General features: G+C 49.1%; 52 protein-coding genes and 2 tRNA genes (2 of these 54 running past the window's edge). 41 read left to right on the top strand and 13 right to left on the bottom strand.

The features are described from left to right. A protein-coding gene (gene mutY / locus ACXX82_RS08075; protein ID WP_323506555.1) for an A/G-specific adenine glycosylase crosses the window boundary here: on the top strand, positions 1–1,076 show its 3' portion. Its footprint begins 34 nt before the window's first position; the window shows 1,076 of its 1,110 coding nt (coding positions 35–1,110); its start codon lies beyond the left edge, outside the window; it ends in the stop codon at positions 1,074–1,076. Positions 1,077–1,154: 78 nt separating this feature from the next. Here the strand turns inward: mutY and rapZ are convergent, their stop codons facing one another. The 6 genes from rapZ to ilvA all read right to left on the bottom strand — a co-directional run bounded on the left by rapZ (position 1,155) and on the right by ilvA (position 7,685). Further along, positions 1,155–2,030, bottom strand: a complete 876-nt coding sequence (gene rapZ / locus ACXX82_RS08070) for an RNase adapter RapZ (protein WP_458562733.1) — start codon at positions 2,028–2,030, stop codon at positions 1,155–1,157. Positions 2,031–2,269: 239 nt separating this feature from the next. Further along, positions 2,270–3,220 (bottom strand): HPr(Ser) kinase/phosphatase, encoded by a 951-nt coding sequence (hprK, locus tag ACXX82_RS08065; protein WP_205323068.1) that lies wholly within the window; start codon positions 3,218–3,220, stop codon positions 2,270–2,272. 323 nt (positions 3,221–3,543) lie between these two features. After that, positions 3,544–4,020 carry a PTS sugar transporter subunit IIA gene (locus ACXX82_RS08060; RefSeq protein ID WP_322233483.1) on the bottom strand — a complete coding sequence of 159 codons (477 nt, stop codon included), beginning with the start codon at positions 4,018–4,020 and terminating at the stop codon, positions 3,544–3,546. Between the two features lie 116 nt (positions 4,021–4,136). Then, positions 4,137–4,682 carry a hypothetical protein gene (locus tag ACXX82_RS08055; RefSeq protein WP_322233481.1) on the bottom strand — a complete coding sequence of 182 codons (546 nt, stop codon included), beginning with the start codon at positions 4,680–4,682 and terminating at the stop codon, positions 4,137–4,139. A 288-nt stretch (positions 4,683–4,970) separates the two neighbouring features. Beyond that, on the bottom strand, positions 4,971–5,807 hold the full coding sequence (gene queF / locus ACXX82_RS08050) for an NADPH-dependent 7-cyano-7-deazaguanine reductase QueF (RefSeq protein ID WP_322233479.1): 837 nt from the start codon (positions 5,805–5,807) through the stop codon (positions 4,971–4,973). Between the two features lie 351 nt (positions 5,808–6,158). Further along, the gene (ilvA, locus tag ACXX82_RS08045) at positions 6,159–7,685 is read right to left on the bottom strand and encodes a threonine ammonia-lyase, biosynthetic (RefSeq protein WP_322233477.1); all 1,527 of its coding nucleotides are present in this window, start codon (positions 7,683–7,685) and stop codon (positions 6,159–6,161) included. A 229-nt stretch (positions 7,686–7,914) separates the two neighbouring features. Between ilvA and ACXX82_RS08040 the strand changes: the two genes are divergently transcribed. Next, complete coding sequence (locus tag ACXX82_RS08040) at positions 7,915–8,406, top strand: YqaA family protein (RefSeq protein ID WP_323506539.1); 492 nt, start codon at positions 7,915–7,917, stop codon at positions 8,404–8,406. Between the two features lie 84 nt (positions 8,407–8,490). Here ACXX82_RS08040 and ACXX82_RS08035 read toward each other — a convergent pair whose 3' ends face one another. After that, complete coding sequence (locus ACXX82_RS08035; protein ID WP_322233473.1) at positions 8,491–8,646, bottom strand: hypothetical protein; 156 nt, start codon at positions 8,644–8,646, stop codon at positions 8,491–8,493. Positions 8,647–9,080: 434 nt separating this feature from the next. Here ACXX82_RS08035 and ACXX82_RS08030 point away from each other — a divergent pair, with 434 nt between their 5' ends. From ACXX82_RS08030 to clsB, 19 genes are all read left to right on the top strand, one after another. Continuing rightward, positions 9,081–13,097 (top strand): DUF3683 domain-containing protein, encoded by a 4,017-nt coding sequence (locus ACXX82_RS08030; protein WP_458562732.1) that lies wholly within the window; start codon positions 9,081–9,083, stop codon positions 13,095–13,097. A 2-nt stretch (positions 13,098–13,099) separates the two neighbouring features. After that, positions 13,100–13,525 carry an HIT family protein gene (locus ACXX82_RS08025; protein WP_322233469.1) on the top strand — a complete coding sequence of 142 codons (426 nt, stop codon included), beginning with the start codon at positions 13,100–13,102 and terminating at the stop codon, positions 13,523–13,525. Between the two features lie 69 nt (positions 13,526–13,594). Then, entirely contained in the window at positions 13,595–14,026 is a 432-nt protein-coding gene (locus ACXX82_RS08020) for a gamma-butyrobetaine hydroxylase family protein (protein ID WP_322233467.1), read from the top strand. A gap of 187 nt (positions 14,027–14,213) precedes the next feature. Beyond that, positions 14,214–14,771 carry a phosphonate degradation HD-domain oxygenase gene (locus ACXX82_RS08015; RefSeq protein WP_322233465.1) on the top strand — a complete coding sequence of 186 codons (558 nt, stop codon included), beginning with the start codon at positions 14,214–14,216 and terminating at the stop codon, positions 14,769–14,771. 192 nt (positions 14,772–14,963) lie between these two features. After that, a complete protein-coding gene (ubiE, locus tag ACXX82_RS08010) occupies positions 14,964–15,698 on the top strand; it encodes a bifunctional demethylmenaquinone methyltransferase/2-methoxy-6-polyprenyl-1,4-benzoquinol methylase UbiE (protein WP_322233463.1) in 735 nt (244 codons plus the stop codon). Between the two features lie 20 nt (positions 15,699–15,718). Continuing rightward, complete coding sequence (locus ACXX82_RS08005; RefSeq protein ID WP_322233461.1) at positions 15,719–16,642, top strand: Tim44 domain-containing protein; 924 nt, start codon at positions 15,719–15,721, stop codon at positions 16,640–16,642. Positions 16,643–16,907: 265 nt separating this feature from the next. Then, positions 16,908–17,555, top strand: a complete 648-nt coding sequence (locus ACXX82_RS08000) for a ubiquinone biosynthesis accessory factor UbiJ (protein ID WP_458562731.1) — start codon at positions 16,908–16,910, stop codon at positions 17,553–17,555. Between the two features lie 193 nt (positions 17,556–17,748). Next, a complete protein-coding gene (gene ubiB / locus ACXX82_RS07995; protein WP_322233457.1) occupies positions 17,749–19,329 on the top strand; it encodes a ubiquinone biosynthesis regulatory protein kinase UbiB in 1,581 nt (526 codons plus the stop codon). A 218-nt stretch (positions 19,330–19,547) separates the two neighbouring features. Continuing rightward, on the top strand, positions 19,548–20,180 hold the full coding sequence (locus ACXX82_RS07990; protein ID WP_458562730.1) for a methyltransferase domain-containing protein: 633 nt from the start codon (positions 19,548–19,550) through the stop codon (positions 20,178–20,180). A gap of 265 nt (positions 20,181–20,445) precedes the next feature. Further along, positions 20,446–21,537: an ABC transporter ATP-binding protein gene (locus tag ACXX82_RS07985; RefSeq protein ID WP_458562729.1), complete on the top strand. Its 1,092-nt coding sequence runs from the start codon at positions 20,446–20,448 to the stop codon at positions 21,535–21,537. Beyond that, complete coding sequence (locus tag ACXX82_RS07980) at positions 21,534–22,463, top strand: ABC transporter permease (protein ID WP_458562728.1); 930 nt, start codon at positions 21,534–21,536, stop codon at positions 22,461–22,463. Before ACXX82_RS07985 ends, ACXX82_RS07980 begins: the two co-directional genes overlap by 4 nt. A gap of 6 nt (positions 22,464–22,469) precedes the next feature. After that, positions 22,470–23,273 carry an ABC transporter permease gene (locus ACXX82_RS07975; RefSeq protein WP_322233448.1) on the top strand — a complete coding sequence of 268 codons (804 nt, stop codon included), beginning with the start codon at positions 22,470–22,472 and terminating at the stop codon, positions 23,271–23,273. 81 nt (positions 23,274–23,354) lie between these two features. Then, positions 23,355–24,437 (top strand): ABC transporter substrate-binding protein, encoded by a 1,083-nt coding sequence (locus ACXX82_RS07970; protein WP_323506541.1) that lies wholly within the window; start codon positions 23,355–23,357, stop codon positions 24,435–24,437. A gap of 136 nt (positions 24,438–24,573) precedes the next feature. After that, on the top strand, positions 24,574–24,984 hold the full coding sequence (locus ACXX82_RS07965; protein ID WP_322233444.1) for an FmdB family zinc ribbon protein: 411 nt from the start codon (positions 24,574–24,576) through the stop codon (positions 24,982–24,984). Positions 24,985–25,061: 77 nt separating this feature from the next. Beyond that, positions 25,062–25,685, top strand: coding sequence for a DUF502 domain-containing protein (locus ACXX82_RS07960; RefSeq protein WP_322233443.1), 624 nt, complete (start codon positions 25,062–25,064; stop codon positions 25,683–25,685). Between the two features lie 141 nt (positions 25,686–25,826). Next, the gene (aspS, locus tag ACXX82_RS07955) at positions 25,827–27,632 is read left to right on the top strand and encodes an aspartate--tRNA ligase (protein ID WP_322233440.1); all 1,806 of its coding nucleotides are present in this window, start codon (positions 25,827–25,829) and stop codon (positions 27,630–27,632) included. Between the two features lie 309 nt (positions 27,633–27,941). Continuing rightward, positions 27,942–28,409, top strand: coding sequence for a dihydroneopterin triphosphate diphosphatase (nudB, locus tag ACXX82_RS07950; protein ID WP_322233438.1), 468 nt, complete (start codon positions 27,942–27,944; stop codon positions 28,407–28,409). A 45-nt stretch (positions 28,410–28,454) separates the two neighbouring features. Next, positions 28,455–29,273, top strand: coding sequence for an endonuclease/exonuclease/phosphatase family protein (locus ACXX82_RS07945; protein ID WP_322233436.1), 819 nt, complete (start codon positions 28,455–28,457; stop codon positions 29,271–29,273). Positions 29,274–29,439: 166 nt separating this feature from the next. Continuing rightward, positions 29,440–30,603, top strand: a complete 1,164-nt coding sequence (gene clsB / locus ACXX82_RS07940; RefSeq protein ID WP_322233434.1) for a cardiolipin synthase ClsB — start codon at positions 29,440–29,442, stop codon at positions 30,601–30,603. A gap of 127 nt (positions 30,604–30,730) precedes the next feature. On the opposite strand, the gene ACXX82_RS07935 is transcribed toward clsB, so the two are convergent. The 3 genes from ACXX82_RS07935 to mscL all read right to left on the bottom strand — a co-directional run bounded on the left by ACXX82_RS07935 (position 30,731) and on the right by mscL (position 32,745). Further along, a complete protein-coding gene (locus tag ACXX82_RS07935) occupies positions 30,731–31,456 on the bottom strand; it encodes an anti-sigma factor (protein ID WP_322233432.1) in 726 nt (241 codons plus the stop codon). Beyond that, complete coding sequence (locus ACXX82_RS07930) at positions 31,456–32,070, bottom strand: RNA polymerase sigma factor (RefSeq protein WP_322233430.1); 615 nt, start codon at positions 32,068–32,070, stop codon at positions 31,456–31,458. Before ACXX82_RS07930 ends, ACXX82_RS07935 begins: the two co-directional genes overlap by 1 nt. 270 nt (positions 32,071–32,340) lie before the next feature. After that, positions 32,341–32,745 (bottom strand): large conductance mechanosensitive channel protein MscL, encoded by a 405-nt coding sequence (gene mscL, locus ACXX82_RS07925; protein ID WP_322233428.1) that lies wholly within the window; start codon positions 32,743–32,745, stop codon positions 32,341–32,343. Positions 32,746–33,041: 296 nt separating this feature from the next. On the opposite strand from mscL, the gene petA reads away from it, so the two are divergent. The 6 genes from petA (at position 33,042) to ACXX82_RS07895 (ending at position 37,353) form a co-directional block, all read left to right on the top strand. Further along, positions 33,042–33,662: a ubiquinol-cytochrome c reductase iron-sulfur subunit gene (gene petA / locus ACXX82_RS07920; RefSeq protein ID WP_322233426.1), complete on the top strand. Its 621-nt coding sequence runs from the start codon at positions 33,042–33,044 to the stop codon at positions 33,660–33,662. Then, complete coding sequence (locus ACXX82_RS07915) at positions 33,662–35,068, top strand: cytochrome b N-terminal domain-containing protein (RefSeq protein WP_322240238.1); 1,407 nt, start codon at positions 33,662–33,664, stop codon at positions 35,066–35,068. The genes petA and ACXX82_RS07915 overlap by 1 nt, the downstream gene beginning before the upstream one ends. An 18-nt stretch (positions 35,069–35,086) precedes the next feature. Beyond that, positions 35,087–35,851: a cytochrome c1 gene (locus ACXX82_RS07910; protein WP_322233424.1), complete on the top strand. Its 765-nt coding sequence runs from the start codon at positions 35,087–35,089 to the stop codon at positions 35,849–35,851. Positions 35,852–35,936: 85 nt separating this feature from the next. Next, positions 35,937–36,548 carry a glutathione S-transferase N-terminal domain-containing protein gene (locus ACXX82_RS07905; RefSeq protein ID WP_108442713.1) on the top strand — a complete coding sequence of 204 codons (612 nt, stop codon included), beginning with the start codon at positions 35,937–35,939 and terminating at the stop codon, positions 36,546–36,548. A gap of 194 nt (positions 36,549–36,742) precedes the next feature. Next, complete coding sequence (locus tag ACXX82_RS07900; protein WP_458562727.1) at positions 36,743–37,252, top strand: ClpXP protease specificity-enhancing factor; 510 nt, start codon at positions 36,743–36,745, stop codon at positions 37,250–37,252. A 25-nt stretch (positions 37,253–37,277) separates the two neighbouring features. Beyond that, a tRNA-Thr gene (locus tag ACXX82_RS07895) sits at positions 37,278–37,353 on the top strand. A gap of 316 nt (positions 37,354–37,669) precedes the next feature. On the opposite strand, the gene ACXX82_RS07890 is transcribed toward ACXX82_RS07895, so the two are convergent. Further along, complete coding sequence (locus ACXX82_RS07890; protein WP_458562726.1) at positions 37,670–39,445, bottom strand: putative bifunctional diguanylate cyclase/phosphodiesterase; 1,776 nt, start codon at positions 39,443–39,445, stop codon at positions 37,670–37,672. 1,094 nt (positions 39,446–40,539) lie between these two features. Between ACXX82_RS07890 and ACXX82_RS07885 the strand changes: the two genes are divergently transcribed. The 11 genes from ACXX82_RS07885 to ACXX82_RS07835 all read left to right on the top strand — a co-directional run bounded on the left by ACXX82_RS07885 (position 40,540) and on the right by ACXX82_RS07835 (position 53,565). Beyond that, positions 40,540–40,845: a hypothetical protein gene (locus ACXX82_RS07885; protein ID WP_322233367.1), complete on the top strand. Its 306-nt coding sequence runs from the start codon at positions 40,540–40,542 to the stop codon at positions 40,843–40,845. Between the two features lie 224 nt (positions 40,846–41,069). Then, positions 41,070–41,498, top strand: a complete 429-nt coding sequence (locus tag ACXX82_RS07880) for a hypothetical protein (protein ID WP_322233365.1) — start codon at positions 41,070–41,072, stop codon at positions 41,496–41,498. Positions 41,499–41,927: 429 nt separating this feature from the next. Next, a complete protein-coding gene (locus tag ACXX82_RS07875; RefSeq protein WP_322233363.1) occupies positions 41,928–42,491 on the top strand; it encodes a heme NO-binding domain-containing protein in 564 nt (187 codons plus the stop codon). Beyond that, complete coding sequence (locus tag ACXX82_RS07870; RefSeq protein WP_323506545.1) at positions 42,492–44,087, top strand: ATP-binding protein; 1,596 nt, start codon at positions 42,492–42,494, stop codon at positions 44,085–44,087. Beyond that, a complete protein-coding gene (locus ACXX82_RS07865; RefSeq protein ID WP_458562725.1) occupies positions 44,084–46,252 on the top strand; it encodes a two-component system response regulator in 2,169 nt (722 codons plus the stop codon). Before ACXX82_RS07870 ends, ACXX82_RS07865 begins: the two co-directional genes overlap by 4 nt. A gap of 245 nt (positions 46,253–46,497) precedes the next feature. Further along, positions 46,498–47,169 (top strand): carboxymuconolactone decarboxylase family protein, encoded by a 672-nt coding sequence (locus ACXX82_RS07860; protein WP_458562724.1) that lies wholly within the window; start codon positions 46,498–46,500, stop codon positions 47,167–47,169. Positions 47,170–47,307: 138 nt separating this feature from the next. Then, positions 47,308–48,363 carry an alpha/beta hydrolase gene (locus ACXX82_RS07855; protein WP_322233355.1) on the top strand — a complete coding sequence of 352 codons (1,056 nt, stop codon included), beginning with the start codon at positions 47,308–47,310 and terminating at the stop codon, positions 48,361–48,363. 213 nt (positions 48,364–48,576) lie between these two features. Continuing rightward, positions 48,577–49,500 (top strand): LysR family transcriptional regulator, encoded by a 924-nt coding sequence (locus tag ACXX82_RS07850; protein WP_323506548.1) that lies wholly within the window; start codon positions 48,577–48,579, stop codon positions 49,498–49,500. 82 nt (positions 49,501–49,582) lie between these two features. Then, the gene (gene tcuA, locus ACXX82_RS07845; protein WP_458563970.1) at positions 49,583–51,013 is read left to right on the top strand and encodes an FAD-dependent tricarballylate dehydrogenase TcuA; all 1,431 of its coding nucleotides are present in this window, start codon (positions 49,583–49,585) and stop codon (positions 51,011–51,013) included. Further along, positions 51,000–52,139 (top strand): tricarballylate utilization 4Fe-4S protein TcuB, encoded by a 1,140-nt coding sequence (tcuB, locus tag ACXX82_RS07840; RefSeq protein ID WP_458562723.1) that lies wholly within the window; start codon positions 51,000–51,002, stop codon positions 52,137–52,139. Before tcuA ends, tcuB begins: the two co-directional genes overlap by 14 nt. Positions 52,140–52,248: 109 nt before the next feature. Continuing rightward, positions 52,249–53,565, top strand: a complete 1,317-nt coding sequence (locus tag ACXX82_RS07835) for an MFS transporter (RefSeq protein ID WP_458562722.1) — start codon at positions 52,249–52,251, stop codon at positions 53,563–53,565. Here ACXX82_RS07835 and ACXX82_RS07830 read toward each other — a convergent pair. Then, positions 53,563–53,638, bottom strand: a tRNA-Cys gene (locus tag ACXX82_RS07830). The two genes, ACXX82_RS07835 and ACXX82_RS07830, sit on opposite strands and share 3 nt — an antisense overlap. Before the next feature lie 200 nt (positions 53,639–53,838). Between ACXX82_RS07830 and ACXX82_RS07825 the strand changes: the two genes are divergently transcribed. The 3 genes from ACXX82_RS07825 (at position 53,839) to ACXX82_RS07815 (ending at position 56,334) form a co-directional block, all read left to right on the top strand. Further along, a complete protein-coding gene (locus tag ACXX82_RS07825; RefSeq protein WP_458562721.1) occupies positions 53,839–54,570 on the top strand; it encodes an SDR family oxidoreductase in 732 nt (243 codons plus the stop codon). Between the two features lie 317 nt (positions 54,571–54,887). Continuing rightward, complete coding sequence (locus ACXX82_RS07820) at positions 54,888–55,319, top strand: MerR family transcriptional regulator (protein ID WP_322233346.1); 432 nt, start codon at positions 54,888–54,890, stop codon at positions 55,317–55,319. Next, positions 55,306–56,334 (top strand): aldo/keto reductase, encoded by a 1,029-nt coding sequence (locus ACXX82_RS07815; protein ID WP_458562720.1) that lies wholly within the window; start codon positions 55,306–55,308, stop codon positions 56,332–56,334. The genes ACXX82_RS07820 and ACXX82_RS07815 overlap by 14 nt, the downstream gene beginning before the upstream one ends. Positions 56,335–56,545: 211 nt before the next feature. Here the strand turns inward: ACXX82_RS07815 and ACXX82_RS07810 are convergent, their stop codons facing one another. Then, positions 56,546–57,671, bottom strand: the end of a protein-coding gene (locus ACXX82_RS07810) for a GspE/PulE family protein (protein ID WP_458562719.1). It continues 1,265 nt past the right edge of the window; 1,126 of the gene's 2,391 nt are visible here — the last part of the coding sequence; its start codon lies beyond the right edge, outside the window; its stop codon occupies positions 56,546–56,548.

The raw sequence follows: 57,671 nt of genomic DNA, 5'->3' as shown, positions 1-57,671 counted from the left end.
TCGTCCATTACGTTGATCCCACGTTTTCTGATGCTGTGATTAGATGGCAGAAACAGCACGGACGGCACGCGTTACCTTGGCAAAATACGCGTGATCCCTATCGTGTCTGGCTCTCGGAAATCATGCTTCAGCAGACACAAGTGACAGCGGTAATTCCTTATTATCAAAAGTTTATGGTGCGCTTTCCAAGCCTGCACAGTCTGGCAGAAGCGCCGAGTGAGGATGTGATGGCGCATTGGGCTGGATTGGGTTACTACACGCGCGCCCGCAATTTGCATCGCTGCGCGCAGCGCGTTGTGGCGGAGTACGGTGGTGTATTTCCCAGCGATCCCTTATTGCTAGAAGATTTGCCTGGCATCGGACGGTCGACCGCTGCGGCCATCGTTGCGTTTTCCTACGGTGTGCGCGCAGCTATTTTGGATGGTAATGTCAAACGCGTATTCGCTCGCGTATTCGGTATTGACGGTTACCCCGGCGCTAAGCAAATTGAGTTACCCATGTGGCGTCGGGCTGTGGATTTGTTGCCGGAGCAAGGTGTCGAATCTTATACTCAAGGCCTGATGGATTTAGGAGCAACACTTTGCACGCGCAGCAAACCGTCTTGTATGGCTTGTCCCTTGGCGCAACGTTGCGTTGCGCTGGCGACTAATAGAGTGGCGGAGTTGCCTGTGCGTAAGCCGAAAAAGACAATTCCAGAGAAGCAAACGGGTATGTTGGTGATTGTTGATGGAAACCAGGTACTTCTGGAGCAACGACCAGATAGCGGTATTTGGGGCGGATTATTATCGCTGCCAGAGTTCGATATGGAGCATGATATTGAATCATCAGTGACGCGGCTGACAGCCCCCTTTGGTACGGTGGCTTCGTGTGAGCCATTACAGTCTTTCCTGCATGTTTTCACCCATTTCAAGCTTCAGATTTCCCCTTATGAAATCCGGCTTGAACGCCGACTTAATATGGCGGCGCAATCAGCGTATGTTTGGTATTCGGCAGAAAAATTAGCAGATGCACCGTTGCCAGCGCCAGTCAAAAAATTATTGCTGGCAGTGTTTCGCCAGGCTGATCTTTTTGTGTAAGCGCACTACGAAATGTTTAATGCGCCACTGCGTCATCAAACCTGATCAGATATTAATTGAACGACATAGGTCGCTCAATTAACTGACAACGTGGCTAAGTTGTCGATGACGCCGGACTACATGCTCGGTCGTTTCAAAATGTTGGGCAAGATGTTCGACCATATAAACGGACCGATGTTGTCCGCCGGTACAACCGATCGCGACCGTTAGATAGCTACGATTGTCTTGTTTAAAGGACGGAAGCCATTTGCTGATGAAGCCTGCTATGTCGTGCAGTAACTCCGCGACCTGCGGCAACTCGTCAAGAAAATCGATGACCGGTTGATCGCGACCGTTCAACGGGCGCAGGACCGGATCGTAGTGTGGATTGGGCAGCATGCGGACGTCAAACACCAGATCCGCATCGAGTGGCACGCCATGCTTGAAAGCGAACGATTCGAACAGCAACGTCAGCGGGGCGTGTTCGGTATCGACCAGATCTTTGATCCAGCCGCGTAGTTTGTTGGTACTCAAATCAGACGTGTCGATGATATGACCAAGACCTTCAATGTCTACCAGCAACTCACGTTCCCCAACGATGCATTCGGTCAGCGTCATACGGTCTGAGGGATTCTGGCCGGGACGTAAGCGATGCGATAACGGATGACTACGGCGAGTCTCAGAAAAGCGTGCGATCAATGCTTCGGTTTGGGCGGTCAGAAAAATAACTTTGACGTCATGACCTTGGGCTTTTAGCTGTTTAATATCGGAAGGAAGCCGTGCCAACGAATCGGCGCTACGTGCGTCGGTGGCAACTGCGAGCATTTGGATGTCCTCGTCGACGCGGGTTGCGACCAATTCCCGTAATAAAGTCGGTGGCAAATTGTCGACGCAGAAGTAGCCAGCATCCTCTAAAACGCGAAGGGCGACAGATTTTCCGGAGCCGGAAATGCCAGTGATGAGAATTATTCGCATAGTCTAATAGGTCGCATGAGTCGTGTTTTTACCGAAATTGCTAAAGATGCTTGTGCAAAATAAGGGTCAAGCAGGCGTCAATACAGCGCCAATCAGAGTCGTCGAAACCGGTTGCGTCAACTCTGTTGGACGTGGTCTGGTAGGGAAACATAACATATCTGGCGAAATAATTTCACATTTGGAATGCGTGCAGAGGCACGCCAACGTTTCACGTGTGCTTATTTTGCCCGAATACTACTTTAATAAATATCGCTTTCGCTGTCCATGACTGCGCGTTGGCGCGCGATGAAGTCTTTAAGCGTGTCGATGCCGCGCAATTGCAAAATGGTATTGCGCACCGCCGCTTCGAGTAGTACCGCTATATTGCGACCGGCGGCGACCGGTATGATCACTTTGCGCACTGGGAGTCCCAGGACATCATCGTAATGCGCATCAAGCGGCAGGCGTTCATAGTTTTCTTCCAAAGTGGCGCGACGCACCAGATGGACGATCAGTTTCAGGCGCATTTTGCGGCGGACCGCAGTTTCACCAAAGATCGTTTTGATATCTAGCAGACCCAAGCCGCGCACTTCTAAAAGGTTTTGTAGCAATGGCGGGCAGCGACCTTCGATCATATTTGGCGCAATGCGGGCAAATTCGACCGCATCGTCAGCCACCAGGCCGTGACTACGCGAGATTAGTTCAAGCCCAAGTTCGCTTTTGCCGAGGCCGGATTCGCCGGTAATGAGCACACCAACGCCGAGTACGTCCATAAATACGCCATGCATGGTGATGCGTTGTGCTAATTTTTTTGATAAATAGACGCGTAAATAATCGATTACCTGCGCGGCCGGCAGCGGTGTCGAGAATAAAGGTATATTTTTTTCGTCGCAAATATCCAGAATGTCGGGCGGCGTGGCCAGTCCTTGCGCGATGATAAATGCCGGTGGCGCACCAGCGACCAACTCTGACGTTTGATACGCGCGTGACGTCTCAGACAGGCGTTTGTAGTATTGCGTTTCCTGATGACCAAAAACCTGAATTCGTCCGGGATGGATCAGATTCAAATGGCCGACTTGATCGGCTGCCGATGCCGCATCTCCTGAAATCAGGCGTTCGCCGCCCGGAAAACCGGCAAACCAGCCGAGTTGTAGCGACTCGCGATTGTCTTCGTATAGTTGTTGAATGGATAAAGGCGTACTTGAGGGCATAGGAGGGCAGTTTGAACAGTTAAAGGGCTGCGCATTGAGTGACCGCCTGCGATTAATCTGGATGTCGCCGCGAATTAACTACAATCGGGAGTTGCATGCGCTCACCCCAATACGCCGGTTTTTACAAATAAATCATGATATTTTGTACTGTCTTTCGTGCTGCCAGTGCCTTCACATTCTTTTATTAGACTTATCTTAGGATTGTTTTCGTCTGCATGCCCGGCGTGTACAATTTGTGTAAGTCCTTATAACTGCGTATCGAGGCTTGTTTATTTATTGTTATTTTTTTAATCTCATTTAATCATGGCCTATTTTGCATCCTTTTAGGTCGCATTTTCGGCGCTCATTGGCTGCCATCCAATGAGCTTTGCATGAATTGAAAGCGGATCAGGATCGGTATTCAGTATCTCCCTAAAAGTATCGCTGGAAAACATTTCTGCTACTTCCGATAGGATTTCAAGATGGTGTTGCGTCGCATGATCCGGGACGAGCAAAAATACCAGCAAACCGACTGGCTCACCGTCGGGTGATTCAAACGGAATCGGCTGGGCTAACCGCACAAAAGCAGCGAGCGGCGCCTTCAAACCTTTGACACGTCCGTGCGGTACTGCAACACCGTGACCAAGCCCGGTTGAGCCGAGTCTTTCGCGCGCAAACAGGTTGTCTGAGACGGTCGAGCGCGCAATGCCGCAATTGTTTTCGAACATGAGTCCAGCTTGTTCGAAAGCACGTTTTTTACTGGAAACTTCCAGATCCAGTACAACGTTTTGTAATGGCAGGATTTTTGCGAGATTAGTCATTTTACGAATCAGTTTCTGCACTGTAGTGATGTTGTGCAGAATTATAGGCCTGAATCTGACTCGTAGCACCTAGTTGCCGCATTGGTTGACGTAAACGTTATATTTTAAGCAGCTATTTAGTCGACCTCAAAGCGAGCAAACAACAACAGTACATCGCCATTACCCTTGTTGCTGGATAAGCGTGGAATATACGAGGCCATCAATTTCGCTTTTTTTGTCCCGATTCCGGCAATTGGCAAAGGCAGTGGAAACGGGAAACCACCGAAATAATCTTGGCGACTGACTAACATAGCAGTGTAACCAGCGCTAAATTCGATTGGCGTTTTTGGCACATTAAAGACCCATTCGTAGGCGTATCCAGCCATTAATTGTGGTTTAAAGTGCGAATCACGAATCCCGAAAAAATACAGTGATTCGTCATTTCCATCAGCATTGCGGAATGTGCGCCCACCGCCTATGCCCCATGCTTTTTCGTTCAACTCCCTGATCCGTTCGGCAGTGTAGGTATTCCGACCATGATAGGCGTAGCCGGATAAATACACTTCCTCTGCGCCATTGTCGGTAATGTTGCCAAGACGGTTTTTAGTTTGTTGCCACCAACCGGCGCTGTCGCTGGTTTCTTGTGCTTCTTGGGCGTAAGAGGTGGTAAAGCAAAGCATCATGATCAGAGTAATCGTAGCTTTTATATAATATAAGTAGTTTTTTTGTACCATAAGGGACTCATTAAAAATAGCAAAAAAGTGGAAGCAACATTTCCCACTCGGCAACGTCATTTTTTGGATGCAAAAATAACGATGATGATCGGTTTTTATTTTTGTTCAGGTGTTGGTGCAAAAAACAGTGCTTCGGCGAAGCGACTGTTCTATGCCTTAAACGATGCATTTAGGTGATGCATCAGTTGCGGATTCGACAATGAGCAATCAAAGGTGTACATAGAAGAAAAATAGATGCTACTGACGTGCGAGACGACGATTGGATGGTGGTGGACCTGAAAAGTTGCAACGCCAAGGATTAATATCCAATCCGCCTCGACGGGTGTAACGCGCATAAACGGATAATTTTTGAGGCGAGCACTGTTGCATGATGTCCATAAAAATGCGTTCGACGCATTGTTCATGAAATTCATTGTGATCGCGAAAACTGATTAAGTACTGTAGTAAGCCTTCCTGATCGATGGGCGTACCGACATATTGAATTTGTACGCTGCCCCAATCCGGTTGCCCGGTGACCAAGCAATTCGACTTGAGCAAATGCGATATAAGTGTTTCATTGACGGGGATGGCATGTCGGTCGGTTTTTAATAAAGATGGTTTTGGCTGATAGTCGGTGACGTCAATATCTAGTCGATCTAGCAATATTCCTTGCGGCTCCTTGATCATTTGAGCGGCAAATGCATCCGCTGTGGTCAGCATTACCTGTACGGTAGTACCAAATCCAAGCGATAAATCGGCACGCAATAACGCCAGCAATGCATCGGTATCGGCTAATTTTGTCTGATTGAAGGAGTTCAGATATAGCTTGAAAGACTTCGATTCGATGATGTTCGGGGAGTCCGCCGGTGCCGTGATGGTTGCGATGGCTACTTGCGGTTTACCACGCAAATTGAGCCACGATACTTCATACGCATTCCAGATATCGACACCGAAAAACGGCAATGCGCCGCGAATCCCGATTTCTTCGCGCTTGCCAGCGCGTGCGATAGAAAACAATAACGTTGGGTCGTATTCAGCTGTGTAAGTGGCAACTTTTCCTAACGGCGAGAATTCTGGCGTAATGGGAGCGTTCATGATTTTGATGGTGCGTAAATGCGTATTCGTCGATTGCCGGCAAAGCCAGAACTCCAGTGTGGCATGGAGAATTTTGAGAAAATATAGATTGAAAAAAACTTTATCGAAGCGCTATCAACGGGGTAGTCGTTGTCGGTCTGATAGTAACGATCAAACGCAATGATCGAGCATAATGATTCAACGACTCACCGTTTGACCGCCAGGACATAAGCTTGGCGGTCAATAAACATACAGACATGAACCTTGGTTAAGGTCAAAAATAGTTAACAAAATACGTTGTATTTCTTTGATGAAGGGATTGCGTAGTGATCCGAATTATTTTCCATCACGACACTTTATTCCAGATATAGTTTATCCCAAAAACAGTTTATAGACAGGGTTCTCACTTTCATCCCAATAGCGATAACCTAGATTATCCAGGAAGCCACGGAATGCTTTCATTTCCTTTTTCGGCACTTGCAGGCCAATTAAGATACGGCCAACGTCGCCACCTTGGCTCCGATAATGGAATAGGCTTATATTCCAGTTTGGTGCCATACAGTCAAGAAAGCGCGTCAGCGCGCCCGGACGCTCAGGAAATTCAAAGCGATATAACAACTCATCATGCGCCAGCGCACTTTTGCCACCAACCAGATGGCGGATATGTACTTTGGCTAGTTCATCATGGGTCAGATCAAGCGTGCTGAAACCATGCTTCTCGAAATTTTTGGCGATCTGTCCAGACTCATCGTACGTTGAGGTTTGCACGCCGACAAAAACGTGCGCAGCTTTTTCGTCACTGATGCGATAGTTGAATTCAGTGACGTTGCGATCACCAACCAATTTGCAAAAACGACCGAAACTTCCGCGTTCCTCTGGTATCGTGACGGCAAATACCGCTTCGCGCGATTGGCCGATATCTGCCATTTCAGAGACGAATCGCAACCGATCAAAGTTCATATTGGCACCGGAAGCGATGGTAATCAGCACTTGATTTTTAATCGGCTTGCGGGTGCCTTTAGCGCGCTCGATATAGGCTTTGGCACCGGCTACTGACAACGCTCCGGATGGTTCTAGAATACTTCGCGTGTCCTGAAATACATCTTTAATGGCGGTACAAACTGCGAATGTGTCGACCAGAATGACTTCATCGACATACAGTTTGGCGAGACGAAACGTTTCTTCCCCGACAAGTTTGACGGCAGTGCCGTCGGCAAATAGCCCTACATCGGCTAAAGTAATCCGGCGACCCGCTTTAAGACTGCGCGCCATCGCATCCGAATCGACCGTCTGGACGCCGATCACCTTGATTTCGGGCCGCACCGCTTTGACGTAGGCGGCGATTCCTGCAATCAAGCCACCGCCACCAATAGGGACGAAAATTGCGTGAATTGGTGCTGCATGCTGGCGCAGAATTTCCATGCCGACTGTACCCTGACCTGCAATGACGTGTGGGTCATCAAATGGATGCACAAAGGTCAGCTTATGTTTTTTCTGCAGCGTTAATGCGTGGTTATAGGCTTCGGTGTACGAATCTCCAAACAGCACTACTTCGCCGCCACGGGCGCGTACAGCATCGACCTTGACCAGAGGTGTTGTGGTCGGCATAACGATCATGGCGCGACAACCAAGTTTAGATGCCGACAAAGCCAGACCTTGGGCATGATTACCCGCGGACGCACAAATGACGCCGCGTTTGAGTTGCTGCGGAGTCAAGCTCGCCATTTTGTTATATGCGCCGCGCAATTTAAAACTAAACACGCTATGCATATCTTCGCGCTTGAAATAAATCTGGTTCTCCATCTTCAGAGACAGCGTCCGCGCCAGTTCAAGTGGCGTTTCCTGCGCGACGTCATAGACGCGGGCGGTCAAGATTTGCTGCAAATAATCTGTAGTCATGGTCAGGTCAAATTAGCGCGCTGCGGCAGATTAGGAAGCTCCTGAATCGCTAGCGCCAGGTCAAGTTTAAGGTCTATCCGAAATGTAGACAGCCGATCATTATAATGGACCGCTTTGCGTGTTGGCGTGAATGGCTTTATAAGCTGCTATTTAGTCGTTATTTCGGTAGGTATTCGGCACTTGTTTTAAAAGCATGCGCCCTTTTTTAACCCCTTCTTTTTAAATTTTTATGATTGAATCAGCTGTTGTATGGGCGTTAGGCGTGCTTGCGATACCGACCGTTGGGTTATGGTCGGTGTTCATCGTCAGTTTTGTATCCGCCACTTTGTTACCAATGGGCTCAGAGCCCGCCGTGTTTGCGGTCATCAAAGCTAACGGTGCGCTTTATTGGTCCGTCATCGTGGTCGCCACCGCTGGGAATACACTCGGTGGCGCATTGGACTATTGGATGGGGTACAGCGCCAAGCAGGCATTTGCACGCGAACGCAAAAGTCGTTGGTTCCATTGGTTGGAGCATTACGGCCCAAAAACGATGCTATTGAGCTGGTTACCGATTATCGGCGACCCCATTTGCACTTTGGCAGGTTGGTTGCATTTGCCGTTCTGGCCAAGCGTCATGTATATGGCAATCGGCAAATTTTTACGTTATATCGCTATGACATGGATACTTATGTCATTACCGGATGGATTCTGGCGGCAGCTCGCGCACTGGCTGTTTTAACAGCGCCATATTCTGAATTAATGGCGTAATTCTGGTGTATAAATAATACGTATCACGCATTGCTAACCAGATGAAACGGATTGTTTATACAATAAGTCCATGCAGAAAGATGCCAGCCAATGCGGGAGTGATCAACAACATGACCAGTGGCGGCACGATACGGACTTGCCAAGGTTGTGCGCTTAGCAAGTGAGAAAGGCCAGAGTAGCGATTGGTAAGTACTTGATGACGAGTGCGCATGTTTAGACTCCAGTTCAATGAGAAAGGTTATAGCGCTAAGCTGAATAAGCCGACTGCTAGCCTTTGCACTCGGCGTATTCGGCGAGTGTGACAGCAACGTTGTCGAAGATGACGATCATAAATTGATGCCACATAATTGCTTTCGTATGATTGTGCGATATATTAATTATAGAATAAAACTATTAATTATTAATAGTTGATTGTTTTTATCGATTCAATTGCTTATTGCTATGACGCAATCTATTATTTTTGTAGAGATATAATTTTTCACAAATGCGATTTTAGTTATCATTTTAACCATTCTAATCTACGGATTTTGATGCTGAAATTGCGGCCATGCACAAATTGATGTCGCACAAACACTAGCTTGTCGTCGCGACTCTTCGCTATAGGCTAAAATGCTTACTCAGCGGCAGCCTACACTCTCTATATAAATGAACGCCCCAGTACAAATCCAAGCTCTAGTATCAGATGCACCACACGGTGCAACCCCTACGCGCGTGCGCGAGATTCCCTACAATTACACCTCTTTTTCAGATCGTGAAATTGTCATTCGGCTCCTCGGTGAAGCTTCGTGGGCGTTGCTCGATGAATTACGTTCCAAACGTCAGACCGGTCGCTCAGCACGTATGCTGTACGAAGTCTTGGGCGATATTTGGGTCGTACGTCGCAATCCCTATTTGCAAGACGATATGCTCGACAATCCAAAACGTCGGCAGGCGCTGATTGACGCGCTGAACCATCGTTTGGCAGAAGTCGATAAGCGTCGTCTGGATATCGCACACGCGCAAGATCATGACCACGACGCGATCCGCCGTAGCGCCAAGGTGGAAGCATTGGTCGAGGCTGCACGTTTGGCTATTAGCAAATTTTCGGACGAGTTCCGTCAGACTTATGATTTGCGTAAACGCACCAATAAAATTTTGGGGCGCTATACCGCCAAAGACAACATCAAGTTCGACGGACTGTCACGTGTATCGCACGTAACAGATGCTACCGACTGGCGCGTTGAGTATCCGTTTGTGGTCCTGACACCCGACAGCGAAGATGAGATGGCGGGACTGGTCAAAGGTTGTATCGAACTCGGTCTGACCATTATTCCGCGTGGCGGCGGCACCGGTTACACGGGCGGTGCGATTCCGCTCACACCGTTTTCAGCAGTAATCAATACCGAAAAGCTGGAACAACTCGGCGAAGTGGAAATGGCTGTATTGCCAGGTCTGCAAACGGAATACGCGACTATTTTCTCCGGCGCTGGTGTAGTAACCAAGCGCGTAGCGGATGCGGCTGAAAAGGCCGGTTTCGTTTTTGCGGTTGACCCAACCTCGGCATCCGCATCCTGCATCGGCGGCAATATTGCCATGAATGCGGGTGGTAAAAAGGCCTTGTTATGGGGCACTGCCATTGATAATTTGGCAAGCTGGCGCATGGTCGATCCAAACGGCGATTGGCTGGATGTCACGCGACTGGATCACAATCTTGGCAAAATTCATGACACGCCTTTAGCGCGTTTTAAACTGGAATGGCGGCATCCGGCGGCAAAAGGACATCCGGCAGAAGCGACGTTCAAGACTGAAATTCTTGAAATACCCGGCGGCACTTTCCGCAAGGAGGGTTTAGGCAAGGATGTTACGGATAAATTTTTAGCCGGTTTGCCTGGTATTCAAAAGGAAGGTTGCGACGGGCTGATCACGTCCGGCGTGTGGATTTTGCATAAAATGCCAAAGTTCACCCGTACCGTCTGTCTGGAGTTTTTCGGTCAGGCACGCGATGCGATTCCATCGATCGTTGAGATCAAAAACTATCTCGACGGTCTTCCCGCAAAAGGCGAAGGATTTACGTCGATTCGCCTCGCCGGTCTTGAACATCTCGATGAGCGGTATTTGCGCGCAGTCGGTTATTCGACCAAGTCCAAGCGCGGCGTGTTGCCGAAAATGGCCTTGTTTGGCGACATTGTGGGTGACGATGAAAACGCTGTCGCACACGCAGCGTCGGAAGTCGTGCGTCTGGCGAATAACCGTGTTGGTGAAGGGTTTGTTGCCGTTAGTCCAGAAGCGCGGAAGAAATTCTGGCTCGATCGCTCACGTACCGCGGCTATTTCCAAGCATACCAACGCCTTTAAAATTAATGAAGACGTGGTCATTCCGCTCAATCGGATGGGCGAATACACCGACGGTATCGAACGCATCAATATTGAGTTATCGATCAAAAACAAGTTGCAGTTGTTAGATCAATTGCAAGTCTTTTTTGCCAAAGGTAATTTGCCTTTGGGTAAAAGCGAAGAGTCCGATGGCGATGATATCGCTGGCGCAGAGTTGATGGAACAACGGGTTCCTCAAGCGCAGGATTTGCTGGCAAAGGCGAAGCTGCGCTGGACGTATCTTTTGCAGCAACTGGATGCACCGCTGGCCGACGTAAAGGCGGAATTAGCAGCATTGGGTCTGGATAAATTAAGTGCGGTGTTTGAGCAGCGCTTGATTCAGCAACCCGATGCACGTTTATTTGACGTGGTTCAGGACCGCACCGTCAGCATCTCCTGGAAGCAGGAAGTCCGTGCGCAATTGCGCCAGATTTTTAATGGTGGCGCGTTCAAGTTGATATTGGACGAATGCACGGCTATTCATAAAACAGTATTGCGTGGCCGTGTATTTGTCGCGCTTCACATGCACGCCGGTGATGGCAATGTCCATACCAACTTGCCGGTGAACTCCGATCACTACGACATGTTGCAGGACGCACACGCTGCAGTTGCGCGCATTATGAAGTTGGCGCGTTCGCTGGATGGCGTGATTTCGGGTGAGCATGGCATCGGCATTACCAAGCTGGAGTTTTTGACCGAAGATGAAATCAAGGATTTCCGCGATTACAAATTACGCGTCGATCCAGAAGGACGTTTTAACAAAGGTAAATTACTGAATTTGCCGGGCCTTGAAGCTGATTTAAGCAATGCTTACACGCCGTCGTTCGGCTTGATGGGACACGAATCGCTGATCATGCAGCAAAGCGACATCGGCGCGATTGCTACGAGTATCAAGGATTGCTTGCGCTGCGGTAAGTGCAAGCCGGTTTGTGCAACGCACGTGCCTCGCGCCAACTTGCTGTACTCGCCTCGCAATAAGATTCTGGCGACTTCGTTGCTGGTCGAAGCCTTCTTATATGAAGAGCAGACACGGCGCGGCATTTCGATCAAGCATTGGGAAGAGTTTGAAGACGTCGCGGATCATTGCACCGTCTGTCACAAGTGTTTGACGCCTTGTCCGGTCGATATCGACTTTGGTGAAGTGTCGATGAACATGCGTAATCTGCTGCGTAAGATGGACAAAAAATCGTTTAATCCGGGCACGACAGCGGCGATGTTTTTCCTGAATGCCAAAGATCCTGCGACGATCAACATGACCCGCAAAGTGATGACCGATTGGGGCTTTAAGGCACAACGACTAGGTAACGAAGTGCTGAAAAAGTTTGCCAAAAAGCAGACTAAAGCGCCACCGTCAACGATTGGCAAAGCACCGATTAAAGAACAGGTCATTCACTTTATTAACAAGAAAATGCCAGGTAATTTGCCGAAGAAGACCGCGCGCGCGTTACTGGACATTGAAGACGATAAAGTGATTCCGATCATTCGGGACCCGCAGACAACGACGGCCGAAACCGAAGCAGTGTTTTACTTCCCCGGTTGCGGTTCGGAACGCCTGTTCTCGCAAGTTGGTCTGGCAACGCAAGCAATGTTGTGGCACGTTGGCGTACAAACGGTGTTGCCACCTGGCTATTTGTGCTGTGGTTACCCGCAACGTGGTTCTGGCGATTTCGACAAAGCCGAGAAGATCATCACCGATAATCGGGTGTTGTTTCATCGGATGGCGAACACCTTAAATTACCTCGACATCAAAACTGTCATCGTGTCTTGCGGTACTTGCTATGATCAACTTCAGGGTTATGAGTTTGAGAAAATATTCCCCGGCTGTCGCATCATCGATATCCATGAATATTTGCTGAAAAAAAATCTTAAACTGGAAGGTGTTAACGGCACGCGTTATATGTATCACGACCCTTGCCATTCGCCGATGAAGTTGCAAGACCCACTGAAAACCGTGAATGCGTTAATCACGACTATAGACAATCAGAAGATCGAGAAAAATGATCGCTGCTGTGGTGAATCCGGTACTTTTGGCGTGAGCCGTCCGGACGTATCAACGCAAGTGCGCTTCCGCAAGGAAGAAGAGATGATCAGCGGTGCGGATAAAGTGCGCGCGGATGGTTTCACCGGCGAAGTCAAAATTCTGACATCGTGCCCATCTTGTTTGCAAGGGCTAACGCGTTACAACGATGACTCCGGCACGACTGCAGATTACATCGTGGTCGAAATGGCGAAGCATTTATTGGGCGAAAACTGGTTGCCGGATTACGTCAACCGCGCCAATAGCGGCGGCATAGAACGCGTGTTGGTATAACCATGACGGCCAGTTCTGCGGGTTGTGAATTGTGCGCAAGCGAGGGCGGAGAAGTGCTCTCTCGTAACGACAAATATCGCGTGGTATTGGTCGATGATGCCCAATATCCAGGATTTTGTCGGGTTATCTGGCATGCGCATGTGAAGGAAATGACCGATTTGTCCGCTGACGATCGTGATGGTTTGATGCGCGCTATATGGCGAGTTGAGCAGGCGATAAGGGCGGTCATGCAGCCGGAAAAAATCAATCTTGCTTGCTTCGGCAACATGACGCCGCATGTGCATTGGCATGTGATTCCGCGCTATTTGGATGACGTGCATTTCCCGCAACCAGTATGGGGAACGATTCAACAAACGACACCCTCGGCTGTGCTGGCCGCCCGTCAGGCGTTATTGCCGTCATTGCGAGCAGCGCTTTTGCAACTTTAATACGCACCTTTTGGTTTGCATTAATTTTCACATTAATACGTCGCACTTTAATTTATATACGGATACACCATGCTCGGCTCCAAACAATCTGCTCCTACTCCGATTCCCGTATCATTTACCGCCCATCAAAAATCAGGCGTATTGGAAGTCGTTTTTGATGACGGTAAGACGTTCTCGTTGCCGTTTGAAATGATGCGCGTCTATTCGCCTTCGGCCGATGTACAAGGTCACGGCGAAGGTCAGGAAACATTGCAAACAGGCAAGCGCGGTATTACCTTGGCAGCGCTTGATCCGGTTGGTAACTACGCCGTTAAACCGACCTTTTCGGATGGTCATGAAAGCGGTATTTTTACGTGGGCCTATTTATATAAATTAGGTCAGGAACAAGATGCGCTCTGGGAAGAATATTTGCGTCGTTTGGACGATGCCGGGCACGGACGTGATGCGGGGCGGGATTTATCGATGACTGCCAAAAAGGCAGGCGGCCATGGTTGCGGTTAAGTCTTAACGATTGCATGCCAATACAGTTATTGGTCCTGCTACCGTTAGGCTTAGCGGCAGCAATGTATCGCGACGAGGCTTAAAATAGTGTTGCCAAGGAGGGCATGTTCGTACAAATTGGCCATTCAGGACGGATATTATTTGAAGATATTTTCGTGTAGCTGTGTACTCACTGAGGCTAAATTCAATGCTGTCGATACCAGAAATTTGCGGGCTGTTTGAAGACGGAGGCCACGCTATGTATTCGGGCGAACCGGTATCGCAGCGTGAACATGCTTTGCAAACGGCAACACTTGCGGCACAGGCCGGTGCAACGTCAGAACTGATCTGCGCCGCTTTACTGCACGATCTGGGACACTTGCTCAACCCGCAGGGCGAGACACCATCGGAACGTGGAATCGACGATACCCATCAATATTTTGCCATTCCTTATTTGCGGGGTTTGTTTAGCCCTGCGGTGTTAGAGCCGATTCGCATGCACGTGGATGCCAAACGCTATTTGTGTGCGATCGATTCAACCTATTACGACCAGCTATCGGACGATTCCAAGCGGAGTCTTGCCCTGCAAGGTGGCGTATTTTCCACCCACGCCGCGGCAGAGTTTATCGCGCGCCCTTACGCCGCAGATGCCGTTAGCTTGCGTTTGTGGGATGATTTGGCTAAGGACGCTGATATGGTAACGCCAGCGATGCCTTATTTTGCTACGTTGATGGCTGATTGCGCATTAACTAAAGTTACCAGCTAATGGCGCGATGTTCCCTAAAGCGGATGGAACGCATGTCTGGACCAGAGGGTGTTTAAGCCTATTGATTAAGCTGCACGACCTCGCTTCGGGTAGGAAACTGCCACTACAAGTAATTGTCTTCGATTCTCTCTTTGACAACAACATCTACAGCGGGCTTGTATAATGCAACCCTGTCTTAATAAGGTTATCGATATGACCAATACTACCCATTTCGGTTACAAAACTGTCGCTGAAGAAGACAAGGTGCATAAAGTCGCCGAAGTTTTTCATTCGGTCGCGGCTAAATACGACGTCATGAACGATTTGATGTCGGCTGGCATGCATCGGCTATGGAAAGCGTTCACAATCGCGCAGGCTGCCATACGTCCCGGATTTAAAGTGTTGGATATTGCTGGTGGAACCGGCGATCTGGCTAAAGCCTTCGCTAAACGCGCTGGGCCGAGCGGTGAAGTTTGGTTAACCGACATCAATGAGTCAATGCTGCGAGTTGGACGCGATCGCGTCTTGAATACTGGGTTATCAACCCCCACTTTGCTTTGTGATGCCGAGAAATTGCCATTTCCGGACAATTACTTTGATCGCGTGTCAGTTGCCTTTGGTTTGCGCAATATGACCCATAAGGATGTGGCGTTGTCAGAAATGCGCCGTGTTCTTAAGCCGGGCGGCAAACTGTTGGTGCTGGAATTTTCGAAAGTCTGTGAGCAATTGAAAAAGCCTTATGACGTGTATTCGTTTTCAGTATTACCCTGGTTGGGCAAAAAAATTGCCAACGACGCTGAAAGTTACCGCTATCTGGCCGAGTCAATCCGTATGCATCCAGATCAGGAAACGCTGAAAAAAATGATGCAGGATGCGGGACTTGCGCGTGTCCAGTATTTTAATTTAACCGCTGGTGTGGCTGCGTTGCACACCGGGATCAAACTGTAAGTACTCTGCCAGGAGGCAGCATGAAAAAATTATTAGTGATATTAATGTTGATTGTCAGTGCGTTGTCGCTGACGATATCAAGTGCAGAAGCTCGACGATTGGGCGGTGGCGGTTCGTTCGGCAAACAGTCTTCCGGGATTTCACGCTCAGTGCCGAGTAGTCCATCGCAACAAAATTTCGCTCGCCCTGCTGCACCAGCGGCAGCGCCCGGCGTAGCCCCTAAACCTGCCAGTCCATTGAGAGGCATCATCGGCGGCGCATTGTTAGGCTTGGGTTTGGGCGCTTTGATGTCCCATTTTGGTATGGGCGGTGTTGGCGGATCATTCCTGATGATCATTTTATTAGCGTTTGTTGTGATTTTTGTGGTCCGCATGGTAATGCGCCGAAATAGCGATCCCGCGCCAGCCTATCCAAATGCCTATTCCGATAGCCCTGGAAGTACGCGTGCCGCTAACGATAATAACAATACAGGTTTCACGCCGGAAATAGGCTCACGCCTCGAACCGGCGCGACCAGCGGCGTTTCAAACTGACACGCCGGTCGCCGGACATGCTAGCGCCCCTTGGGGCGTTCCAGCAGATTTCGACGTTCCTGGCTTCGTGCGGAGTGCAAAAACCTATTTCATCCGTCTGCAAGCCGCGTGGGATAAAGCTGACACCAGTGATATACGAGAGTTTACTTCGCCAGAAATGTTCGGCGAGTTAAAAATGCAACTGCAAGAACGCGGCGCGTCAGCCAATAACACGGACGTGGTGCAACTCGATGGCGAGCTAATGGGCATCGAAACGGTGAATGATCATTATCTTGCCAGCGTTAAATTCAGTGGCTTGATTAAAGAAGCACCGGAAGCGTCAGCCGAGCCGTTCACAGAAGTCTGGAATCTATCGAAGCCGGTGTCGGGGCCGGGCGGTTGGATTTTGGCGGGGATTCAGCAAGTCAATTAAGTGCGTTGTTTAGAACGGTGCAATACGGATTCAGTGACATTATGGTTTTTTGCACTGTTGTACGCCCAATACGCCGCGCAGCGATGTACCGATGACGTATTGACGGAAGACCCGCCTGAATGGACGGAGACGTTTTTGGTTAAGCGTTTTCCTATAAGTAGCGCTCTGATGCGAGATGCGCCGTCAGTTTTAAACAGCTTCTGATAAACTTAGACCGCCCGTGAATTGTCACGGGCGGTTTTGTTTTGTGACCAGGACTTTTCCCTTGAACTTTACGCCTCTTACCGCAGCTGTTAACCATTTGCTTACCCAAGAACCTTGGGCTCAGCGTAAACTTGCCGCGCATGCTGACAAGATCGCTTACATCGATAGTGGTGCAATAGTGCTGAAGTGGCAAATTACGCCAGACGGCTTCTTGCAGGCACCAGTTACGAAAGTGGAATCGGCATCGGCATCAGCATCAGCATCAGCATCAGCATCAGCATCAGCATCCATTTTGGCCCCAAATGTCACCATACGGATGAAATTGTCGGATTTGCCATTAATGGCGCAAAATCCCGAACGAGCATTTTCTTATGTCACTATTGAAGGCGATGCAGACTTCGCTAATGCGATTTCTCAAGTTGGCTTAGGTTTGCGGTGGGATGCTGAACAAGACCTGAGTAAGTTGTTCGGTGATATTGCCGCCACGCGCCTGGTCTCGATGGCAAAGTCAACGTTACAGACAGTGCAGACGACGCACAAAAAGTTGGCAGAAAACGTGGCCGAATATTTCCTTGAGGAAAAACCGTTGCTAGTACGCCCGCATGCGGTTTCTGATTTTACGCAAGAGGTCACGATATTACGCGATGACGTCGAGCGGTTGATCAAACGAATTGAGCGTATTGAACGCATAAATGCCGGTTCTGCCTAGAAACCGTAGCATCTAGGTGTGTAGATGATTGGGAGTAATAGCGCAGCGAATAGAATGGTCTCTAAAAACAGAAAGATTGCCAGTATCAGAATGGCTAGCGCCGCTTAGCACATTGGACAGTGCAGCCGTCGTACCGTGCGTCAGTTTTTGAAAGAGGTCAAATGCAAAATACTATGTTGAAGGCCGGGCACCAATGATTCTAAAATTTTTACGGGTTATAAAAATTGCACGCGTCGCCATTCGTTATGGTTTAGACGATATTGTGATGTCAGGATTTGATAAGCCGCGTATTTCTAAGTTAATCAATACGCTGTTATTTTGGCGCGATTTGTCTGCTCCCCGTGGCGAGCGCTTACGCAAGTCGCTCGAAGAGTTGGGCCCTATATTCGTTAAATTCGGTCAGGTATTGTCGACTCGCCGCGACTTGCTGCCGGGTGACATCGTCGATGAACTGGCGGGCTTACAAGATCGGGTACCGCCGTTTAGTTCTGACCTTGCAATCGCACAAATTCAGAAATCGCTTAAGGCCCATCCAGATCAACTTTTCGCCAGTTTTGATCGCCAACCTGTTGCCTCCGCTTCCATTGCGCAAGTTCATTTTGCGATGCTCAAAAATGGACGCGAGGTCGCGGTGAAAGTGCTGCGTCCTGGCATGAAAAAATCTATCGATGAAGATGTGGCGTTGATGCATTTAGCCGCTGAACTGGTCGAAAAATTATGGGCTGACGGCAAACGGCTGAAGGCACGTGAAGTGGTCGGCGAGTTTGATAAGTATTTACACGACGAACTTGACCTGATGCGTGAGGCCGCTAACGGCAGTCAGTTACGCCGGAATTTTGCCGACTCTGATCTGTTAATGGTCCCCGAGATGTTTTGGGATTATTGCTCATCATCTGTCATCGTAATGGAGCGCATGCACGGCATTCCGATTTCGCAGCTGGATCGTTTGCGGGCGGCCGGTGTCGACATGCAAAAGTTATCTAGTGATGGTGTGGAAATTTTCTTCACGCAAGTGTTCAGAGACGGCTTTTTCCACGCTGATATGCACCCGGGAAATATTTTAGTGTCGGTTGCGCCCGCTACATTTGGCCGTTACATCGCGCTCGATTTCGGCATTGTCGGAACACTTAACGATTTTGATAAAGATTATCTCTCACAAAATTTTCTAGCATTTTTTCAGCGCGATTATAAACGCGTCGCCGAAGCGCATATCGAGTCTGGCTGGGCACCGAAAGAGACGCGGGTGGATGAGTTGGAATCCGCAGTGCGCGCTTGTTGCGAACCGATTTTTGATCGCCCGTTGAAAGACATTTCTTTCGGTCAGGTACTGTTAAGACTGTTTCAGACTTCGCGCCGCTTTAATGTAGAAGTGCAACCACAGCTCGTCTTATTGCAGAAGACGCTTCTGAACGTCGAAGGCCTTGGGCGTCAATTAGACCCCGAACTGGATTTGTGGAAAACTGCAAAGCCTTATCTTGAGCGTTGGATGAGCGAGCAGATAGGTTGGCGCGGCTTGGTGCAACATTTGAAAATTGAAGCACCGCGATACAGCAAATTATTGCCGCAGTTGCCGCGCCTGATACATCAGGTTCTGTCTCAAGTCGTAGATGGACCTAAAGGTCAGGATGAAAAGCTGCTGTTATTAGCGCTTGCGGAACAAAGAAGAACCAATCATTTACTCGGTATCCTGGTGTATTTTGGCGGTGGATTGATGGGGGGAATATTGCTGACCCTGATCTTTCAGCGTTGGGGATATTTATATTTCGGCGCCTAATAAAAGATTCAGACGGAGAAAATTCTGGTTTGGTTGCCTCACCTTTACACCTGACGCTTCAACGTCGCGCTTGATTATGTGATTATCAGCGCTGCATTTGTCTGCGCAAGTAGTCATTGAACGCGGGTATACATATTGACCTTGAGAATGTGATTTAAAGATTCGTTTATCCAGCATTTAATTGTGTGTTCCTCTTTTGATTGAGAAATTATTTCGCCATGACAACACCGATATCCAATCAGACACCGACAGGCATTCCATCATTCACGACGCGTGATTCGGCTAAGCCCGATTTTTGGAGTGAACGTTTTCAGTCGGCCTTCACGCCTTGGGATAAAGGCGGTGTGCCTTCGGCGTTGGAGGATTACATCAATCGATCTGTACCGACGGTGACGCTGATTCCAGGGTGTGGCGTTGGATACGAAGTTGCCTGTTTCGCTAGCGCAGGTTGGGATGTGACTGCCATTGATTTTTCTGAAGCGGCGGTTAGCGCGGCTCAGGCGACACTTGGTAGTTTGGGTTCTCGCGTTGTCCAAGCCGATTTCTTTACGTTCAATCCGGTGAAGCCTTTAGGATTGATCTACGAACGGGCTTTTTTCTGCGCGTTACCGCCAGCGATGCGCCCGGCCATCGTTGAGCGCTGGGCGGCATTGCTACTGCCGGGTGCGACGCTAGCTGGATTTTTCTTTTTTGGGGATAGTCCAAAAGGGCCGCCTTTCGGTATTGATCGGCCAGACTTGGAACAGTTATTGCTACCGTATTTTGAGTTGATTGAGGATTATCCTGTCACCGATTCTATTCCGGCATTTGTTGATAAAGAGCGCTGGCAAGTATGGCGGAGGCGTCTTTAGAAAGCCAAAACGGTGGATTGCGTCGAGGATGACTAGTTCTCCGATGTATCTTTAATGGCGCAGTCGCACTATCTTCGTGCGGATGCTTTTGGAAACCATTGCGACACTCATAAAACAGAGCGTGCTTGCGAATGTTAATGGTCGCATGAACTTCAGGCCAAAACGCTGTGAGGCAAAACTTATTTCTTTGCCGGGGCATGGTAAGTTCGCGTAAATAAGTGCTTTTTTGCTACAATCGGCGCTTTTGCTTTCCGGGGCAACATCCATGGCTTTGCTCGAAATTCGTAACGTTAGTCGCTTCTTCGGTGACTTCACCGCGGTTAATAACATCAGTTTGTCGATTGAGGCCGGTGAGTTCTTTACGTTGCTGGGCCCGTCAGGTTGCGGCAAAACCACTTTACTTCGCATGATCGCCGGGTTCGATTTACCCAATGCGGGCCAAATAATGCTGGATGGCGTTGATCTCGCAGGCATTCCGCCCGAGCAACGTCCTGTCTGCACCGTGTTTCAGAATTACGCGTTGTTCCCACACATGACGGTGAGCGCTAATATCGCCTTCCCGTTAAAAATGGCAAAACTTCCGCCAGCAGAAATCAAACAAAAAGTAGTTGAAGCGCTGGAAGATGTGCGGCTGGTCGGTTTTGGTGCGCGCTACCCGCACGAATTGTCTGGTGGTCAGCGGCAGCGTGTCGCGGTCGCGCGTGCGCTTGTATCCCGACCGAAATTGCTGTTGCTGGACGAACCGTTGTCAGCGATGGACGCGAAGTTGCGCGAGCAGATGCAGATTGAACTCATCAATTTGCAAAAAGAAGTGGGTATTACCTTTGTCTATGTAACCCACGACCAAACCGAAGCATTGGCCTTGTCGCATCGCATCGCGGTCTTGAATCACGGTCAAGTTGAGCAGTTGGACGAGCCATCACGCATCTATAGTTATCCCAAAACCCGTTTTGTTGCCGATTTTATTGGCACATGTAATTTATTAGATGGTGTTATCGAGAGCATCGACGAAGCCACGATGCATCTTGATGTCGCGGGACTGGGTCAAGTCACGGCAGCGTTACCACCTGATGCGGTGATTGGTCGAAAAGGAACGCTGGCGTTGCGCCCTGAAAAGATTCTAATCAGTGCCGCAGTTAGCGGCCACAGTGCGGAAAATCATTTTAAGGGCTACGTGAAAGAACTTCTATATCTCGGTGACGTGACGGTCTACATTGTGCAAACCGAAGGTGGGGCGGCGATAGAAGCACTGCTAGCCAATTCGGCTGCCGGGCGCGCCAAGTTCTTTGAAGTCGGCGATGCTGTTGATGTGGCGTGGAGTTTCGAGGCAGGACATTTTTTGTATGATTCTGTATGAGTGAGGCCGTACCCTTGTTACCGTCACCACGCCCAAGCCCAAGCCCAAGCCCGCGCGGACGATTAGCACGCTGGTTGATTAGCGGGCCGCCGTTGGTCTATCTGCTGATATTTTTTGCGATTCCTAGCCTGATCATGGTGTTTGCATCGTTTCGCTACGCTGGCGATTACGGTGGACTAGAACCCATCTTCGACGCGGCGGGTAAGCTTAATCTGACGATCGAAAGCTATACGCGGTTTGCGTCCGACTTTATCTATACAGCGATTTTTTTGAAATCCTTGATGTACGCATTGATCACCACTTTTTGCTGTCTGATCATGGCGTATCCGGTGGCGATACTCATCGCCCGAAGCGCCAAAAAATATCGCGATTTATTGATTCTGTTGGTGATCCTGCCATTCTGGAGTAATTTTTTGATCCGGGTATACGCCTGGATGATTATTTTGGGGCCGCAATCGGGTTTGACCCGTGCGCTCAATTACGTATTGGGATTGGTTGGCGTGCAGCCGGTGACGCTGTTATTTACCGCGTTTTCGGTGATCGTTGGTCTGGTCTATGTTCACTTACCTTTCATGGTCTTGCCGCTCTATGCTAATTTGGAAAAACATGATCCGGCATTGCTGGACGCCGCGCAGGATTTGGGTGCGTCGGCGTGGCAGCGTTTTTGGCGGATTACTTTTCCGTTATCGCTACCCGGTGTTTATGCTGGCGCGGCGCTGGTTTTCATTCCGGCGTTGGGGATTTTTGCGGTGTCGGACATACTTGGCGGAACAGGCGGCATGATGATTGGCAATGTCATCAAGCAACAATTTTTGGAAACCCGCGATTGGCCATTTGGGAGCGTGTTGTCGATTGTGTTGACGGTCGCCGCACTAGCGGTGGCGGGCGTGGCTATGCTCGCATCAAGACCAAGACGACAAGGATAGAAAAATATGGTGAATGTTCATCGACTTGATGGCATCAATAAACGCACCATCGCGTTATGGGCAGTAGCGGTGTTGGTATTTGGTTTTTTGTACGTGCCGTTGATTATTGTGATGGTGTATTCATTTAATGACTCCCAACTCAACGCAGAATGGGTCGGATTCACTTTTGATTGGTATCGCAAGCTGTTTAATGACCACGAGATGTTAAGCGCTGCCGGAAACTCGCTGATGATTGCCCTGGTTTCAAGCGCAGTCGCGACAGTGCTTGGAACGATGGCTGGTTTTGCGATGCACCGGTATAAGTTGAAGTTACTGCCTTTATTGGTGCTGACGCCGATTGCGATTCCCGAAATCCTTATTGGCGTGTCGCTGCTGATTTTCTTTGTAATGCTCAATATCACGTTAGGGTTGGTATCGATCACGTTAGCGCATATTGCCTTCTGTATTGGTTTTGTCGCTATCGTGGTGCGCTCGCGCTTGTCTGGTATGGATGAAAGCCTGACTGAAGCGGCACGGGATTGTGGTGCGACACCGCTTCAGGCTTTCCGTCTGGTGACGCTTCCGTTAATTATGCCCGGCGTTCTAGCTGGCGCGTTGATGGCGTTTACGTTGTCAATCGATGATTTTGTCATCACTTTTTTTACCGCGGGTGCGAATGCCTCAACGTTGCCGTTACAAATTTATTCCATGATCAAGATTGCGGTTACGCCCGAAGTGAATGCGGTCTCAACCCTGTTAATGGTGCTGACGCTATTTCTTATTATTGTGGCTGCGAAGTTAGCTCCTAGCGCACTGCGCTCGTCGTCTTAATTGCGTACCCATTTGCGTGCTCAATTGCGTGCTTTATTGCCTTCTTAATTTCATCCACATCATCATTCCTCAAGGATTGCCATGAAAAAATTGTTTTCCATGTTAGCGCTGCTCGTTGTCAGTATTGCCGGTGTCACTACGGCTGTTTCAGCGCAAGCGGCCGACGAATTGCATTTGTATAACTGGAATAACTATATCGCGCCTGAAACCGTGCAGCGCTTTGAAGCCTCCTGTAAATGCAAAGTGGTGCAGACTTACTATGGTGACAATGAAGAAATGCTGGCTAAGCTTGCGGCAGGAGCCAAGGGTTATGACATTATTGTGCCCACCGGAAATGCGCTGGATGCTTTGATCAAGCAAAAGGCGTTGAAGCCTTTAGATAAATCGCAACTGCCGAATTTGAAGAATATGAATTCGGCATACATGAATAAGGATTTCGATAAGGGCAATGTTTATTCAGTGCCTTATGCTTATACGATCACGTTGTTGGGCTACAACGAGCAAAAAATAAAAGAACTGGGTATTCCGGTCGATAGTTGGGCGACTATTTTTGATCCCGCCATTCTGGCCAAGATCAAAGGCAAAGTGACCGTCCTGGATTCTGCCAATGAGTTGATCGCAGCCGCCATGAAATATCGTGGCTATTCTGCTAACGATACAGACGAAAAGCATTGGGAGGAGGCGAAGAATGTGATTCTGCGCGCAAAACCGTATTGGGCGGCGTTCAATGGAAGTAGTTATATCAAGGAACTCACCGTTGGGAACGTGTGGGTAGTGCATGGTTATTCGAGTGATATTTTTCAAGCTGATGTAGACGCTCAGAAGGCCGGTCGAAAATTCCGTATTCGGGCGGCATTGCCAAAAGAAGGTGCAGTATTGGCGCTCGACAGCATGGTGATCCACAAGGATGCGCCGCGTCCAGATCTGGCGCTGAAGTTTATTAACTTTATGCTAGATGGAAAAAATGCAGCCGAATTGACCAATTTGATCGGAACCGGCAATCCGAATGCTGAGGCCGCACAATACATCAATCCCGAAATTGCAAAAAATACAGCGATTTTCCCGACAAAGGCCACAGTTGCTAAATTGGAAATGTTGAAGGATCTTGATGGCAAACAGCGCCGCGCATTGAACCGCTTGTGGACTGAAATTCGCGCCCGTTGAGCCGTTTATCTGTTCTACGCGCACAAGAGAGACCTTTCATGCTGAGCAGATATAACTCCTGTAGTAGCGTAACGGTGTGGATTCCGCAAAAACCTTTATAATTCAGGGTTTTACACGCTTTTCGCGGAGTTTTACCATGCCAATTTACGCCTATCGCTGCGAAGCTTGTGGTTTTGCTAAAGATGTATTGCAAAAAATGTCGGACGCGCAGCTAACTGTGTGCCCAACATGCCATCAAGAGTCCTTCAAGAAACAAGTGACTGCTGCCGGTTTTCAGCTAAAAGGGACGGGTTGGTACGTCACCGATTTCCGCGGCGGTGCGGCGACTGGCAAATCAGCGACCGGCGCGAGCGAGGAAGGCGGCACTTCAACTGCTACCGATAGCGCGGTTGCGGCGACGCCAGCGGCGGCGGCATCGACCAGCGCTCCAGCGTCATCGAATAGTGCACCGGCTAGCACTGCGGCAAGTGCAAGTAGTGGAAGTACTACAAGTACGAGCGCTGGCAATACCACAGCCAGCAAAACATCCTCTTCCACGGCGACCTGACAGCGCTGCGGCACGAATTTTAACTAAACTGTCTTGGGCCGAACTGCCAATCGCGGTTCGCCCCGTTGAAGAAAACCATGCGCAAATATTTCATTACCGGTTTACTGGTTTTGGTTCCTCTGGCGATTACGCTATGGGTACTGAATCTGATCATTGGAACAATGGATCAGTCATTATTGTTCCTACCGGTAGAGTGGCGTCCAAAAGCGCTGATAGGCTTTAATATTCCCGGTCTCGGCACTATTTTGACGTTGTTGATCATATTCTTCACGGGATTGGCAACGCACAACTTTATTGGGCGTCAGGTCGTGGCGTTGTGGGAAGCAGTATTAACGCGCATTCCGGTCGTCAACTCGATTTATTCCAGCGTCAAGCAAGTATCAGATACGTTATTTTCATCCTCAGGAAATGCTTTCCGCAAGGCATTGTTGGTGGAATATCCGCGTCGGGGATCATGGACCATCGCATTCCTGACCGGCGTTCCTGGCGGTGATGTAAAAAATCATCTGGAAGGTGATTACGTCAGTGTGTATATACCGACGACCCCGAATCCAACTTCAGGATTTTTTCTGATGGTGCCGCGTGCCGATACAGTAGAGCTGAGTATGAGCGTTGACGAGGCACTGAAATACATCATTTCGATGGGCGTCGTATCACCGCCTGATCATGTAGAAAAAAAACGCATTAATGATCCTGTTTAGACGATTCGATGCGCTATGACGGTTTATTGACTGTTGCAAGTAAAAATAGACGCACCGCAGACGCAAACAAGACCCCAAGACCCACTGATAGTTACTCTCAGTAACATTGAACTTAACACCTGAACTTCGGAAGAATTGAATATGTCCATGCGAACCCACTATTGCGGCCTCACCACCGAGGCACTTCTCGATCAGACCGTCAGCCTGTGCGGCTGGGTACATCGTCGTCGCGACCATGGCGGCGTGATTTTTATCGACTTGCGCGACCGCGAAGGTCTTGTGCAAATTGTGTGTGATCCTGATCGCGTAGATGTTTTCAAAAATGCCGAAGTCGTGCGCAATGAGTTTTGCCTGCGTATCACTGGTGTGGTGCGTAACCGTCCAGACGGCACCGTCAACAAAAACCTGAAGTCGGGCCAAATCGAAGTATTGGCCCATACGCTGGAAGTGCTGAATGCGTCCGTGACGCCGCCGTTCCAGTTGGATGACGACAATCTGTCGGAAACCACACGTCTGACGCATCGGGTGCTGGATTTGCGTCGTCCCCAAATGCAAAACAATCTGCGCCTGCGTTACAAAGTAACGATGGAAGTGCGTAAATTTTTGGATGCAAACGGCTTCATTGATATCGAAACGCCGATGTTGACCAAGTCAACGCCAGAAGGCGCGCGTGATTACCTGGTCCCGTCGCGCGTGAACGCAGGCCATTTCTTCGCGCTGCCGCAATCGCCGCAATTGTTTAAGCAATTGTTGATGGTGGCAAACTTTGACCGCTATTATCAAATTGTAAAATGCTTCCGCGACGAAGATTTACGCGCCGATCGCCAGCCTGAATTTACGCAGATCGATTGCGAAACATCGTTCATGTCCGAGCAAGAAATCCGCGATATGTTCGAAGGCATGATCCGCCTGGTATTCAAGAACGCACTAGATATCGATTTGCCAAATCCGTTCCCTGTGATGGACTTTGCCACTGCAATGGCAATGTACGGTTCCGACAAGCCGGATATGCGCGTGAAGCTCGAATTCACGGACCTGACCGCGGTCATGAAGGATGTTGATTTCAAAGTATTCTCGGGCGCTGCCAATATGGAAAACGGTCGCGTGGTTGGTTTGCGCGTTCCCGGTGGCGCTGCCATGCCGCGCTCCGAAATTGATGCTTACACGCAATTCGTTGCTATTTATGGGGCACGTGGTTTGGCGTATATCAAAGTTAACGAAACCGCTAAGGGCCGCGATGGCTTGCAATCGCCTATCGTCAAAAACTTGCACGACGTCGCATTGGCACAAATTCTTGCGCAAACCGGCGCGCAAGATGGCGATCTGATTTTCTTTGGTGCTGACAAGGCGAAAGTGGTCAACGACGCTATCGGTGCATTGCGCGTCAAGATCGGTCATAGCGAGTTCGGTAAAAAGGTCGGCCTGTTTGACGATACATGGCGTCCTCTATGGGTGGTTGACTTCCCAATGTTTGAATACGACGAAGCTGGCGAGCGTTGGAGTGCTTGCCATCATCCGTTCACGGCCCCAAAAGATGGTCATGAAGACTATCTTGAAACCGATCCAGGCAAGTGTATTGCTAAAGCCTATGACATGGTATTGAACGGTTGGGAACTAGGCGGCGGATCAATCCGTATCCATCGTGCTGAAGTGCAAAGTAAAGTCTTCCGCGCGTTGAAGATTGATGCGGAAGAAGCGCAACTGAAGTTCGGTTTCTTGTTAGACGCGTTGCAATACGGCGCGCCTCCGCATGGTGGTCTGGCCTTCGGCCTGGATCGTATCGTCACCATGATGACCGGTGCCGAATCTATTCGCGATGTGATCGCTTTTCCAAAAACCCAGCGGGCACAATGTCTGTTAACTCAGGCGCCATCGGTAGTTGAAGAAAAACAGTTGAAAGAACTACACATTCGTCTGCGTGCGCCAGAAGCCAAAGTGGTTTCTTAAGGTTGACTGCCGTGCGATCAACTTTGTTTATTAAGAGTGAGTCGCTTGTACAATAGATAGTATTCAAAAGCGCGGTTTTCCGCGCTTTTTTTATGTCTCGATCAAATCAGTCTATAGTAAGGTTTAGGTCCGAATTTGTGATTGAAACGGGCTTTATTCTTAGCAACACCATCTGTTTTTTATGTTCCATGGTCGTCCGTATTAGTCGGCCGACTTGGTAGATTAATGGATGTTAAAAAAACGTGTGCCATCCGGTCTGGCTTCTTATATTGTTCCTCAATAATTGTTTGCTATTTTTATAGTGTGTGCATGGATAAAATTCCCGAATCTGTTCTTGTTGTCATCCATACGATTGATTTGCAGGTTTTAATGATTTCGCGCACCGATAACGTCGATTTTTGGCAATCTGTGACCGGATCTAAAGATACGCCTGACGAGTCTTTGGTTCAGACTGCCATTCGTGAGGTAGCCGAAGAAACGGGCATTATTGTGTCCGATGGTCAGGTACCAATGTCGCATTTACGTGACTGGCAACTTTCCAACGTCTATGACATTTATCCTATGTGGCGTCATCGTTATGCGCCGGGTGTGACCACTAACACTGAGCACGTTTTTAGTCTCGAAGTGCCTGCAGAAATTCATATTGTTTTAGCACCGCGCGAACATGTCGAGTATCGCTGGATGCCGCACAGAGAGGCTGCGGACTTGTGTTTTTCTCCATCAAACGCAGAGGCGATATTGCAACTTCCTCACCGACTACGGGATGTTAAAAGGTAGTTGTTTCCGCGCTATGACGCTTTTATTTCACGTGGATCAAAAGCGATGAAAATACGAATTGCGACCTATAACATCCACAAAGGCGTCTCCTCTATCGGAAGTCGTCCACGTGTCCATGCTCTAAAGCAAGCGCTGGCATTGATGGAGGCCGACGTCTTCTTCTTGCAAGAAGTGCAAGGGCGGCATGATTTAATGGCTGCGCGTCACTCCGCTCATTGGCCGGAACAATCCCAGCAAGACTTTCTCGCTGGTGATTCTCATCATGCTGCGTATGGAATGAATGCAGTGTATGACCATGGTCATCACGGAAATGCATTATTAAGTCGCTTTGAGATTGCTTCGCAGACCAATCAGGATGTGTCGGATCATGCATACGAGGCGCGTGGCATTTTGCATTGCGTGATAAAAACCCCTCAGGCAGACGTCCATTGTTACGTCGTTCATTTGGGTTTGTTTGGCGGCGGTCGGCGCCGACAAACGGCGGCATTAATCGAGGCGGTGCGTAGTTCGTCACCGCCAGATGCGCCATTGATTATTGCCGGTGACTTCAATGATTGGGGAAATCGACTAAGTGAATTGTTGCGCGTGCGTCTCGGTGTCTCGGAGATTTTTGACGAGCGGATTGCGGCGCACGGGGTGGGATATTATTTACGTAAACTGATGGGACGCGAGCCAGGCATCAAATCGGCGTCCACCGCCAAAATTAAACCGGCCCGCACATTTCCTGCCGCGCTTCCTTGGCTGCGCCTGGATCGCATCTATCTACGCGGCTTTGCCGTAGAATCAGCACATGTATTACATGGACCGGCGTGGGCTAAGTTATCGGATCACGCTCCGATTGTGGCGACGTTACGGTTGAAGTAGACTCTTTATCGTCGGTATTGCAGGACTAATGTCAAGGCAATACCAAACCAATCCCAAGCAAATCATCAAAGCTAATGAGCGGCAATATCGTCGTGAATGTCGTCAATAATGTAGCGCATAACCCTTAACCGGCATATCTCATGACGATCTGTTTTTTGTGTAGCCTATGCGCGCGGTAAATTTTACCGCTGACAATCATATTGACCTGTTGCAAAGTGGCGCGGAATTTTTCCCGGCTTTAATCGCGGCCATTAACGGCGCGCGCGACGAGGTCTATCTGGAAACGTATATTTTTGCGGCCGATGCCACCGCCCAACGGGTTAAGGCGGCGTTGATGGAAGCAGCGAAAAGAGGCGTTGCGGTCAGAGTGGTGACCGACTGGCTTGGCACTGGGCGTGCACATAACACTTTATTAACGGAAGAGTTTCTTGGCACGCCCATCAAACATCGCATCTTTAACCCTTGGTTCCGTCGCGGGGTGGTGCGCACTCATCGTAAATTGTGCGTGGTCGATCACCAGATCGCGTTCGTCGGCGGCATTAATATTAATGACGATATGTTCACCGATGATGCGCGACATTTGCCATTGCCTGCCCCGCGCTGGGATTTTTCTATCCGCATTGTGGGGCCTCTTGTGCCAACAATACATGCCGAATTGGAGGCACAATGGATGCGTATGGGTGGGATAAAATTACGTGCACGGTGGGATGAGTTTAAGCGTGCACGCGTAAAGATAAACATGGCGTCGCATGGGGCCGCATCGGCAGGGTTAGTCATTCGCGACAATTTACGCAATCGACGAACGATTCAACGTGCTTACATGCAAGCATTGGGGCATGCACGCGAAAGCGCTTTGTTAGCGAATCCTTACTTTGCACCGGGCCGTAAATTACGCCAGGCCTTAGTTTCTGCTGCACAGCGCGGTGTCAAGGTGACTTTGCTACTCGGCGTCGGACATTATCGTCTGCAGGATGCGGTGACGCACTCGTATTATCCCAAGTTACTCAAAGCGGGCGTCAGAATCGTCGAATATCGCAAGACCGCGCTACACGCTAAAGTCGCTGTGGTGGATGACGAATGGGCCACCGTGGGATCGAGTAATTACGACGGTTTGAGTCTATTGGTGAATCAGGAGGCGAATGTCGTCATTCGAGATGCAAAATTTGCAGATTTGTTGCGCCAGAAAATCGAAGCGGGTATCGCGGATGGTGTAGAGGTGCAATCAGCTGAATTCGGGCACAGATCGTGGAGTCGGCGGCTGTGGTACGGATCAGCTTTTTTCGTCTATCGCTTTGCGATGAGAATTATGACGATAGGTAATAATCACTAAAAAGCAAAAGGACCGAACAATCGTTCGGTCCTCATTTTATCCCTCAGCCTCATTCGGGCCTGATCGCTCATCAAATTATGTAGGTGAATTAACGCTGCATCTTACGATACGGCGCTAACTAACTCGCTTATATTTGAACCCACGCTCCCTTGAATACGACCGGTCCTGTTGGTCCGTTTGGATTCGGTGAGCCTCCTTTTGGCTCCAACGTTACAGCCAATATTGGTATCGATTGTGGCGTAGCATTCGCAGGTAGAGGCAATGTCACACTGCCATTGGCTGCAACCAGACCCAGCGAACGTGGTGGACCCTCTTTTGGAACCGCCCACAATTCGAGACTCTTATCAGCCGCCACCGATTGCGCTGCGATCACTTTCACAACCATCTGACCATTCTGTGCCGCAGTCACCACGGCAATGGGTGTTGCTTTATCATCGCTCAACATCGCGACGTAAGACGTGACCGGCGCAACCGGAATGGGTGCCAGTTGTTTAGTCATTAGCAGCGATACCAAAATCAAAGCTGCGGTGGTAGACACCAAGCCAAGCCCGCGCCAGAAACTCAGATCTTCTCGTAGTGATAGCCAGAATGATGCTTTGCGTTTGCGCGCTGCGAGTATTTGTAGTCCAAGGCGTTTTTCAATGGTGAGCCATACGCTTACCGATGGCTTACTCGCCGGAGTCATTTCTGCCATTGGATACAAACGGTCTTGCCATTCCGCCACCGTCAGTCGCAGCGCTGCACTGTCGAGCAAATAGCTTTCAAAGCGTCGGCGTGCCCCGCCGCGCAGTGTGCCAAGCACAAACTCTGCTGCTAACTTCTCTAATAATGCTTGGTTTTGAAGAATATTCATTAATTTTGCTCCAGCTTGCCTAGGCAGGTCCGTAATCGCTCTAATCCTCGCCGGATCCAAGTTTTAATGGTCCCGATGGGGAGCTTCATTTGATCTGCTACCTCGCTGTGCGAGAGATCATGAAAAAAAGATAATGCTATCGCTTGTCGGTGCAAGCCCTCGAGTTTTGCCAGGCAGCCCGCGAGCGCTTTTGAATCGGCGCTCAGCTGCAGCGCTTCTAACGGCGTTGGATCTGCACTTTCCATGGCGGTAATGACCTCTTTGTCAAAAGTATCCGCATCAATTTCAACGTCATGGTCAGTGCGGCGCAAAATATCGAAGGCTTTATTGCGTACGATTGTCGTCATCCACGTCATGGGAGCCGCAAGGCCGGGTTGATAACTACCGGCACTGTTCCAAATGTTGATGAAACTTTCTTGTAAAACCTCTTCTGCCGCTTCACGCTTAACTAATATACGTAGCGCGAAGCCAAACAGTTTCGATGATGTTGCGTCGTAGAGAGAACGGAAGGCGCTGGCGTCTTTTTGGGCAACGGCGGCAAGCCAGATTTTCAGTTGCGCCGGTTGTAGTTCAGTAGAAGACAATTCGATTTCCTTCGCAAGATATTGGGTCATTCAGCATGTGCTTAATATCCGGAGGTACGCCTGGACAAGGTAACAGCCCTTTACGGAGCAATCAGGAATTATTAAAGTGCGTGTTGATGAGACTTTCTGAGGAATAGGTTAGCGCAAACTTGTTCACGCGGCAACTTTTCACTGTTGTTTTTGTATCTGTACTTTTCCTTTTGTTCCCAATAAAAAGCCCGTCAATGCAACGGGCTTTAAATCAGCGCGCTTCAAAATAATTGAAGGATCAGTTGAGCAAGGGATTGTGTCTTGCGCAATTTATTTTTTGAGAGAGTCGCGAATTTCTCTTAGCAACACGGTGCTTTCAGGATCAGCAGCGGGTGGCGTTGCGGTTCTGACCTTGTTGACCAATCGTACCATCTGAAAAATGATGAAGGCTAAGATAAGGAAGTTCAGCAAAATAGTGATGAAATTGCCATACGCCAATACAGCGCCAGCTTTTTTCGCTTCGACTAATGTCATCGACGCTGCCTGCCCGTTCAGGGCGACGTAGTAATTAGAAAAGTCGAGGCCGCCAAAAATCCTGCCGATAATCGGCATGATTATGTCCTGCACTAGAGAATCCACAATTTTTCCGAAGGCTCCGCCAATAATCACACCGACAGCAAGATCAATCACGTTCCCCTTGACTGCAAATGCCTTAAATTCTTCAAGCATGCTCATGATGGGTTTCTCCCGGATAATCTTTTAATAAAGTGCTATTTTATATCGCGTTGAGAACTTGGTGGGTTATCAGAATGTGACTTTTTTGCCATATACACCGCTATGCTGCGGCAAAACCATGTTTCAGAGGGGAAAAGTCAGGCCGATTTTGCCATTTCTACTTAGAAATAAAAAAAAGTTCCGTGAATTTAAGTGACAAAGTATCTATTTCCTTTAAAACAGCGGTCAGCTTCGTTATAATCTAGGGTTGCTAGAAGTTTCATGCAGGTTTCGTATTTTGACTGATTGGGGTTGGTATGAGTATCGAAAAGCAGGTCGATTCAAGTCGACGTGGTTTGCTCGTCGCTACGTGTGCGGTGGGTGGTGTGGCAGGTTTGGCCACAGCGGGGGCCTTTGTGTCTACCTTCCAGCCGTCTGAGCGCGCTAAAGCCGCAGGAGCACCAGTAGAAGTAGATATTTCCGGTATTAACCCCGGAGAGATGAAAGTGTTCGAATGGCGCGGTAAGCCAGTGTGGATCATGAAACGTACGCCGGAGCAAATGAAGGGACTCGAACATACCGCTTCTGAAGTCGCCGATCCGGAATCGCTCAAGCCCTATACAATGGATCTTCCCGACTATTGTAAAAACAAAGCAAATAATCGTGGTCACGTCGGCCATGAATCCACATTGGTGCTGGTTGGTATTTGCCCGCATCTCGGTTGCTCGCCGTCATCCAAGTTCGCGCCAGGTGCACAACCTTCGCTGCCAGATGACTGGGAAGGTGGTTTCCTATGTCCATGCCATGGCTCGACTTTCGATTTGGCTGGCCGTGTATTTAAGAACAAGCCTGCTCCAAACAATCTTGATGTTCCGCGTCATATGTATTTGTCGGATACCAGGATTCTGATTGGTAAAGACGAGAAAGGTGAGGCTTAATCATGGCATTCCACGAAAAGAAGCTACCGGCTAATGCGCCGATTGCCGACAAAGCGTTGAACTGGGTTGATTCCCGTTTTCCGCTCACTTCCACCTGGAAGGCTCATCTTTCCGAATACTACGCACCTAAGAACTTTAACTTTTGGTACGCCTTCGGTTCGCTTGCGTTGTTAGTATTAGTGATTCAGATCGTAACCGGCATTTTTCTGGTCATGCACTACAAACCGGACGCAACGCTGGCATTTGCTTCTGTTGAGTACATCATGCGTGATGTGCCGTGGGGCTGGTTAGTGCGTTACATGCACTCGACCGGTGCATCGGCATTTTTCATCGTCGTCTATCTACATATGGTGCGTGGCCTGATGTACGGCTCTTATCGCAAACCGCGTGAACTGGTCTGGCTATTCGGCGTCGGTATTTTCTTGTGTCTGATGGGCGAAGCATTCATGGGCTATTTGTTGCCATGGGGCCAAATGTCCTATTGGGGCGCGCAAGTTATCGTCAACTTGTTCGGTGCAATCCCGTTTATCGGTCCTGATTTGTCGTTATGGATTCGTGGTGATTACGTTGTCTCAGATGCAACTCTGAATCGCTTCTTCGCGTTCCATGTGATTGCTATTCCTCTGGTATTGATTGGCCTCGTTGTTGCGCATATCATTGCGTTGCATGAAGTTGGATCAAATAATCCGGATGGTGTTGAAATCAAAGACACTGTGGATGCCAATGGTATTCCGCTGGATGGTATTCCGTTCCATCCTTACTACTCGGTACATGATGTCATGGCAGTTGCTGTGTTCCTGATTGTCTTTAGTACAGTCGTGTTCTTCGGCCCGGAAATGGGCGGTTACTTCCTTGAGTACAACAACTTTGTTCCTGCTGACTCGCTGAAAACGCCGCCGCATATCGCACCAGTTTGGTACTTCACGCCGTATTATTCGATTTTGCGCGCAGTGACATCCGACTTTATTATTTACCTGCAAGCCGGCATTGCTGCTTTTGTTGCTTTGATATGGTTGCGGTCGAGTCTTACATCGATTGTAAAACTCATTGCAACGGTGATCGGTTTGGCAATCATTGTGGCGATGTTTGTCCTTGATGCAAAATTCTTCGGTGTAGTTGCGATGGGCGTATCGGTTGTCATTCTGGCCGGATTGCCATGGTTGGATCACTCAAAGGTCAAGTCGATACGTTATCGTCCTGACTGGCATAAATATGTCTACATCTTGTTCGGGATTACTTTTGTGATTCTCGGATACCTTGGCGTACAACCGCCCTCGGCCTTGGGGGGAGTGGTGTCGAAGGTTTGTACTTTCATTTACTTTGGCTTCTTCCTGTTGATGCCATGGTGGAGCGCAATGGGCACGTTCAAGCAAGTGCCTGATCGCGTTACTTATCATCCGCATTAAGTCGTAAAGAGGACATACATGAAATTGCTAAAAAGTTTGATTGCGACTCTTGTGCTGCTGCCAGCGTTGGCTTTTGCCAGCGAAGGCGGTTATCCGCTCGATAAGGCACCGGATCGCACCAAAGACATGTCGGCTCTGCAAAGTGGTGCCAAGCTATTTGTTAACTATTGCTTGAATTGCCACTCTGCGTCGTCGATGCGTTATAACCGTCTGCGCGATATCGGATTGACCGAAGATCAGATCAAAGCCAACTTGCTGTTTACAAGCGACAAAGTGGGTGATTTGATGCACGTCGCCATGTCGCCGAAGGATGCCAAAGAATGGTTTGGCGCCGCACCACCGGATTTGTCGGTGATTGCGCGTGCTAAAGCGTCTGAGGCAGGTTCTGGTCCGGATTGGCTCTATACCTATCTGCGTACTTTCTACAAGGATGATACGCGTCCAACTGGCTGGAACAACATGGTATACCCCAATGTCGCAATGCCACACGTGTTGTGGGAGTTGGAAGGTATTCGTACTGCCAAGTTCGAAGACGTCAAGGACCCCGAAGAAGAAGGCAAAATTGAACATAAGTTTTCTAAGTTCGAGCAAGTCACACCAGGAAAAATGACACGTTTGGAGTATGACGTTGCAGTTGCTAACCTAGTGTCATATCTTGAATGGATGGGCGAGCCAACACAAAACACGCGTAAGCGTCTGGGTGTATGGGTTCTACTCTTCCTCGGATTATTTTTCGTCGTGGCATGGCGTCTAAATGCGTCGTACTGGAAAGAAGTGAAATAACAATTTCATGCTCGCGTTTTTGCGGGTATGCGTTTTCGGGTGAGCCGTACCGCGCCTCACCCCTTTGTTTTTAAGGAACTATAAAATGATGGTTCTCTATTCAGGTACAACCTGCCCATTTTCGCAACGTTGCCGTCTCGTTTTGTTTGAGAAAGGCATGGACTTTGAAATCCGTGATGTTGATCTATTCAACAAGCCGGAAGATATCTCGACGATGAACCCATACGGCCAAGTGCCTATTTTGGTTGAGCGCGATCTGATTTTGTATGAGTCGAATATCATCAACGAATACATTGATGAGCGCTTTCCGCATCCACAACTGATGCCAGCTGATCCGTTGATGCGCGCACGTGCACGTCTGATGTTATTCAATTTTGAAAAAGAATTGTTTGTTCACGTACACGTCTTGGAAAATGAAAAAACCAAGGGCGCAGAAAAAAGTCATCAAGTCGCACGCGCAGAAATTCGCGATCGCCTGACGACGCTGGCACCTTTGTTCTTAAAGAACAAGTACATGTTGGGTGATGAGTTCTCGATGTTGGATGTCGCTATTGCCCCATTACTATGGCGTTTGGATCACTACGGTATCGAGTTGTCGAAGACCGCAGCGCCGTTGATGAAGTACGCTGAGCGCATTTTCTCGCGTCCAGCCTACATCGAAGCGCTGACCCCGTCAGAGAAAGTAATGCGTCGTTAATCGACGGATTTAAATAGCCTGTATAAAAATAGGTTATATTGTGCAGTTGCTGGCCCAGCAGCTGCACGATTTTTGTATTTGGCCAATCTTTCAGATTACCTCGTAATTTGCTTTATTTTTATCGCATGTTACGCACTTGATTTAGCGCACATACCAAATCTTCAGTTCACATTTGTATTTCCTTCGTATTGATGATGTCCGAAACTTCTACTAAACCCTACTTGCTACGCGCCATTTACGAATGGTGTACCGACAACGGCTTCACCCCTTATCTGGCGGCCAAGGTCGATGCCAACACGCGCGTCCCGCAGCAGTTCGTAAAAAATGGTGAGATCGTCCTCAACATCAGTTTCGAGGCGACCAGCAGCCTTAAAATGGACAATGAATTCGTTAATTTCAATGCACGGTTCGGCGGCGTCTCCCGTGAAATTTCGGTCCCGGTAGAAAATGTCATCGCGATTTATGCCCGTGAAAACGGACAAGGCATGGCGTTTGAAGTAACCAAGTTAGCGGAGCAAAAGCCAGTCAACCCGGACGATCAAAATGCGCAAGCCAAGCCCGCATCAAGCGCTGGATTTCCTGCATTGACATCGGTTCCATCGCCAAGTACAAACTCTGGCGACAAAGAAAATAGCGCTGATCCAGAAAAAGATCCGGAACCACCAAAAAAAGGTGGTAGACCCACCCTAACGCGAATTAAGTAATGTATAATTCTGTTCTCGCACATTTGCTGGCTTAGCTCATCTGGTAGAGCACCTGACTTGTAATCAGGGGGTGGCGGGTTCAAGTCCTGCAGCCAGCACCAATATCTAAAAGGCCCACAGTCATGTGGGCCTTTTTCTTTTGTTCCGCAAAACCTCATTTTGTTGGCTTAACCAGCTTTCCTCTGCGATATCGGACGTAGCGTGCTGTCATAGTCGCTGTAGCATGTCCCAGCTGATATTGAGGTATACAACCGTTATTGTCAGTCCCCGCCATCTCCCGCAGTTCTCAAAACCGAAAGCCTCTATTTTTAATAGATATACGCCTGCGTGTTGTATCGAAGCGAGACCGCAGCGCACACCAGGTCAATGGATGCTCCGCTTTATTAGCAGATACCGATATTCCACTCATTAAGTATTTCAAACCTGCTCTAGTAACGCCTTAAACTTTTCAATCGGTAACGGTTGACCAAATAAATATCCCTGGTAATGCGTGCAGCGTTTATCCAAGAGGAATTGTCGTTGATCTTCCGTTTCGACGCCTTCAGCAATAACGTCCAGGTTCAGACTGTGTGCCATGGCTATGATGGCACACACAATCGCTTTATCGCTGCTATCGGTGGCGATGTCGCGTATGAACGACTGGTCAATTTTTAGCTCAGAGATCGGGAGGCGCTTGAGGTATTGCAAGGATGAATAGCCAGTGCCAAAGTCGTCCAGTGAGAAGCGGACGCCGATTGCTTTTAATGCACTCATGATGGCAATGGCGTTTTCGACGTTCTTCAGCAACAAGCTTTCGGTGATTTCCAGCTTGAGACGCGTTGGGTCGATGCCATGTCGTTTTACTAACGATTCGACGAGTGCGACAAAATCAGCCTGGTGAAATTGAACGGCACTAATGTTCACCGCCAGAACCAGATCGCGGGTTCGCGCATCATGCCTCCATATCTTGAGCCGGTGACAGGCCGTCTCCAGCACCCATTGCCCAATGGGCAGGATTAAACCAGATTCTTCCGCTAGCGGAATAAATTGAGCGGGAGGTACCAAACCGCGATCTGGATGTATCCAGCGAATCAAAGCCTCCACGCCAAATGGACTGTGCGAACTATCCACCTGAATTTGGTAATACAACTGAAATTGCTGGTTTTCCATTGCTTTGCGTAAGTCGGCCTCAAGCGAAGTGCGGGCGTTAATGACTTCCTGCATTTTCGGGTTAAAGAATCTCAGGGTGTTGCGGCCTGCTTTCTTGGCCTGATACATGGCGATGTCAGCACGTTTCAGCAGTTCTTCCGCAGACTTGCCCTGATCTTTAAAAAGCGCCGCGCCGATACTGGGCGTGCTGTGATATTCGTGCGTGGCAAGCAAGTAAGGCTGATTGAGCGTAGCGAGAATTTTATCGCCGACGGCTTGAGCCTGTATAGCGGCTTCAATCGGGTGTTCACTCAGGTCTCCCAGCATGACGACAAACTCATCTCCACCAAGTCGCGCCACGGTGTCGTTTTCGCGCATACAAGACTCCAGACGTAGCGCTGTCTGTTGTAGCAGTAAGTCACCGAAGTCATGGCCAAGCGTGTCGTTGAGATCCTTGAACTTGTCCAGATCAATGAACATCAACACACCGTCCCGACCACTGCGCTCACTAGAGGCGAATGCGTGATGGAGACGATCTAGCAAAAGCCGTCGGTTGGGCAGACCAGTGAGCGTATCGTAAAAGGCTAAGTTATTAAGCTCTGTTGCGAGCATTCCTTTCTGTTCATTTTGAAAGGCGAGTTCTTTGTTGGCAACGACAAGCTCCGCCACCCTTTTTTCTTTCTCTTTATTTTGAAAGGCGAGTTCTTTGTTGGCAATCGCTAATTCCGCGGCGCGTTTTTCTTTTTCTTGGTTTTGAAAGGCGAGTTCTTTGTTGGCAATGGCTAGTTCCGCGGCGCGATTTTCTTTTTCTTGGTTTTGAAAGGCGAGTTCTTTGTTGGCAATGGCTAGTTCCGCGGCGCGTTTTTCTTTTTCTTTATTTTGAAAGGCCAGTTCTTTGTTGGCAATGGCTAGCTCTGCCGCGCGATTTTCTTTTTCTTTATTTTGAAAGGCCAGTTCTTTGTTGGCAATGACGAGCTCGGCTGCCCGTTTTCCTTTTTCTTGGTTTTGAAAGGCGAGTTCTTTGTTGGCAATGACGAGTTCCGCTAATTCCGACAACTCTTTCATATGATGCGCCCTCTTTCTAGTCGTTCACTGGAGCAGAGACGTGGACATACTAATCCTTGTCCGAGTTTCGCCGACGGAGGCGCTAAGAGGCGGCCGATATGCTGCGGGAGTAATCTGAATCGTGCCTTGCTCATTTTTTAACCTGTTCGAGTAACAGTGCAGAGCAAGTAACAGTGCAATGGATCGTGTTCCGATAGTCACTCAAGATAAATGTTGGTTATTCTATGTTTTTGCGCTAATGGACAACATAACGGTAGAAAGTATCAAAATTTCAGGCCGGCATCGGCTTACTGCCTAAAGTGGCCTTGAACGGTGCAAAGGCAATTATAGCGCCCTCTGTGATTTGATTGCACGAAAGAAATCAGAACGTTGCTCCACGGAAAAAATTGGCTGGAAACTATCGGTCACCCATCTAATCGTTGGACGCTATCGTAGAAAGATTGAGAAAGATTGATAAAAATTTATTAAATATTAAGATTTACGGCAATATCGGACATCGCCGAAGTTCGTCGATCGCATCTGAGCGCCGGACATTAGCAGACCTTCGCATATTCTTACCGCCTCGACATAGCCTTCGTTAAGCAACGTTTTAATTAAAACAACGCCTCGATAATCCTATGTGTAAATCATGAACGCGTCCCCTTTTTTAAATTTGCGCTAATCGGAAAACTCGTTATCTTCTGCCGATCCCTGAAAAAAAAGGGAACGGGTTTAGTCGCCTGAATGCAAAAAAAGCGCACAGACCGCGTAATGCGGTATTTTTATGTGTGTCTGCCTTGGTTCGTCCTTAATGGGCGGCGGCAGGGAAGCCTTCGTGCTTGCTGGTTTTCTTTTTTGCACCAGTCGACTAACCCTGTCATTTGCCGCGCACCCCGTTTAGTCGCGGGAAGCGGTTTAACCGCAAGAAAGGAACGAAGCATGTCTAGTACGAGTACGTCTACATCCTCCCGTTTTTCTTCCCGTTTTTCACCACATTTGTCAGCAGATTCAGCGCTGACGAAAACCAAATCCGATCAAGCTGTTTCTAGCTATATGGCGTTGTTCACGACCGATTTTTCGGGAGGAGGCCCATGCCCTGTCGGGGAGATGCCAGCATGAGAAACCCCACCGCGTCAACATCAGGAACAGACGCTGTCCATCAGCCATTTTCTTGGTTGCCTCTTAAATATAGAACGGATGGACCCGCTCAATTTTATGCTCTGACGATGGATGTCTGCCAAGGTATACAAACCTGTATTGATCTGACTCACTTCAGCACGATGGATCGCGATGGGGACGTTAGCGATACGATGCCAATGCTGAACATCGTTGACACGGATCGCTTGTTTGGTCTTGCTTTAACGTCGTCTCAGATGCTGGCAGAACTTGCCGCCGCTCGCATCGATAGGCTCAATCGATAGAAGAAATACCCGCGCCAGCAAAGGTGAAGAGTAACGTGCGCTTCTATTTAATTCTGCACGTATTTTAGATCGTCTAACGACTTCCTTATTTACCTGATTGCGTGCATTTTTCTTGTCTGGCAAGATGGAAGGTCGCTATAGCAAAGTGACATTCCATCTGTCGTTAAACGCCCGACTTTGCATGTCGGTTTGATTCTGGTTAAAAGGATTGTCCGGGAAAAATAATGGTGTTTGTATCCGTCACACGTTTGCGAGTCAGGTCTGTGCGTTATTTGCCATTTTTCTTCATTCATGCTCTGCTATCGTCCATTCAGGCATCGCGCTCAACAGGCAGCCTTGATGTGCGCCTTTTACGGGATCAAAAGAGTACTTTCTGGACTATCACTTTATGGCAAAGCGAGTCCGCAATGCGGCTCTTCATGACCAGCGGCTCGCATCGCCAGGTCATGCCCAAACTTTTACATTGGTGCGATGAGGCGTCAGTCGTTCACTGGAATCAAATTTCTGTCTTTGTGCCGGTCTGGATGGAAGCGCATCAACGGATGCAGCAAGAGGGTCGGCGCTCGAAAGTAGACCATCCTTCTGAAGATCATCTCGCGTATGCCATTCCTCCGCCGGTGGTTGGCAAAACAAGGCAACTGCGATTCAAATAAACAACGGTCGCGTTGATGGAGCGGTCACGTTTTTTTGATCACTATGCTGACTTTCTCAGCGGCACATTGATGAGTTCCCCGGGTCAATGAACTCGGTTATCGGCGACGTGAGCGTGGTAATTTATCGTAACATTCCCTTCGAATTTCCTTTGGGAATTATTGAGATTCGTCTGTGTATTGATGAGTAAAATTATTCATTTTTAACATAATATTTTATAGAAATATTTCTATATTGCATTTTTATAATCTGCTGTGTAAGATGGGAAAACAGAACTTGGCCAGCCGATATGCCTATCTGAATTTCTGCGGCGCGATGGCAGCGCAGTCTGCCCCACTGCATGATGCCGAGGTGGTGTAAGCCTGGTCTTTCTGCTGATATCGCTCTCGGTATTGCGTACATGAAATCAATTAAATCGTGAGGGATAAGGAATGTACGGGCTTGTCAATCAGGCAGTGAAGGAAATGGTGATCGAGGGATATGGCGAAGCCATGTGGGGGAAAATTCGATCAGAGGCAGGCGTTGTGGATGTGTTTGTTTCCTTGGATCAATATCCTGAAGATCTGACGGATAAATTGGTGAAGGCAGCGAGCGCTATTTTGCATACGAGCGCCAGCGAAATTTTGGCGGGTTTTGGTGAGTATTGGGTGGGATTTGCTAGCCGAAACTATGACTATGTTTTGGATATGTCAGGGCAAGATTTTTTGGCGTTCATAAAAAATCTGAACAACATGCATGCGCGGATTGGTCTTTGGATGCCAGACCTGAAGCCACCATCATTTCTTGTTACTGATGAAACGCGTGGCGCTTTTAAGCTTCAGTATCGTTCATCACGTAGCGGCTATGCACCAATGGTAAAGGGTTTGCTAAAAGGTTTAGGTGAGCGCTTCAACACCGATGTCAGTATTGAGCACGTGCGTGGGGCCGAACAAGGATTAAACTTTGAGGAATTTGCAGTTTGCTATGCTCCTCGTGCGCAGCCAGAAGTATTGTAGATGACGAAGGAAATCTCCTCCCCAGCGCTGTTGTATGGCATACCGCCTGCACTGATGCAGGAGGTATTTCCGTTTCATCTTGCCTTTGATTGCAAGGGGCAGATTGTTCAGCATGGCGAAAAAATGTCACGGCTTGTGCCATCGCTTGCATGCGGTGCCAGCGTTCAAGACCTGTTTCAGGTTGTCACGCCTACTGGATTGCTCATGAATTTTGACTCGATTGCGAGTCAATTGTTTTCAGTATTTTTTGTGGAGTGCCTCCAAACCCGGCATATCATCAAGGGACAAATGTTGGTGTGGAATCGCCCTGAGGGAGATTTGATGCTTTTCCTTTGCTCACCATTTGTCAGCGATGTGCAAGGCGTGAAGGGCCTCGGTTTGTCCTTCAATGATTTCGCGTTGCATGATTCGACGGTAGATTTCCTGTTTTTGATAGAAGCAAAAGCACGCATGATGCAGGATTTACGCAATCTCGCTGAGCGTCTCAAGCTTGAAGTGCAAGTACGCTATGAGGCCGAGCAAGCATTGCAAGTCATGAATGAGAAACTTGAACAACGGGTCAGTGAGCGTACCACAGAGTTGGCGGTCCAGAAAAACAGGGCCGAAGTGGCGAATAAGGCAAAGAGTAGTTTTCTTTCCAATATGAGTCATGAGTTACGTACGCCGCTCAATGCAATATTGGGCTATACCCAAATCCTTCAAACCGATCAGAATCTCAATCAGCGTCAGTTGGCTGGCTTGCACACGATTTACGAGAGCGGCGAACATTTATTGACGATTATTAATGACTTACTCGATTTAGGAAAAATCGAGGCCGGTAAATTTGAGTTAAATGTAAGAACGTTTAATTTGTGTGGATTCTTGCAAGCCATTACTAAAATGATCAGCGTGCGCGCGCAGCAAAAATACTTGATATTTACGGTGGAGATGGCGCCTGATCTTCCCCAAAAGGTACGTCTTGATGAACTGCGATTGCGCCAGATTTTACTTAATCTATTAAGTAATGCGATCAAGTTTACCGAGAAAGGGCAGGTCACCCTTAGAGTGGGCAGTGAGCCGTTTGCGCGTGGTCAAGCGCGCCTGCGGTTCGAGGTCCAGGATAGCGGTATCGGTATTCACTCAGATCAACTGGAGGCAATTTTTCGGCCCTTTGAACAGGTCGCTGCAACCCAAAATCAATTTGGTGGAACCGGTTTGGGGCTATCCATCAGTACGCAGCTAATACACATGATGAAGAGCACCATTTATGTCGAAAGTAAAGTCGGGGAAGGAAGTATTTTTTGGTTCGAGTTAATAGCGGACGTGACCGATTCCGAACGCGATAAGGTGTTGATACCAGAACCGTTCGGAGGTGAATTGTCGCTGGTTCCGCAGGAATGCATGACGATTCCACCGCCCGATGAAATCGAAAAGCTGTATCAGCTCGCCTTGGTCGGCAATATTCGCAAAATTAATCAGTACGCTAAAAAACTGATGGAGTTGGATCCGCGCTATAGCGGGTTTGTTGAAAAGCTGTGTTTTCTGGCTAAAGACTATCAAACCAAAGCAATCTTAAAATTGATTGAACAGCATCTGTCGGGTAAAGAGAGTACATGATGCCGATTGTAGACCCCGCTTTGCGGAATCAGACTATTTTGATCGTCGACGACACCCCGGCAAACTTGAGGGTTCTGGTAGATTATTTGGAGGAATTGGAATTCGACGTGCTGACCGCCCAAGATGGGGAGGAGGCGTTGAAACGGGCGCAGTTCGTACATCCTGATCTGATTTTACTGGATGTGATGATGGTCGGTATGGATGGGTTTGAAACCTGTCGCCGTATGAAAGCTATCGATAGCATTGCGGATATCCCGGTAATTTTTATGACGGCGATGACGGGTACCATGAGCAAGGTGGAAGGTTTTAATGCTGGTGGTGTCGACTACATTACCAAGCCATTTCAAATTGAGGAGGTATTTGTACGGATCCATACGCAACTTCGCGTACAGGCAATTCATCGACAATTATCCATACAAAATACGGCATTGCAGGAAGCGATTACGCAACGGGAACGACTTACCGAAAGAATGCGGATAGCCGCGTTGGTATATCAGAATAGCGGGGAAGGAATGCTGGTATCGGACATTGCGCTCCGGACGGTGGCAATTAATCCTGCATTTTCCAGAATCACCGGATATAGTTTTGATGAGGTTGAAGGTCGCGCATCGGTTTTGTTTAGCAAAGAGTCGCGGGAGAGTACACCGTATCTGAACATGTTAGAGGCGTTAAGAGTGGTGGGCTACTGGGACGGAGAGTTCTGGGGCCGGCGGAAAAATGGTGAGACTTACGCCAAGTGGATGGTGATTAATACGCTCAAAAATGAGGATGGATCGTTGCAAGGCTATGTCACGTTGTTTTCCGACATTACTGACAAAAAGAAATCTGAAGACGTCATATGGAAGCAAGCTAACTTCGACGAATTGACCGGGTTACCCAACCGCCGCATGTTTAGCGCGCGCTTGCAGCAGGAAATAAAGAATCATCATCGCGCTGGTCGCTTTATGGCGTTGTTATTTATTGATCTCGATCACTTCAAGGAAATAAACGATACGCTCGGGCACGCTGCCGGTGATCTTCTTTTGAAGGAAACCGGGCGTCGTCTTACCGCTTTGACGCGCGCTTCGGATATCGTTGCACGCCTTGGTGGGGATGAATTTGTCGTGGTGTTGACGCAGATGGGTAAAACTAGTCCCGTTGAGCGGATTTCGCAGCAGATTATCGATCAATTAGCGCAGCCTTATATTTTGGGTGTAGACGTTGCCTACATTTCGGCGAGTATCGGAATTTCGCTTTATTCCGATAGCGTCACAAGCACTGCTCAACTGCTGAATAATGCGGATCAGGCGATGTACCTGGCCAAACAAAAAGGTGGTAATTGTTTCAACTATTTCACTCCCTTCTTGCAAGAGGCGGCGTTGCGCCGCAGAAGTCTGATCAACGATCTGCGTACTGCGATTCAGACCAATCAGTTCCTGCTTCATTTTCAACCCATTGTAGAGATGGCAAGTGGTCGCATCCACAAGGCCGAGGCATTGGTGCGTTGGCGTCATCCGGAACGCGGTATCTTGGGGCCAATTGAATTTATCCCCGTGGCGGAGGAAACGGGGCTGATCATAGAACTGGGCGACTGGGTTTTTAGAGAGGCAGTTCTCTGGACTAAGCGTTGGGCCGAGCAGCGGCCGCACGGTCTTCAGGTCAGCATTAACATCTCTCCAGTGCAATTGAAAAAAGAAGGTAATCGGCAGGAGCAAGAATGGTTGGCGCATCTGGATGAGATAGGTCTTTCAGGTAACCATGTTGTACTTGAAATAACCGAGGGTTTGCTGCTTGGAGAAAATTCAAAAATAGCAAATAAGTTATGCCAGTATCGAACGGCCGGTATGCAGATGGCAATAGATGATTTTGGCACCGGTTACTCATCCTTGTCGTATCTGAAAAAACTCGATATCGATTACCTGAAAATCGACAAATCATTCATTTCCAATCTCGCCTCCGATGCCAACGATAGGGCGATCTCAACGGCTATTATCGTGATGGCACATAAGTTGGGGTTGAAGGTCATTGCCGAAGGCGTGGAGACGGTTGAACAAAAAGATTTTCTGCTCGCCGCCGGTTGCGATTATGCGCAAGGATATCTATATTCACGGCCGGTAATGCCTGAGCAATTTGAACAATTGCTACTCCAAGATCAGGTTAGTCCGGGTCGCGTTGGGGCGGTTTAGTACGAAATTGACCCTTGCTTCGGCTTTGCAGTCTTGCCGATACATGGCATGTTGTACCGAAAGCAAAGTTGCTGCTTTCCTTCTGCCGTCGTACGTTTGGTTTCATCCTATCCTCTACATCCATGGTCAGCAAGTCTCCTTGCTTTCTGGTAAAGTCATTATCGTTTTTGCAACTCCGTCATTGGACGTTAGTAAGAACGACATCAACATAAAAAAGCATATTTAATAAAAATAGGGAGATAACAATGTTTAGGATTTGTTCGCGTAAACATTTCAGTTTTGCACGCAATACGTTAGTTTTTTTATTAAGTGGATTTACTGCGGTGGCTGTCGCTCAGGAGAGGGACGATCACCAGCCAAAACGCTTTCCGCAATTGACGATGGAAAATATTTCGCCACAATCGAAGGTTCTTGCCGAGGAGATCGTGGCCATATCGAGCGTCGGCCTGTCGGGTCCTTACAACGTCATGCTGCGCAGTCCGGTGTTCGCCGATCGCATGAAGCGACTGCTGGATTATCTACGATTCGAAACGTCGCTGCCGAAGCGCCTTAATGAATTTGCGATTCTTATTCAGGGACGCTTGTGGACGTCTCAAGTTGAATGGTTCGCCCATTATCCTTTAGCGCTGAAAGCAGGTTTGCCTGCGTCGGTGGCGGATGATCTCAAAGCTAATATTCGCCCTCGAGGAATGCAACCCAATGAAGAAGTTGTGTACGACGTCTGCATGACCATCAGTGAGCATCACGAAATCAGCGATGCGCTGTTTAATCGCGCCAAGGCCATTTTGGGTGAGCAACAATTGGTCGATCTCGTGGCCGTCAGCGGTACTTACGTGACCGTGGCAATGTTGCTTAGTCTGGGTGAGGAGTCGGTGGCGGCGAACAAAACGTTACCTTTTCCAGAAAAAGGTCGCTGAGCGTGCGGCACACGTATTAATTTTTAGTGCAGCGAACCGGTGCCAGGCGATGATGCGCGTTTTGTCATTTGTAAAAGCCGGTGCGCCGAAACGTGTGATACTGATCTGGCAATAACCATAATAATCAAGGGAGACTAGGTGAAGATTTTCGTAAAGATAGTAAAGGTTTTAATGGGATTACTGATGATGGCATCTGCGGGTATGTCAGCCGCAGCAGATGGTGAAAAGATTGTGATGCAGGAGTTTATGGTGCCTTCTGCCGATCCTGGCATTCAACTGTATGTGCGCAATAAGCATCTGCAAAGTATTAAAAAATTTGGTCAAAATAAAATTCTTTTATATGTCCACGGTTCAACTTATCCATCAGAGACGGCCTTCGACTTGCCACTCAATGGTATGTCCTGGATGGATTATATTGCGCAGCATGGCTACGACGTCTATCTGGTTGATCTGCGTGGTTATGGACGCTCGACGCGACCGCCAGAAATGTCGCAGGCAGCGGATCAAAATGCGCCGCTTGTGCGAACCGAAACGGCGGTGAAGGATGTTGGTGCAGCGGTCGACTTTATTCTCAAGCGTACCGGATCGCCGAAGCTTGATTTGCTGGGCTGGTCTTGGGGTACGAGCACGATGGGCTGGTATACCTCGCAAAATAACGATAAAGTAAATAAGCTGGTTTTATACGCGCCACAATGGTTGCGCAACGACGCCTCGCTGACCGATACGGGTGGCAAGTTGGGGGCGTACCGTTCGGTGTCGATGGATTCCGCCAAAAAGCGCTGGCTAACGGGCGTGCCGGAAAACAAAAAGGAGTCGTTGATTCCAGCCGGTTGGTATGAGCAATGGGCGCAGGCGACACTGGCGACCGACACGGTGGGTGCGAGTCAAAGCAAACCGGTTTTGCGTGCGCCAAACGGCACAGTGCAAGATTCTCGAGAGTTTTGGTCGGTAGGGAAGCCGCTTTACGATCCTGGCCTGATTCGGGTACCGACATTTTTGGCGCATGCGGAGTGGGACGCCGACCTTCCTAGTTACATGTTGCACGCGTATTTTGCAAAGCTGACGAACGTTCCTTATAAGCGCTATGTAGAAATTGGTGAGGGGACGCATACGATCATCATGGAAAAGAATCGCATGCAATTGTTTCAGGCGGTGCAGGGATTTCTGGATGAGGATATCAAACCTGATCTGTGAAAGTTAATGTAAAACGCACAGCCTGGGTGCATGGCGTCATGGCGTCATGGCGTCATGGCGTCATGGTGGAATGGTGAAATAGTAGAATAGTAGAATAGTGACGCCTTGGTTCAGATGGGCAAAGTCGGGCCAGCGAATCCTCTGAATTTTTATTTATGTGGGTACGCGCCTGATTAATTGCCGCGCAACTATTATCCTATTTTGGGAACCGCTATGGAACTTCGGCAGCTACGCTATTTTGTTCGCGTCGTCGAGCAAGGCAGCATGGGGCGCGCTGCCCGTGAACTTGGCGTCGTCACTTCTGCGCTCAGTCAGCAAATAAGTCGGCTTGAAAGCGAACTATCGACGCGTTTATTGCAGCGCACGTCGAGCGGTGTCACGCCTACTGATGCCGGACTTGCGTTCTTGCATCAGGCCCAGCTTGCATTGCGTCATGTCGATGATGCGGCGCGTGCGGCGCAACAAGCTCGGCTGTCGGGCCATGTCAGCGTCGGTATGGCACCAAGCACTACCGGCGTCCTCGGTTTGCCTTTCATGTGCGCGATGCGTGAACGCTATCCCGACGTTCGACTGCATATGGTGGAGAGTCTGTCGGGTCATTTGACAACGATGCTCGGTGCGAGGCAAATTGATCTTGCGATTCTGTTCCATGCCGATCCTGCCCAGCGCTGGAGCGTCATGCCGTTGTTGGAGGAGCGCCTGTTTGTCATCGGTGCAAGTGATCTTGCCGACCTTCCTACCGGCAAACGGGTGCGGTTGGCGCAGCTGGCAAACCTGCCCTTGATTCTTCCTAGCGGACCGCACGGTCTGCGTTCAATGCTCAACGCTGCATTCGCACGCGCCAAATGCACACCGCATATCGTGGCGGAGATTGATGGTCTGGCGATGTTAATGGATGCGGTACGTGCTGGTTTCGGTGCGACGATTCAACCCGGCGCAGCGCTTGCGCGTGGTGATAGCGAGCGACTGACCGCGGTGCATATTTCGGATACGCACGCGATTCGCTCCAATATGCTGGTCAGTTTATCTGACAATGAGCTATCGCCATCGGGCTTGGCTGCGCGCGTGGTGCTGGCCGATGTGACGCGGTCCCTGGTATCTGAAGGCCGTTGGCCGGGTGCGACTATTCACAAATAGTGAAGACCTCTTGTCTGATCTGCCGCTAGTGCGTGAAGACCTTGACGGCTATAGTCCTTCAAATATTGGGGAGACAATCTTGATGTTTGATGTATTAGTAATCGGCGGTGGAAATGCTGCACTTTGTGCCGCTTTGATGGCGCGCGAGGAGGGCGCATCAGTTTTACTGCTCGAATCGGCCCCGCGCGAATGGCGTGGCGGCAATTCTCAACACACACGCAATTTACGTTGCATGCACGACGCACCGCAAGACGTGTTGATTGATGCTTACCCTGAAGAGGAATACTGGCAAGATTTGTTGAAGGTCACTGGCGGTCTTACCGACGAAAAACTCGCCCGTCTGACGATATGCGCATCAGCCACTTGTCGGGACTGGATGCGTAGTCATGGCGTGCATTTTCAGGCACCTATCTCCGGCACACTCCACGTCGCCCGCACCAACGCATTTTTTATGGGCGGGGGTAAGGCGTTGGTGAATGCTTATTACCGTAGTGCCGAAAAGCTGGGCATTACGATTCGCTATAACGCCGCGGTGGATGCGCTTGATCTCGATAGCGAAGGGCGATTTCTGGCAGCGAAGATCGGCACGGAGCGCATTGAGGCGCGCAGTTGCGTATTGGCTGCCGGAGGTTTTGAGTCGAATCGCGAATGGTTACGCGAGGCTTGGGGCCAGATAAATGGAGAATGGGTCGCCGACAATTTTCTCATTCGCGGTACGCGTTTCAACATGGGCGTGTTGCTGAAATTCATGCAAGATGCGGGAGCCGACATGATCGGTGATCCTTCGCAGTCGCACTGCGTGGCAATTGATGCGCGGGCGCCGCTTTACGATGGCGGTATTTGCACCCGTATCGATTGCGTCTCGCTGGGCGTGATGCTCAATAAAAATGCTGAACGGTTTTACGACGAGGGTGAAGATTTTTGGCCGAAGCGGTATGCGATCTGGGGGCGTCTGGTAGCGCATCAACCGGGGCAAATCGGCTACTCTGTAATTGACTCAAAAGCGATAGGGCGTTTTATGCCACCAGTTTTTCCTGGCACTAAAGCGAACACTTTGCACGAGTTAGCGGTGCTGGTCGGCCTTGATCCAGTGGCTTTTGTGCGAACAATCGAAGGGTATAACGCCGCGTGTCGCGTGGGGACTTTCGATCACGGTATCCTTGACGATTGTCATACCGAGGGCTTGGTACCGCCAAAAACACACTGGGCGCAGCCCATCGATAAAGCGCCGTTTTATGCTTATGCGCTGCGGCCTGGTATCACGTTTACCTACCTTGGCTTGAAAGTCGACGAGCGTTCGACGGTGCACTTTAATGGCAAACCGAGCCAAAATTTGTTTGTTGCCGGTGAAATGATGGCTGGCAACGTGCTGGGCAAAGGCTATACCGCTGGGGTGGGAATGGCGATTGGCACCGCCTTTGGGAGGATTGCTGGCACTGAGGCGGCGCATGCTGCCGGGGTTTCAAAGAAGTACCAGAATAACGAAAAGAAAGTGCACCATGGAGCTGCTTGAAGTTTTGATCAACGATGCGCGAGGGCTGGCGGCTAATGAAATCGAAGTTGATCGTGTGATGACAATTTGCAACTCTTGCCGCTATTGCGAAGGTTTCTGCCCAGTCTTTCCTGCGATGGCGCGACGTCTCGAATTCGGCAAATCCGATATTCATTTTCTCGCTAATTTGTGCCACAACTGCGGCGCTTGTCTGCACGCGTGTCAGTACGCGTTGCCGCATGAATTTGCGGTGAATGTACCGAAGGCAATGGCGCAAGTGCGATTGCAGACTTACACCGATTACGCGTGGCCGCCTGCACTGGGTGTGTTATATCAGCGTAACGGGTTGACGCTTGCGCTGGCCGCGGCTGGCGCGCTGGCGCTGTTTCTGGCACTGACGATGTTATTAAGAGGAACGCTTTTATTTACGCCGCTGGCGGGAAATTTCTACGCGATTTTTCCCCATAATACCTTGGCGTTAATGTTTGGGAGCGTGTTTCTGTTTGCGATGCTGGCTTTGGGAATCGGCGTGCGACGCTTTTGGCGCTCCGAGTCGCCCGGGCCAACTTCGGGTAGCGCCGTTGCAGAAGCAACCGGCAACGTATTGCAATTGACCTATCTGGGCGGTGGACATGGAGAAGGGTGCAATAACGCCGACGATGCTTTTACCTTGTGGCGACGGCGCTTTCACCATTTCACTTTTTATGGTTTTACGCTCTGTTTTGCGGCGACGTGCGTTGCGACGCTGTATCATTTTCTGTTCGATTTGCACGTACCTTATCCTGTGCTGAGCTTGCCTGTTTTACTCGGGATCGCCGGCGGTATAGGATTATTAATTGGGCCAGCGGGATTGTTATGGCTCAATTTACGACGCCATCCAATGCATGGAGATCAAGCGCAAAAGCCGATGGACCGTGGCTTCATTGCGTTGCTTTTCCTGACGAGCGGAACCGGTCTGGCCTTGTTGATCTGGCGTGATACCGGCGCAATGGCGTTGCTGTTGGCAATTCATCTGGGCGTGGTAATGGCACTGTTTTTGACGCTGCCGTACGGTAAGTTTGCGCATGGTATTTATCGTAGCGCCGCATTGCTTAAATGGGCGATTGAAAAGCGTCAACCAACCAAATTGCAAACGGGTGATGAATGACGTGGCATCAAGACGTGCAACGAGATTTTTGTTCATTTAATCATCTCGGTATTACCCAAACAAAAATACCTACAAAAAATTATTCAACATCCTTTTCAGGAGACAAGTCATGACCGTGCCGACAACAGATGCATCGGGGAAATCATCCTCTAAATGGGGCGCGGTCTTACGCGTCACTAGTGGCAATTTTCTTGAGCAATTCGATTTTTTCTTATTTGGCTTTTACGCCTCGCAAATTGCTAAAACATTTTTTCCTGCGGGGAGTGAATTCGCGTCTCTCATGTTGACGTTCGCAGTCTTTGGAGCAGGTTTCCTGATGCGTCCGGTTGGCGCGATCGTACTGGGTGCTTATATTGACAAAGTGGGCCGCCGCAAGGGATTGATCGTGACGCTAGCGATTATGGCTAGCGGGACCATTCTGATCGCGTGTGTGCCAGGTTATGCAACCATCGGTCTTGTTGCGCCGTTGTTGGTGTTGATCGGTCGTTTATTGCAAGGTTTTTCTGCTGGCGCGGAACTGGGTGGCGTCTCCGTTTACTTGTCGGAAATGGCGACTCCCGGCAACAAGGGTTTTTATACCAGCTGGCAATCTGCCAGTCAGCAAGTGGCTATCGTAGTTGCCGCCGGACTCGGATATGGATTGAACGCCTGGATGTCGGTTTCCGCCATTGTCGACTGGGGTTGGCGCATTCCGTTTTTTATTGGTTGCGCCATCGTGCCGTTTATCTTTTTTCTGCGTCAGTCGTTGCAGGAAACCGCAGAGTTTAGCGCACGCAAACATCATCCGAGCACGCGTGAAGTATTCAGTTCAATGGTGCAGAACTGGCGTACGGTTGCTGCCGGTACTTTGCTGGTGGCGATGACGACCACGACGTTTTATTTGATCACCGTGTACACGCCGACGTTTGGCCGGTCCGTGCTTAAGCTGAGTACATCGGATAGTTTATTGGTGACGTTATGCGTCGGTATTTCGAATTTTATCTGGCTACCAATTGGTGGCGCATTGTCGGATCGAATCGGTCGACGACCTATTTTGGTTGCTATCACCGTACTGGCGATTTTTACCGCCTATCCGACCTTATCCTGGCTGGTGAGCGCTCCTAGTTTTGGGCGCATGCTCATCGTATTGTTGTGGTATTCGTTTTTCTTCGGCGTCTATAACGGCGCAATGGTGGCGGCCTTAACAGAAGTAATGCCGGTGAACGTGCGGGTGGCTGGTTTTTCGCTGGCCTTTAGTCTGGCTACCGCCGTCTTTGGCGGATCTACGCCTGCCGTATCGACGTTCCTTATTCAAATCACGGGTGATAAGGCTGCGCCAGCGTACTGGATGAGCTTCGCCGCGGTGTGCGGACTTATGGCGACGCTGATTCTTTATAACGGTAAGGGTGCGCAGGTAGAAAAGCACATTGCCGTACGTCCAATGTGAAAAATCGGAGATCAGGATCTCACTGACGTAGACGGCTTTGCAGGCCGCTGCATAACCACTTTGCTACTTTTTCAAGTGGCAATTTATGGCCCTTCGTTTTTGTTAGGGTACGACGGACTGTCTGTGTTTAGCGCTTTTTTTAGCTGTTGGGACTTTGGTATTTCTCTTCGCGACATGGATTTTCTCGTCGAAAAAAATGCCAATTGGCAATTCGCGTAAAATTAGTTGGAGCAGGTTGAAGCAGGTTGAGTTTTATTAATTGTTAGGAAATTTATGAAAATGCAAGATCTTACCGGTAAGGTCGCGGTAGTGACGGGTGCTTCAAGCGGTATTGGTGAGGCGACTGCGCGCCTTTTAGTTCAGGAAGGGGTGCATGTTGTGCTGGTCGCGCGACGCCGTCAGCGTCTGGAGGCCCTCGCTGCCGAACTCGGTGAGGCTGCATCTATTGTGGAAGCCGACGTTGCTGATAGCGTTCAGGTGGGAGCATTGTTTAAATATGTTGGCGAACGGTTCGGTGGGCTTGACCTGCTTTTTAATAATGCGGGTTTGGGTATTCATGCAAAGTTTGAATCCAGTCAACCGGATGACTGGAAAAAAATGATCGATGCAAACCTGTACGGTGTTTTGAATTGTACGCAGGCGGCTATTCCTCATTTGCGTGGTCGCGAAGGCGCAATGATCTGCTCAGTGTCCAGTGTTGGCGGGCGGTATGGTGTGGAAAACTGGTCGGTGTATAGCGCCACCAAATACGCTGTGGTAGGCTTTCACGATGCACTGCGTAAGGAACTGGGTCCAGAGCGTATTCGGGTAACGGTGATTGAACCCGGTGCTGTGTGGACCGAATTTGGCGAAAATGTCAGCACAGCGTTGAACCAACGGCGTGAGCAATTAAATGCTTTGACCTCCGAAAACATCGCTCAGGCGTTGGTATATGCATTTGCGCAACCTGGAAATGTGTTGGTTGAAGAGATTTTGATCCGCCCCGTATTGCAAGTCGCACCTTAGTTGCAACGCAAGAAACCATTGACTCGAACGTCGTGACAGGGCGTTGGTTATGGGCCTTCAGAATCAATCCCCAGCTATCTGTCAATATATTGATTGATGGCAATATCAGAATACCGAGATTGATCGACGTAAAGGTTTGGTTTAGATTTCAGACTCACTCGCCAAGTCGCGATCCTCGGGCTACACTATTCGCTCCAGTTGCCGTTATATTCTCGACAATATAGGGCATCACCACTTCGGACACGCGGTATTGTTGCAGCGAAAGATGTCTGAACGTGCTTGACTTCGAGCGCACTCTAACTACTACACTCAATGCCATGACATCTTCCCTGACGATTCAACAAGCTGCGGTAGCCACCGGACTGACCGCGCATACGCTGCGATATTACGAGCGGATAGGTTTGATTGATCCCATTCCACGGCAGGACAATCAACACCGACTTTATCGTGATGAAGACATCGTTTGGATTGGTTTTTTGCTGAAGTTACGTTCAACAGGATTGCCCATTCGGAAAATGTTACGGTATGCGGAATTGCGCAGATTGGGCAACCAACAGGCAAGTGTATCGGAACGGAAGATGCTATTGGAGCAGCATACATTATCGCTAGAAGCAACGCTCGCAGAGTTGCAAAGCAATTTGGCTGTCTTGTACAAAAAAATTGCGATGTATGCCGACATTGAAACGACTTTGAATGCGCGCCCGGCGATTAACACTTTTGAGAGGGAACTTGGACATGAGCACAACTAACACTACGACCACATCGATGACGCGGATGACCACGCGCACACTCGGCGTGAATGGCCCGACAGTTTCTACTATCGGCTTAGGTTGCATGGGTATGAGTGATTTTTATGCAAATCGGGATGATGTGGAGTCGATTGCGACTATTCATCGTGCCCTCGAATTGGGTATTAACTATTTCGATACTGCCGATATGTACGGTCCGTACACGAATGAGGAGCTTATTGCTAAAGCGATTAAAGGCAAGCGCGATCAAGTTTTTATCGCGACCAAATTCGGTTTCGTCCGCGATAGCTCTGACGTCAACGCACGGGGAGTCAATGGCAGTCCTGAGTATATTCGTCGTGCCGTTGAGGGAAGTCTTAAACGGCTTGGGGTGGAAACCATTGATCTTTACTATCAGCATCGCATCGATCCGAATACGCCCATCGAAGACACGATCGGCACCTTGGCTGATTTGGTGAAAGCGGGGAAAATACGCTATATCGGTTTATCCGAAGCATCGTCAGAAACGTTGGAGAGGGCGCACAAAACGCATCCAATCACAGCACTTCAAAGTGAATATTCTCTTTGGACGCGCGATCCGGAACAAGGTGTACTGGCCACCTGCCGCAAACTGGGCATTGGGTTTGTTCCTTACAGCCCGTTGGGTCGCGGATTTTTGACCGGTGCGATCACCAAGCCAGAGCAGTTCGCCGAGGATGATTATCGTCGTAACACGCCACGTTTCCAAGGCGACAATTTTGCAAAAAATCTGCTGCTGGTTGATAAGGTGAAAGAACTCGCGGTGCGTAACGGCTGCACTCCCGGGCAACTAGCACTGGCTTGGGTATTGGCGCAGGGGAATGATATTGTTCCGATTCCTGGTACCAAACGCCGCGCTTATCTGGAAGAAAATGTGAATGCCGTTGGTGTGACATTGGGTAAGAGCGAGTTGGCAGAGCTCGACGCGATCTTCCCATTAGGGGTGGCGAGCGGCACTCGATATGTTGAGAGCAGTATGAAACTGCTGAACGGATAAGAGCGTGTTATTGCGCTGAAAAAAATTGGCTACATCGGCAGATTGATGTGGCTAATTCAGCGTAATTCATTGGCTAATTTAGCCGACATCAATTAGTTTTTTGGTGCGGCAATATGGCTTCTTGAGGATATATCGGATACAAAATCAGCGCTCAGCGATAGATGTTTTCATCTATCGCTGTATTCTTTTAAGCGTCAGAAAATGGCCTCCTTTAGAGCATTCTAATTTGCTCCCAATCGGTCAGGCCCTGGAATATTTTATCTATTCCATCTTGTTTTAAAGTTCGCATACCTTCTCCGATTGCTGTTTCTAAAATGTCGGGGACGTTTGCTTTGGCATGAATTTTTCTTTTGATGGCAGCGCTATTAAGCAACAATTCATGGACGCCTAATCGACCTTTGTAGCCGCTTTTGTCGCATTTTTCACATCCAGTTGCCTTGCGTAATATGAAGGCATGGTTATCTTTGTTATAGCGTCTCTGCCAGTCAGCAATGACATCGGCTGGTTGGAGCTTTGTTTCGTGACAATATTCGAAAGCAAGCATATCGATTTGCGCATCGGTGGCTTCATAATTTTGGCAGCAATTGGTACATAATTTGCGCGTAAGTCGTTGACCGACGACGCCCAATAATGCATCGGCAAAATTGAAGGGATCCAGACCGAGATCCAAAAGCCGCACTGCGCTTTCGACTGCGCTATTGGTATGCATGGTGGAAAATACCAGATGGCCGGTTAATGAAGCCTCAATCACCGTTCGGGCAGTTTCGGGATCACGCGTTTCACCGACCATGATCACGTCTGGATCTGCACGCAAGAAGCTGCGTAATATGGTGGCAAAAGTCCAGTCGATTTTCGCCTGAACCTGCACCTGCCGAAGGCCTTTTTGGGTAATTTCAATGGGGTCTTCGACTGTCCAAATTTTGCGCTCGGGCGTATTGATATAACTGACCAGCGAATGTAAAGTAGTGGTCTTGCCGGAACCGGTCGGGCCGCAGACGAATAAAAGACCATGCGGTTTGAGTGCCAGTTTCTGAAGGCCCTCTAACACCATCGGTGACAGACCCAATGCATCCAAAGATAATGCCTGCGGTGCTGCCAATATGCGCATGACGATGTCTTCGAGGCCTTCGGTTGTTGGCATAGTGACGACCCGAAGTTCGATTTTGGCTGGACCGAACTGCTCAAAGTTCATTTTTCCATCTTGCGAGCGCCGTTTCTCGGATATGTCCAGTCGGCTCATGATTTTGAGGCGGGAAATTAATGCATTTCGGAAGTTTGCCGGAATGTTGGAATAATCCTTCATTGCGCCATCTTTACGAAATCTCACGCGCGTTGGT

The organism is Glaciimonas sp. GNP009 (genome assembly GCF_054343755.1).
This window is presented reverse-complemented; position numbering and strand designations above follow the sequence as displayed.

Bases quoted from the DNA above. Each gene is read 5' to 3' on its own strand.
- rapZ (WP_458562733.1), bottom strand. From the start codon at position 2,030: ATGCGAATAATTCTCATCACTGGCATTTCCGGCTCCGGAAAATCTGTC.
- hprK (WP_205323068.1), bottom strand. From the start codon at position 3,220: ATGCCCTCAAGTACGCCTTTATCCATTCAACAACTATACGAAGACAAT.
- ACXX82_RS08060 (WP_322233483.1), bottom strand. From the start codon at position 4,020: ATGACTAATCTCGCAAAAATCCTGCCATTACAAAACGTTGTACTGGAT.
- ACXX82_RS08055 (WP_322233481.1), bottom strand. From the start codon at position 4,682: ATGATGCTTTGCTTTACCACCTCTTACGCCCAAGAAGCACAAGAAACC.
- queF (WP_322233479.1), bottom strand. From the start codon at position 5,807: ATGAACGCTCCCATTACGCCAGAATTCTCGCCGTTAGGAAAAGTTGCC.
- ilvA (WP_322233477.1), bottom strand. From the start codon at position 7,685: ATGACTACAGATTATTTGCAGCAAATCTTGACCGCCCGCGTCTATGAC.
- ACXX82_RS08040 (WP_323506539.1), top strand. From the start codon at position 7,915: ATGATTGAATCAGCTGTTGTATGGGCGTTAGGCGTGCTTGCGATACCG.
- ACXX82_RS08035 (WP_322233473.1), bottom strand. From the start codon at position 8,646: ATGCGCACTCGTCATCAAGTACTTACCAATCGCTACTCTGGCCTTTCT.
- ACXX82_RS08030 (WP_458562732.1), top strand. From the start codon at position 9,081: ATGAACGCCCCAGTACAAATCCAAGCTCTAGTATCAGATGCACCACAC.
- ACXX82_RS08025 (WP_322233469.1), top strand. From the start codon at position 13,100: ATGACGGCCAGTTCTGCGGGTTGTGAATTGTGCGCAAGCGAGGGCGGA.
- ACXX82_RS08020 (WP_322233467.1), top strand. From the start codon at position 13,595: ATGCTCGGCTCCAAACAATCTGCTCCTACTCCGATTCCCGTATCATTT.
- ACXX82_RS08015 (WP_322233465.1), top strand. From the start codon at position 14,214: ATGCTGTCGATACCAGAAATTTGCGGGCTGTTTGAAGACGGAGGCCAC.
- ubiE (WP_322233463.1), top strand. From the start codon at position 14,964: ATGACCAATACTACCCATTTCGGTTACAAAACTGTCGCTGAAGAAGAC.
- ACXX82_RS08005 (WP_322233461.1), top strand. From the start codon at position 15,719: ATGAAAAAATTATTAGTGATATTAATGTTGATTGTCAGTGCGTTGTCG.
- ubiB (WP_322233457.1), top strand. From the start codon at position 17,749: ATGATTCTAAAATTTTTACGGGTTATAAAAATTGCACGCGTCGCCATT.
- ACXX82_RS07990 (WP_458562730.1), top strand. From the start codon at position 19,548: ATGACAACACCGATATCCAATCAGACACCGACAGGCATTCCATCATTC.
- ACXX82_RS07985 (WP_458562729.1), top strand. From the start codon at position 20,446: ATGGCTTTGCTCGAAATTCGTAACGTTAGTCGCTTCTTCGGTGACTTC.
- ACXX82_RS07980 (WP_458562728.1), top strand. From the start codon at position 21,534: ATGAGTGAGGCCGTACCCTTGTTACCGTCACCACGCCCAAGCCCAAGC.
- ACXX82_RS07975 (WP_322233448.1), top strand. From the start codon at position 22,470: ATGGTGAATGTTCATCGACTTGATGGCATCAATAAACGCACCATCGCG.
- ACXX82_RS07970 (WP_323506541.1), top strand. From the start codon at position 23,355: ATGAAAAAATTGTTTTCCATGTTAGCGCTGCTCGTTGTCAGTATTGCC.
- ACXX82_RS07965 (WP_322233444.1), top strand. From the start codon at position 24,574: ATGCCAATTTACGCCTATCGCTGCGAAGCTTGTGGTTTTGCTAAAGAT.
- ACXX82_RS07960 (WP_322233443.1), top strand. From the start codon at position 25,062: ATGCGCAAATATTTCATTACCGGTTTACTGGTTTTGGTTCCTCTGGCG.
- aspS (WP_322233440.1), top strand. From the start codon at position 25,827: ATGTCCATGCGAACCCACTATTGCGGCCTCACCACCGAGGCACTTCTC.
- nudB (WP_322233438.1), top strand. From the start codon at position 27,942: ATGGATAAAATTCCCGAATCTGTTCTTGTTGTCATCCATACGATTGAT.
- ACXX82_RS07945 (WP_322233436.1), top strand. From the start codon at position 28,455: ATGAAAATACGAATTGCGACCTATAACATCCACAAAGGCGTCTCCTCT.
- clsB (WP_322233434.1), top strand. From the start codon at position 29,440: ATGCGCGCGGTAAATTTTACCGCTGACAATCATATTGACCTGTTGCAA.
- ACXX82_RS07935 (WP_322233432.1), bottom strand. From the start codon at position 31,456: ATGAATATTCTTCAAAACCAAGCATTATTAGAGAAGTTAGCAGCAGAG.
- ACXX82_RS07930 (WP_322233430.1), bottom strand. From the start codon at position 32,070: ATGACCCAATATCTTGCGAAGGAAATCGAATTGTCTTCTACTGAACTA.
- mscL (WP_322233428.1), bottom strand. From the start codon at position 32,745: ATGAGCATGCTTGAAGAATTTAAGGCATTTGCAGTCAAGGGGAACGTG.
- petA (WP_322233426.1), top strand. From the start codon at position 33,042: ATGAGTATCGAAAAGCAGGTCGATTCAAGTCGACGTGGTTTGCTCGTC.
- ACXX82_RS07910 (WP_322233424.1), top strand. From the start codon at position 35,087: ATGAAATTGCTAAAAAGTTTGATTGCGACTCTTGTGCTGCTGCCAGCG.
- ACXX82_RS07905 (WP_108442713.1), top strand. From the start codon at position 35,937: ATGATGGTTCTCTATTCAGGTACAACCTGCCCATTTTCGCAACGTTGC.
- ACXX82_RS07900 (WP_458562727.1), top strand. From the start codon at position 36,743: ATGTCCGAAACTTCTACTAAACCCTACTTGCTACGCGCCATTTACGAA.
- ACXX82_RS07890 (WP_458562726.1), bottom strand. From the start codon at position 39,445: ATGAAAGAGTTGTCGGAATTAGCGGAACTCGTCATTGCCAACAAAGAA.
- ACXX82_RS07885 (WP_322233367.1), top strand. From the start codon at position 40,540: ATGAGAAACCCCACCGCGTCAACATCAGGAACAGACGCTGTCCATCAG.
- ACXX82_RS07880 (WP_322233365.1), top strand. From the start codon at position 41,070: ATGGTGTTTGTATCCGTCACACGTTTGCGAGTCAGGTCTGTGCGTTAT.
- ACXX82_RS07875 (WP_322233363.1), top strand. From the start codon at position 41,928: ATGTACGGGCTTGTCAATCAGGCAGTGAAGGAAATGGTGATCGAGGGA.
- ACXX82_RS07870 (WP_323506545.1), top strand. From the start codon at position 42,492: ATGACGAAGGAAATCTCCTCCCCAGCGCTGTTGTATGGCATACCGCCT.
- ACXX82_RS07865 (WP_458562725.1), top strand. From the start codon at position 44,084: ATGATGCCGATTGTAGACCCCGCTTTGCGGAATCAGACTATTTTGATC.
- ACXX82_RS07860 (WP_458562724.1), top strand. From the start codon at position 46,498: ATGTTTAGGATTTGTTCGCGTAAACATTTCAGTTTTGCACGCAATACG.
- ACXX82_RS07850 (WP_323506548.1), top strand. From the start codon at position 48,577: ATGGAACTTCGGCAGCTACGCTATTTTGTTCGCGTCGTCGAGCAAGGC.
- tcuA (WP_458563970.1), top strand. From the start codon at position 49,583: ATGTTTGATGTATTAGTAATCGGCGGTGGAAATGCTGCACTTTGTGCC.
- tcuB (WP_458562723.1), top strand. From the start codon at position 51,000: ATGGAGCTGCTTGAAGTTTTGATCAACGATGCGCGAGGGCTGGCGGCT.
- ACXX82_RS07835 (WP_458562722.1), top strand. From the start codon at position 52,249: ATGACCGTGCCGACAACAGATGCATCGGGGAAATCATCCTCTAAATGG.
- ACXX82_RS07825 (WP_458562721.1), top strand. From the start codon at position 53,839: ATGAAAATGCAAGATCTTACCGGTAAGGTCGCGGTAGTGACGGGTGCT.
- ACXX82_RS07820 (WP_322233346.1), top strand. From the start codon at position 54,888: ATGACATCTTCCCTGACGATTCAACAAGCTGCGGTAGCCACCGGACTG.
- ACXX82_RS07815 (WP_458562720.1), top strand. From the start codon at position 55,306: ATGAGCACAACTAACACTACGACCACATCGATGACGCGGATGACCACG.